Origin of the sequence: Pseudomonas sp. CFBP 13719 (genome assembly GCF_014842095.1) — a bacterium.
Classification (GTDB): Bacteria; Pseudomonadota; Gammaproteobacteria; order Pseudomonadales; family Pseudomonadaceae; genus Aquipseudomonas.
In genome coordinates, this window is record NZ_JACYVB010000004.1 from 227,242 (window position 1) to 284,912 (window position 57,671).

Here is a 57,671-nt window from a genome sequence, read left to right on the forward strand (position 1 = left end):
ACCACCGGTACCGCCCAGCGGCCTGCCTGTTCGTCTGCGCATGAGCAGCTGGGCGGCGGCCTTCGTGCGCGGCGGCGACCTGGATTTCGAAGGCATCAGCTGCGATGCCCGAGGCAACCAATACCTGGTCAGCGAAGCTCACGTCGCGGTGCTGCAGATTCCCGTGTCCGGCGAGCCGAAATGGTTGCCCCTGGACCCGACCCTGGTCAGTCAGGCACGTGCCAGCAACCTGCTGTTGCATTTCAATGCCCTGTTCGAAGGGCTGACCGTCAACTCGGCCGGCGACCGCTTGTGGCTGGCGGCCGAACGTCAGCAGCGCGGCCTGTTGGCCGTTCGCAAGCGGCCGTTGAGCTGGAGTTGTGAGGGGCGTTGCGTATTGCTTGCCGAAGGCGGTGCGGAAACCCTGCCGGTGCAGATTCCCCGGGCCCGGCACATGCCACGCGACTTCGCCGATCTGGCCTGGTTCGATGGCAAGCTGTTCACGCTGGAACGCAATGCCTACCGCATCTGTCGTCGCGATGCGGACACCGCTGCCGTCGAGCGTTGCTGGTCGTTCGCCGCCGAGGCGCTGTTGCCGGCTCGCCGCTATGATGCTCCCTACGGTCTGACCGAAGCGCTGAGCGTCGATGCCGAGGGGGCGTGGGTGGGCACCGACAACAACCAATGGGCCCGCGCCGATGGCGAGCGTCGCCCGGTGGTCTGGCGTTTCGCGGCCCCCGCCGGCGGCTGGAGCGCGGCGCCATGAGCCAGGCCGCACCGGGCAGACGCACTGGCAAGGTGTTGATGCTGCTGGCCTGGGCCGCAGCGTTGTACCTGGCCACGCAGTTCTTCGGTGACTGGGAACAGCGTCGCGAAAATCCCAATGCCGTGCCGGTCTCCCAGCACGGCGATGGCTACGTGGAAGTGCAACTGGCCGGCAATGGCCAGGGGCACTTCGTCAGCGGTGGCTTCATCAATGGGCAGCCGGTGCAATTCATGCTCGACACCGGCGCCACCGATGTGGCCATGCCCGAAGCCGTGGCGCGCAAGCTTGAATTGGCACGCGGGGCGCCGGTACTGCTCACCACCGCCAACGGCAAGACCCAAGGCTACCGTACCGAGATCGCCAGCCTGCAGCTGGGCGACATCCGCCTGAGCAATGTCCGCGCTCTGGTAGTGCCGGGCTTCGACGGCGACCAGGTGCTGCTGGGCATGAGCGCCCTGAAACAACTTGAATTCACTCAGCGCGGTGGCAACTTGCTGCTGCGCCAGACCACGAAACGATGAGGCTTGCATGAGCGATTCCCTCGATCTCAGTCTTGACGGCGTAGAACGCCGTTCCCTGGCTGACTTCACCGAACAGGCCTACCTCAACTACTCCATGTACGTGATCATGGACCGCGCCCTGCCGCACATTGGCGATGGCCTCAAGCCGGTCCAGCGACGCATCGTCTATGCCATGAGCGAGTTGGGCCTGGACGCCGACGCCAAGCACAAGAAGTCCGCGCGCACCGTGGGCGACGTGCTCGGCAAGTTCCACCCCCATGGCGACTCGGCCTGCTACGAGGCCATGGTGTTGATGGCGCAGCCGTTCAGCTATCGCTACACGCTGGTCGATGGCCAGGGCAACTGGGGGGCGCCGGATGATCCGAAATCCTTTGCGGCCATGCGCTACACCGAGGCGCGCCTGTCGCGCTATTCCGAGGTGCTGCTCACCGAGTTGGGCCAGGGCACGGCGGACTGGGTGCCGAACTTCGACGGTACCCTCGACGAGCCGTCGGTACTGCCGGCGCGGCTGCCCAATATCCTGCTCAACGGCACCACCGGCATTGCCGTAGGCATGGCCACCGATGTTCCACCGCACAACCTGCGCGAAGTGGCCAGCGCCTGTGTGCGCCTGCTCGACGAGCCCAAGGCGACGATCGAGCAGCTCTGCGAACACATCCAGGGCCCCGACTACCCGACCGAAGCGGAAATCATCACCCCGCGCGCCGATCTGCTGAAAATCTACCAGACCGGACGCGGCTCGGTGCGCATGCGCGCGGTGTATCGCCTGGAAGACGGCGACGTCGTCGTCACCGCCTTGCCGCACCAAGTGTCCGGCGCCAAAGTGCTGGAACAGATCGCGGCGCAGATGCAGGCCAAGAAGCTGCCGATGGTGGCGGACCTGCGTGACGAATCCGACCACGAGCATCCGTGTCGCATCGTCATCATTCCACGCTCCAATCGCGTCGAAGTCGACGACTTGATGCAACATCTGTTCGCCACCACCGATCTGGAGTCGACCTACCGGGTCAACGTCAACATCATTGGCCTGGACGGACGCCCGCAGTTGAAGAACCTGCGCGCGTTGCTGGTCGAATGGCTGGAGTTTCGTGTCAATACGGTGCGCCGCCGCCTGCAGTTCCGCCTGGACAAGGTCGAACGTCGCCTGCACCTGTTGGACGGCTTGCTGATCGCCTTCCTCAATCTGGATGAAGTGATCCACATCATCCGCACCGAGGAGCATCCCAAGGCGCGCCTGATCGAGCGCTTTGCCCTCACCGACATCCAGGCCGACTACATTCTCGATACGCGCCTGCGTCAGCTCGCGCGCCTTGAGGAAATGAAGATCCGCGGCGAGCAGGAAGAACTGGCCAAGGAACGCGCCAAGCTGCAGGCGCTGCTGGGCAGCGAAAGCAAGCTGAAGAAGCTGGTGCGCGCCGAGCTGATCAAGGACGCCGAAACCTATGGCGACGCGCGTCGCTCGCCGATCGTTGCGCGCAGCGAAGCGCGCGCGCTGTCGGAAAACGAGCTGATGCCGACCGAGCCGGTGACGGTGGTGCTCTCCGAAAAAGGCTGGGTGCGTTGTGGCAAAGGTCACGACATCGACGCCACGGGCCTCTCCTATAAAGCCGGCGACGGCTACAAGACCGCGGCCATCGGGCGCTCGAACCAGTTCGCGGTATTCATCGACTCGACCGGGCGCAGCTACTCGGTGGCCGCGCACACCCTGCCTTCGGCCCGAGGCCAGGGCGAGCCGCTGACCGGCCGGCTGACGCCGCCCCCCGGCGCAAGCTTCGAGTGCGTGATGCTGCCCGACGACGACGCGTTGTATGTCATCGCGTCGGACGCCGGCTACGGCTTCGTGGTCAAGGGCGAAGACCTGCAGGCCAAGAACAAGGCTGGCAAGGCGCTGCTCAGCCTGCCCAAAGGGGCCAAGGTGATCAACCCGCGTGCCGTACCCGATCGCGAACGCAATTGGCTGGCTGCGGTGACCACCGAGGGGCGCCTGCTGGTATTCAAGATCAGCGACCTGCCGCAACTGGGCAAGGGCAAAGGCAACAAGATCATTGGCATTCCCGGCGATCGAGTGGCCAGCCGTGAAGAATTCGTCACTGACCTGGCGGTGGTTGCCGAAGGCTCGACCCTGGTCCTGCAGGCGGGTAAACGCACGCTGTCGCTCAAGCCCGATGACCTTGAGCACTATAAAGGCGAGCGCGGTCGGCGTGGCAACAAGCTGCCCCGCGGTTTCCAGCGAGTCGACGCCCTGGTCGTGGAAAACCTCTGATCGACGACCGCGCCCGGACGGCGGCAGTGCTGCCGTTCGACGTACAAGCACTGGAGTCGGGGCGCGGATTCACGGATGATAGGCCCTTTCGCGGCGCCGCCAAACGGCAGCGTCCAGACGACTCGGTCAAGTATTGCTGCGGTTGCCGTGTGGCAGCCGCCTGGATGAAATGATGAAACTGTTGCGCCTTCCCGTGATTTTATTGCTCAGCGGCGTGCTGGGACTGGCCGGATGCAGCACGCATCAACCAGTGGCCCTGTACCAGCTCGACAGCGGCAACCCCGGGCTGCCCAAGGAAAGCCGCGGCATGGCCGTGCTGCTGGGGCCAGTATCCGTGGCTGACTACCTGCAGCGCGAAACGCTGCTGCAGCGCCAGTCCGATGGTAGCCTGAGGGCGTCCACCGACGGTCGCTGGGCCGGCAGTCTTTCTGCAGACATCGACCAGTTGCTGTTGCGCCAGATGGCTTGGCGCCTGGACAGTCAGCGCGTAGTGCTGGCACCCACGCCAGCCAACTTCACGCCTGACGCCCAAGTACTTTTGTCGATCACCCGTCTCGATTCGGGCAGCCGCCAGCCGGCGATACTGGATGCCCAGTGGCGCGTCCTGGACCGCCGCGGGCAGGTACGCGACAACCGTATCGTCCACCTCGAGGAAAAGCATGACGGTGGTACTGCGGACCAGGTCCAGGCCCAGGGCGTTCTGCTTCAGCGCCTGGCCGCACAGTTGACGGCGGCGCTCAAGCCGCTGGCCAACCAGCCGGCGCTGGTCGAGGAGCGCAAATCGGCGCCGGCGCAGGTGCGCCGCGAGCAGGAAAAGTCGCGGATTCCCCTGGCTACCCCCATCCGTACCGATCTGGAAGTGTTCCGCTTCTAGAACGGCGTCCACAAAAAAGCCCGCATCGCGGGCTTTTTTGTGGGCAATCGCTCAACCGATCAGCTGATTCTTGCCAGTTGGCGTTCCAGCAGGGACGGGTAGGGCTCCAGCAGACGCTCCACGCAACAGGCGCCTTCAGGACTGGCGATCGAGCGAATGCGCGCGCGTTGACGGATCAGCGGGTCTTCGCCGATCTCGCGCACCACCAGCAACAGGTTGCGGCTGTGCTGCGATAGCGCCAGTGCATCCTGGGCCGATTCGGTCAGCAGCAGGTCGATGGAGTTCAAGCCATGAACGTCATCACTGAGCACCAGCCCCAACTGCAGTTGCAGGGTGATGCCGCTGTCGGCGACCTCGATCTGCAAGGCATGGCCCAGGGCGCGCAACAGTTCGCCGCAGCAGATCGCGTTGGTCAGGTAGTCATCGCCGCTGTGCTCGCTGTGAAACAGCATCAGCGTGCTGCCATCGTTGAGCATGTGCACTTCGCCCTCGTAGAGCGAGGCAGCCTGTTGCAGGCAGTCGTGGTAACGCTCCAGCAACTCGGCCAGGCGTGCCTTGGGCAGGCGACGCAGTTGTTCCTGCGCGCCCAGTTGCACGGCCAGCACAGCGCTGTCGGTGTGCACCCGGGCCACGGCCGTGGTCGGCTGCTTGATCACGGCCACCGGGGTTTCGCGCAGATCGGAGAACGGATCGTCGCCGAAGTCTTCTTCGTCTTCGTCCGCGTGAATCTGGCGCATGAGCGGTTTTACCGGCTTGGCTGCCACGGGAGGGAAGGGACCCGGCCTGGCGGTTGACGAGCGCACGGGTGGCGCCGCTTGCGGCTCGTCGTCTTCATCCGTGTCGTCGGGCTCGACCTCCGGCTCGCGCGGCTCGGGCGCCAATTGTGCGTGCAACTGCCGCGCCAGATCACCGATCTCGTCGGTGCGCTGAGTGGCCGGGGTGAACTCGTCTGGGTTGCGCAGCCAGACCCGCAGTTGCAGCAGCGGCGTCGAGATGTAGCGACCCAGCCGCAGGCTCAGCGCCAGTGCCAGCACCAACAGGATGCCCGCCAGCACACCCATGCTTTGCAGGCTGATGGTCAACGGCTGCTGGAACTGGTTCATGTCCAGGCTGATGCGCAGTTGCCCGGCCAGTGCATCCTGGAAGTTGATCTTGGTCTCGTACAGCCCCTGGCTTTGCCCCAGCAGGCCGCTCTTGGGGCGCTGGCCGGCTTCGGCGAGAATGCGGTTGTCCGGGCTGAAGATCGCCGCGTGGGCGACCAGCGGGTTCTTCACCAGGTTGTTGAGCAGCACGTTGAGGCTGAGGATGTCGTTGGACACCAGCAGCTCGGTGGCGGACGTGGCCGTCTGCGTGGTCAGGCTCTGCCCCACCGCGTCGGCCTGCTCGTGCATGGCCTGCTTGAACTGCAGACCCATGACGCAGGCGTAGATCACCAGGGCAGTGGCAACCAGCACGATGTTGGTGAACGCGATGCGCAAAGCCAGGGGCACTCGACGGTGGCGCACGGCTCGGAAGATCAGCAGGAAGAAGTTGTCGGTTTTGACTGGCGTAGGCCGGTTCACTGAGCGCGGCTCTTTGTCCGTGAAGTTGGCGCGCAGTATAACGAGCACCCTCCGAGCGGCAAAGCGCTGCCTGTGCCCGATGGTCACTGAAAGTGGTTAGAATGCGTTTTTTTTCATCAAACGGGGTGCCTCTTGCGCGAAATCGTCCTGCTCAACATCACCGCTCAGGAGCAGTCGGGCATCGCCGATGCCTTGCGCGCCGCTCTGGCCGCCGATACCACGTTCAGCGCCGCCCAGTCCGCCACGCCAGCTGAACATGTGGTCAGCGTGATGGGGCGCCAGGTCGGTTACCCCGCCTTGCAGCAGGTGGTCAGCCTGCTGAGCGAGCATGGCTTGGCGTTGGCGAGCATCGAACGCCTGTCTGCCGCAGTGGGCGGCAACGCTTGCTTCGAGCTGGGCCTGCTTGGCACGCTGGAGCAGCCTCTGCAATTGCGCGGGCAGGTGCTTGAACTGAGCGCTGCGCTGGGTCTGGACATCGTCCACCAGCCCGAGTCACCTCAGCGCCGACAGCCACGCCTGGCGGTGTTCGACATGGATTCGACCCTGATCGAGGCCGAGGTGATCGACGAACTGGCCAAGGCGGCCGGCATCGGCGAACGCGTCGCGGCGATCACCGAACAGGCCATGCGCGGCGAAATCGATTTTCGCGCCAGCTTCAAGGCGCGTCTGGCACTGCTCGACGGTCTCGACGTTGCGGTACTTGATGACATCGGTGCGCAGCTGCGTTTGAGCGAAGGTGCCGAGCGCCTGTTCGCCGAACTCAACCGCATGGGCGTGAAGACGGCCATTCTGTCCGGTGGCTTCACGTATTTCGCCAGGCAGTTGCAGGAGCGCCTGGGCATCACCCATGTGTTCGCCAACGAACTGCAGGTGGTCGACGGCAAATGCACGGGCGTGGCAGTCGAGCCGATCGTCGACGCCCAGCGCAAGGCTGACCTGCTGCAGCAGCTGGCCCGTGAACAGGGTGTGGAGTTGAGCGAGACCCTCGCCGTGGGCGATGGCGCCAACGACCTGGCCATGCTGGCGATTGCAGGTCTGGGCGTGGCGTTCCGTGCCAAGCCGCTGGTACGGCAGTCGGCGCGTCAGGCCATCAGCGTGCTGGGGCTGGACGCCGTGCTGTACCTGCTGGGCCGCCGCGACTGAACGCAGGCTGGTTCAGAGGTCTTTCCACAGCGAATCGAAGTCTTCTTCGGGTGCAGCATCGTCGGCACCGGCCGGCGCCGGTTTGGCCACTTCCAGCAGGTGGTATTCGAACTGGTTGAAGCTGCCGGTGCCGGTCATGCGCTGACCAAGGCCGGCCGGGCGTTCTTCACCTTGGGTGTTGATGATCACCTTGTTGCCTTCCTGGAACGGCATGCGCGGCGCCAGCAGGGAGGCGGGTATGTCGATGGCGCGGATCTCCGGCAGCAACAGGCCACGCAGGAACTGGCTGTTCTGCTCGCTGACGCGTACCAGTTGCAGACCGCATGGCTGCGCGTGCGGTGCCACCAGCTCGATGCCCATCTGCGTACCGCCACTGCGCACCTGACGGATCCAGCGCACCACCGCCACGCTCCAGCCCTGGGCCTGAGTGTCCTGAATACCGATCATTTCTCCGGCCTGCAGCTGCGGCGGGACTTCCCTTGGCCATGCCAGGCAGTAGCCGCCGGGGCTGTGGTTGACGATCTGCAGGGCGTAGGTAGGGAAGTGCTGGTCATTGTTGGACGCGCTGGCGGCGCCGCTGCCTTCGCCGCTTGGCAGGTCGTACTGGATTTCTTCGTAGTCGCCGTGCCGATCGGTTTCGGTCGGCCTGCTCCAGGACTGGGTGGCGGCGCCTGGCACGAACTGTGCGCTCTGGGAAAGGGCCGGGCGCTTGAGGATCTCGCTGAAGGAGCGTTCGCCGCCGATGTAGTAATGCAGCGCGCTCATACCGATGCACACCGTCAGGTTGCCCTGGCCAGGGGTGCGGGTGAAGGTACGTTCTGCCACATCGCCCCAGGCGGCCGCCACGTGTTGCAGCAGATCGATACTGAAGTTGCTGGGGATCAGGCGCGACTGCGCACGCTGCTCGACCGGCATTTCCAGATGCGCCTTGATGGCCTCGACCAGATCGGCCGGATCGAGCCCCACCAGCAGCGGCAACTGATCCTCTTCATACAGCGTCTTGTAGCGCGGCGGGCTGTCTTCGTCGGGCGCCATGGCGAACAGGCTCGAAGCCAGGGTGGCAGGCTGCACACGCACCAGCAGGCTCCATGCCTCGAGCACCTCGGCCAGGCGCAGGATCGCCTGCTGGCGCATCTGGTTGCAGCGTGAGCTGCCCAGCAACAAGGCGGCGGTGTAGCTTTGCTGCACGCTCAGGGTCGTGCCATGAGCGGCCAGCGGATCGTTGATCGGAACGTTCTGCAACTGATGCGCCAGAGCCGCCTGGTACAGCTGGTGCAATTCCAGCCAGACCCCGTCAGGCACCGGACAGTACAGCAGGCTGGCACGCATCACCGGCCCATTCAGACAGTGCAGGGCGCGCTGCGCAGCGGTGGCCAGGAGGGTGGCGCGATCCTTGGAGGCACGGTCTTTCGCGTAGGTGGCGCTAATGCGCAGCACGATCTGCTTGTAGCCGATGGCCAGATGGTTCTGCAGGGCCTGGCACAGGTTGGCGACCTTGCGCGAGCGCTCGTCGAGAACGATAGACTGGTTGAGGAAGTGTCGTTCCAGATGCTTGCAGACGAAATACACCTCGGGCCGCAGCAGCTCGAGCAGTTGCAGGCGGTTTTCGCTGGGCGTGAGCAGTTGGTTGAGTTCGCCCAGGCCCTGGTACAGCAACCGGGCGGTTTCCCCCAGATTGGCCTTGGGCAGCTTGGCAATCCAGCGCTTGAGGTCGCGCGGGGTCGCTTCGCAGAAGGTCAGGCTCAACTGCGATGGCGTCGGTGCGCGCAACAACAGATGGGGGCGTGGCGACATCGGTCGTTTCCTGGTTCAACTCAGGTCGTCGCTCGAGGGCTTGAACGACGAAAAAAGACAGGCCATTCATTTGGCCGTATGCAAGGACTCTAACAGCATTGGATAACGGTCGCAGCCCCGATGTCGCCGAGGCTGCGCCGTGCCGTCCGCGCGGCTCAGATCACCGGGGGAGGTGTCGCCGACGCGGCCGCGGTCGAACTGTGCGCAAGTCCCAGGCCCTGGCCCATGTTCACCGGTGACAGATTGGCCAGATGATGGGCCCATTGGACCTGTTCCGGGCCAAACAGCATGACCACGGTGGAGCCCAGCTTGAAGCGGCCCATCTCGGCACCTTTCTCCAGATGGATCGGCGCGCGAGCGGCTTCGTCGTAGCGAAAGGTCTTGAGTTCGCGCTTGGGTGGCGTCACCAGGCCCGCCCAGACGGTTTCTATCGAGGCGACGATCATCGCGCCCACCAGCACCATGGCCATCGGTCCGCGTTCGGTGTCGAAGATGCACACCACCCGTTCGTTGCGCGCGAACAGTTCAGGCACGTTCTCGGCGGTGGTCTGGTTGACCGAGAAGATGCGCCCCGGTACATAGATCATTTCACGCAGGGTGCCCGCCAATGGCATGTGCACCCGATGGTAGTCGCGGGGTGACAGGTAAATGGTGGCGAACTTGCCACCCATGAAGGGGGCGGCGTTGTCTGGATCGCCGCCCAGCAGTTCGAGCACGCTGAAGCTGTGGCCCTTGGCCTGGAAGATGCGACCGTGTTCGATGGTGCCCAGCTGGCTGATGGCGCCGTCGGCCGGCGAGAGGATCGCACCGGGGGTCGGGTCCAGTGGGCGCGCATCGGGCTTCAAGGCACGGGTGAAGAAGGCGTTGAAGTTTTCGTAGGCGCTCAGGTCCTCGACCTGGGCCAGCGACATGTCGACGTTGTAGCGTTCGGCGAACCAGCGGGTGAAGGCGTTCTTGAACCAGCGCGAGCGGCACTCGGCAACGCACCCGGCCAGGCGCGAGAGCAGGTGATGGGGCAGCAGGTACTGACTGATGATGAACAAGCGATCTTTCATTGAGTGTCCTTAAACTTCGATAGGGGTGTCGGGGTGGTTGCCCCATTCGCCCCAGGAACCGGCATAGCCCTTGACGCGCGGATAGCCCAGCGCCTTGGCCACGAGATAAGTGAAGCCAGAGCGGTGATGGGTCTGGCAGTGAGTGATGATTTCCTTGTCGGCGGTGATACCCAGGCCGTCGAGCATCTGCGCGGCATCGCTGTGGATGCGCAGCTGGCGCGCGGGATCCATGACCGCAGTCCACTCCAGGTTGACTGCGCCGGGAATGTGCCCCGCCTTGGCTGCCAGCACTTTTTCGCCCGAGTATTCCAGCGGGCCGCGGGCATCCCAGATGGCCAGGTCGCTGGCGTCCAGGCGGCTTTGCAGGTACTCGCGGGTGGCAGTGGGCTCGTCGTGCAGGGTCAGCGGCAGCGGGCCGCCGGCGCTGGCTGGCGTGTCCTGGCTCAGCGGCAGGCCGGCGGCCTCCCAGGCCAGAATGCCGCCATTGAGGTAGTGATAGCGCGAATGGCCGATCACGTCGAGTATCCAGATGAAGCGTCCGGCCCAGCCGCCGCCCTCGTCGTCGTAGACCACGTAGGTCGCCTGCGGGTTGTGACCCAGCTCGCCGAACAGCTGCTCCAGTGCCGCCAGCCCAGGCAGCAGCCCCGGTGCGGGTGGCTGACCCAATTGGGTACGCTTGGGATCGACGAAACGCGCCCCGCGGATGTGCCCGGACGCATAGCGTGCGGCGCTGGTCAGGTCGACCACGATCAGGTTGTCGGCATCGAGCCGGGTATCCAGCTCATCGGGCTCGATCACCAGGGGCAGGCCAGAGAAGTCAGGCATTCGGGTCTCCAGACGAAACGGAACGGCGATTGTAGCGCAAGCCTCACCGGCTGCGGTTGGTAAAGGTGTCCAGCGCGCGCTCGATGCACTGCGCGGTCTTGCCGAAGCCCTGCACGCTGATCTCGGAAAACGGGCGTCCGCCCTGGTCGGCTACCAGCAGCGTGTGTACCCGGCCTTCGACGCCCAGCGAGCGCAGCAGCAGGTGTTCACCGCGGAACAGCGCGCGCAGGGTTGCCGGCAGCAGCGCCTGGAGCTGGGCACTGTTGGCAGTGCTCATGCGCAACTGGGTCGGTTGGGCGAGCAGCCGCTGCAACAGGCTGCTGTGCTCGATGCCCAGGCTCAGCGCAGCCGCCTCCTTGGGCAGCCCGGCGCTCTGGTGCACGCGCAGGCTGCCATGGCTGCGGTCGACCATGAGCAGCATGACGCGCTGCATGCCGCACGCCAGCAATGCATCGCGCGCGCAGGTGGTCAGGTGCAAGGCATTGTTGAAAGGCGTCGGTGTGGCCAGCAGCTGCGTGCACAGCTGCCGCCAGCCCGTCAGTGCCGCTTCGCTCGGCGCCGGCGCCGGTTCGCTGTCCTGCGTCGCGAGCGTGTGCTGCGGCGGCCACGGCAGGCTGCGAGCCGGATGCCACAAGTCGGCAGCCCAGTGCACGCGGGCGCTGTGCACCGCGTGTTGATGGACCTGTTGCTGCACCTGTTCGAGCGGCACTTGCAGGTAGAGGCAACTCAGGTACTGCCAGCGCTGCAGGTGGGGGGTGAACCAGCCGTGCTGCGCCGCCAGGGCCAGACCGTTGGCCATCAGGATGGTATTGGCCGGTTGGTTCAACCAGCGCCGCAACGCCGGCTCGTCGTCCAGCTGCTGTTGCTGGCGCAGGCGATGCTGGTTGTCGCGGGCGATGTGCAGCGCCTGCACCAGTGCTCGACGTTCCCCCAGCAGCAGGCCATAACCGTGCAGCACCCAGGCCGGCAGACGCCATTTCTGCGCCAGCGCCTGGCAAAGCACCAGCAGCGGTACGCCGAACAAGGCCTGCTCGACCGTGGCCGCCGCTTCGCCTTCGGCAATGACCCGCCGCTCCCATTCGTCGAGCAGCTCAGGGTAGGTGGCAGCCAGGGGCCAGAGCGGCGACAGGAACAGCAGGCTGCCCCAGTGGATCTCCTGCCACAGCCGTGCCAGCCGTGCCGCGAACAGGCCATTGGCCTGCTGGCTGGCGTGCTGGCTGACCATCTGCAACTGGCGCAGTGTCAGGGGCATCTGCTGCGGCTCGAGCGCGGGCAGGCGCATCAACAACTCTTCGGTGCGCGACAGCCCCAACCGATTCAGGGCAACTTCGAGGCTTTCCGCCGGTTCCGCCAGGCTGTTGCTGGCATGCCGGTTGGCTTCGCGCATCACACTGAGCACCAGCGCCGGGCTGTGCTGCATCAGGTCGGCGATGTCGCGCAGCGAGCGGCGCCTGTCCTTGATCGCCGCGCGAACCTTGTCGTGGTAAAGCCTGGGGATCGGCAGACGCACGCCATCGAGCAGTGCGAGCCAGGTGTCTAGGGTTTGAGGCTTGGCGTTGGACACTATGCTTATCCTGATGCATGCCTGAATGCAGGCCGACTACACGAACGGACCAAACTGGCTTTTGAAAACCGCTGCCTATAGTCTGGCGCAGTTCTGCCGATAAGGAGAACAACAGATTCAACATCATCTTTTTCGTCCTTGAACCCGACTTCTGAAGTGTTTTTTATCCATGGCTAAAATCATCGGCATCATTGTCGTGTTCGCGAGCGTGCTGGGCGGATACGTGCTTTCCCACGGCCAGCTGGCCGCCCTGGTGCAACCCTTCGAGGTGCTGATCATCGGTGGCGCCGCACTGGGCGCGTTCCTGCAGGCCAACCCCGGCAGCACCACCATGATCGTGCTGAAGAAGTCGCTGAAGATGTTCAAGTCGCGCTTCAGCCATGCCTTCTATCTGGAAGTGCTGAGCCTGCTGTTCGAGATTCTCAACAAGAGCCGTCGCGAGGGCATGATGTCCATCGAGGCCGACATCGAGGACGTCGCCGCCAGCCCGATCTTCGCCAAGTACCCAGCCCTTCTCAAGGACGAGCAGATGATGGCCTTCATCTGCGATTACCTGCGCATCATGTCGTCGGGCAACATGGCGCCGCACGAACTCGAAGGCCTGTTCGACATGGAGCTGCTGAGCATGAAGGAAGAGCTCGAGCACCCGTCCCACGCCGTGACCGGTATCGCCGATGCGTTGCCCGGTTTCGGTATCGTTGCAGCGGTACTGGGTATCGTGGTGACCATGGCCTCGCTGGGTGATGGCGACAAGGCAGCGATCGGCGGCCACGTCGGCGCCGCCCTGGTCGGTACGTTCCTGGGTATCTTGGCGGCCTACGGTTTCTTCGGGCCCTTGGCGACCTGCCTGGCCCATGATGCCAAGGAAGAACTGAACGTCTACGAGGCCATCAAGGCGTCGCTGGTGGCTTCGGCCTCGGGCATGCCGCCGTCGCTGGCCGTAGAGTTCGGGCGCAAGGTGCTGTACCCGGCGCACCGGCCCAGCTTCGCCGAACTAGAACAAGCCGTACGCGGTCGCTGAGTCATGGAAAACAACCAGCCCATCATCGTCAAGCGGGTCAAGCGCTTTGGCGGCGGCCATCACGGCGGCGCCTGGAAGATCGCGTTCGCCGACTTCGCGACGGCGATGATGGCGTTCTTCCTGGTGTTGTGGCTGTTGTCCGAAGCCACGCCTGAACAGAAAATCGCCATCGCCGGCTACTTCAAGGACCCGATCGGCTTCTCCGAAAGCGGCACGCCCTATGTCATCGACCTGGGCGGCTCGCCCCAGCTATCGCCCGAGAAGACGCTGAATCCGGACGTCGAGGTGTCGCCGCCCAAGCCCGAGACCTCGACTCAGGTCGCGGCCGAGCAGGCCGAGCAAGTGGCCCAGCAGGTTGAAAAGGAACGCCTCGAATTGTTGCTGCAGGAACTGCAGAACAAGGTCGACGAAAACCCCCTGCTGCAGAAATTCAAGGACCAGATCCTCTTCGAAATCACTCAGGACGGCTTGCGCATCCAGATAACCGACGCCGAGAATCGGCCGATGTTCGACCTGGGCAGTGCGCGACTCAAACCCTATTTCGAGGACATCCTGCTGGCCATGGCCGACACCATCAAGGCGGTGCCGAACAAGATCAGCGTCAGCGGCCATACCGATGCCAAGCCCTACGCCGGCAGTGCGGCGGGCGGCTTCGGCAATTGGGAGCTGTCGTCCAACCGCGCCAATGCCGCGCGCCGCGCGCTGGTGGCCGGCAGCTACCCTGAAGAGCAGATCGCGCGCGTAGTGGGCTATGGCTCGTCTTCGCTGTTCGACCGCAAGGATCCGCTCAACTCCATCAATCGCCGTATCGATATCGTGGTGCTGACCAAGAAGGCCCAGCGCGATATCGAAGGCGAGCAACCAGCCCTGGAAACGCCAGCCCCCGATGCGCCTCCAGCTGCCAGTCCTCCTGGCGCGTCGATCGGTGATCCCGGTGCGCCGGTGCAGCCGCGCGAGCTGCGGCAGCGGCTGAATCTGTTCGAAGACGGCTCGACGAAGATGGTCGAACCGGGCAAGCCCGCGCCCTGATGCGCCGCGCAGCCTTTCAGACGCTGAGGCCGATCTAGAATCCACGCCCGATGCGTTCGCGCAGGCCCCTGTGGATATCTCGCGCTCGCATATGCCGCGGCGTTTCACGCTGACTGGTCGGCATGCGCAGGGCCGCCTCGCGGTGGTAGGCCTCGATGACGAAGTCCAATTGCTGCGTGCGCGTCAGGGTTGGCCAATGAGCCAGGTATTCGGGCAGCGCCTGGTCGCCCATTCGATACACACAGATGCGCCGGTCCCACGAGGTTGCCTCGCCGATGGAGAAGGGTATCCACCAACGTCGGGCGCTGCTGTGGGACATCATCAGGATCACGTGGGTGCAGTCGCGGATGTGCGCGGTGATTGTCTCGGTGACATGCAGGGTGGTCAGCGATTCGAAGTCCATCACGTCCATGCGTACCTCGATCCCGGCCCTGCGCAGCTGCTTGCGGACCCGCAGCGCGTGTGGATGATCGGCATGCTGGTAGCCGATGAACACGCTCATCGCCGACTCCCGCCGGCAGTCGGTCGTGCGAGGCGCAGGCAGGCAACGGGCAGGTCGAACATGGAAAACCTTCATCGTGAGTGTGGAAGGTTGAAAGATTGTTCAATGCCGTTTAAGCGGCAAGGGATGTCATTGAAAAGAGACAATCCCTACCGCCGCAGGTAATTTTCCTTACAGTTGGTTCCTATTGTCCGGCCCTATGGCGCCTGCAGCAGCGCGCGCATCGTGGCTACGATACGTTCGACCTCGGCGTTGTTCAGGGTCAGGGGCGGCAGCAGGCGAAGGGTGGTGCCACGGGTTACGTTGATCAACAGGGCATGCTCCTGCGCCGCCTGCTGCATCAGCTCGCGGCAGGGCCGGTCCAGCTCTATGCCGATCATGAGACCCATGCCCCGAACGGCTTTGACCCCGGGCAGGTTGCCCACCTCGCTGCGCAGCCGCTCGAGCAGTGCGTGCCCTTGACGCGCGGCATTCTCCAGCAGCCGCTCGCGCTCGATGATATCCAGCACCGTGCAGCCAACCCGGCAGGCCAGCGGGTTGCCGCCGAACGTGCTGCCATGACTGCCGGGCGTGAACAGGCGGCCCACTGCCGGGTTGGCCAGGCAGGCGCCGATCGGAATGCCGTTGCCCAGAGCCTTGGCCAGCGTGATCACATCCGGCTGGATGCCCGCATGCTGGTAGGCGAACCACTGGCCAGTGCGGCCGATGCCGCTCTGGATCTCATCGAGCATCAGCAACCAGCCATGGTTGTCGCAGTGCTTGCGCAGGGCCCGCAGGTAGGCAGCAGAGGCGATATGGACACCGCTTTCGCCCTGAATCGGCTCGAGCAGCACTGCCGCAATGCGCTGGCCGAACGCCTGGGTGACGTTGGCCAGCGCGTCGAGGTCGGCGAAGGGGATCTTGAGGCAATCCCCCGGCAGTTGGCCCAGTCCGGCGTTCAGGTGAGCGCCGTCACTGGCCGCCAAGGTGGCCAGGGTGCGCCCGTGAAAGGCGTTGTTCATGACCACCACCAGGGGTCGGGCAATACCGCGGGCATGACCATGCAGGCGGGCCAGCTTCAATGCGGTCTCGTTCGCCTCGGCCCCCGAGTTGTTGAAGAACGCCAGGGCGAGGCCGGACTTCTCGGCCAGCTTCGCGCCCAGCCGTTGCTGCCAGTCGATGGCATACAGGTTGGAGGTGTGCAGCAACAGCCCAGCTTGTTCGGCGATGGCGGCCACCACATCGGGATGACTATGGCCCACGTTGGTCACCGCTACTCCGGCCAGTGCATCCAGGTATTCGCGACCCTCGTCATCCCACAGGCGGGTGCCGAGGCCGCGGCTGAACATCAGGGACAAGGGTTGATAGGTGGGCATCAAGTGGCTGGCGCTCATCGCGAATCTCTCGGCAGGAAATGAATCTGCAGTATTCCCTTCAAGCTCTGATGGATAAACGTCGCTAGACTGGAAGCACCTTTCACCAGGAGTTGATAATGGATCTGTTCCAAGCCATGCAGGTGTACGTGAAAGTTGTTGAGCTAGGCACCATGACGGCGGCGGCCAAGGCCTGCGATTTGTCCACGACCATGGTCAGCAACTACTTGCAGGCCCTGGAGCAGCGTCTGGGCGTTACCCTGTTGCTGCGCACCACGCGCCGTCAGCAGGTGACCGATGCGGGCCAGGCCTACTACCAGCGCTGCCTGGAGGTGCTGGGGCTGGTCGCTGATTCGGAGCGCTGGGCCGAACACACCCAAGGCACCCCGCAGGGGCTGTTGCGGATCACCGCGCCGCCCACGTTCGGCGCCGAGTGCCTGGCGCCGGCGTTGGCGGGGTTTCTTCAGCGTTATCCACAGATCAGCGTCAGCCTCAGCCTCGGCGATCAGGTACAGGACATGCTCGACGGTCAGTACGACGCCGCCCTGCGCTTGGGTAATCTGGAGCCCTCGACCTTGATCGCACGTCCCCTGGACGACTATCGACTCAGCATCTGTGCGTCCCCGGACTACCTGCGTCGCCATGGCACGCCTGGCCACCCCGAAGAACTGGCTGCGCACGAGTGCCTGCAATTCATGTACAACCCCGGCGATGAATGGCGCGGGACGCAAAAACGGTGGTCCATGCAGGGGCCGAATGGAACGATCGGCGTCGATGTGCGAGGGCGACTGGTCACCAACAGCAGCGCCGGGCTGCGTCAGGCCGCCTTGGCGGGCATGGGCCTGGTGATGCTTCCCGACGTGCTGGTGCGCGGCGATCTCGAGGAAGGCAAGCTGATCCAGGTACTGGCTCGATACGCCTTGCCCGGCAGACCCATGCACCTGCTTTATCCACAGGCGCGATACCGTTCGCCGAAGCTGCGTGCATTCGTGGACTACATCGTCCAGACCCTGGGGCCGCAGCCGGCCCGAGGATCAGCAGGTGCCCTGAATCAGTAGGTGTCCTGGGTCAGGCTGGCGATGATCGAGCGGTAGCTGTTCATCCGCTGCTGTTGCACACGGCCATCGTCCAGTGCCGCAAGCAGGGCGCAACCGGGTTCGCGGTCATGCTTGCAGTCGCGGAAACGACAGGTGCCGAGCAGGTCGGCGAACTCGATGAAGCCGGCTTCGACGTCGGCGCGGCTGACATGGCCCAGGCCGAATTCACGGATACCGGGGGAGTCGATCAGTTCACCGCCACCGGGGAAGTGGAACAAGCGCGCGGTGGTCGTGGTGTGCGTGCCCTGGCCGGACCATTCCGACAGCGCACCCACGCGGGCCTGCACTTCAGGCAGCAGGCTGTTGACCAGCGATGACTTGCCCACGCCGGACTGGCCGACGAATACGCTGATGTGACCATCCAGGCGTGCCTGCAATTGCTGCATGCCATCACCCTGATGGGCCGAGACCTCGAGCAGCGGGTAACCCAGCTGGCGATACACCGCCAACAGCGCGTTGAGCGCCGGCGCGTTCTGCTCGTCGATCAGGTCGGCTTTGTTCAGCAGCAGCAGGGAATGGATACCCGCGTGTTCGGCGGCTACCAGGTAGCGGTCGATCAGGTTGGCATGGGGCTCGGGCATGGGCGCGAACACGATGACGATCAGGTCGACGTTGGCCGCGACCGGCTTGAGCTGCCCGCGGCTGTCGGGGCGGCACAGCTCGGTGCTGCGCGGCAGTTGGGCAACGATGACACCGATGCCCTGATTGCCCGCGCGCCAGACCACCTTGTCGCCGGTGACCAGCGCCGGCAGGTTGGCCCGCAGATAGCAACGGCAGACCTGGCCGGCGTGCTCGCCTTCCAGTGCCTCGACTTCCACCTGAACACCGAAGTGCGCGATCACCAGCCCCGTCTGCTCGGGGCCCAGGTCGCCGCCCTCGAGCGTCTCCAGGGCCTGGGACTCGCGCTTGGCGGCGCGGGCAGCGCGCTCGCCCTGGATTTTTTCGATACGCCAGTTCTGGCGGCGGTTCAGTTGGCGTTTGGCCATGTGTGTTCCGTGTAAATGAGTGCAGGTGTTGACGAAGGCGGGATACTAGCACGGCCGGCTACGCTAAACTGCGCAGCTACGCCGAGGAGACTTTCATGCAGAACCCACAGAACCTGATCTGGATCGACCTGGAAATGACCGGCCTGGACCCGGATCACGATGTCATCATCGAAATGGCCACCATCGTCACCGACAGCGACCTCAATACCCTCGCCGAAGGCCCGGTCATCGCCATCCACCAGAGCGACGAGATCCTCGCCGGCATGGACGAGTGGAACACCCGTCAGCACGGCGGCTCCGGCCTGACCCAGCGCGTGCGCGAGAGCACCATCAGCATGGCCGATGCCCAGGCGCAGACCATTGCCTTCCTCGAGCAATGGGTGCCCAAGGGCAAGTCGCCGATCTGCGGCAACAGCATCTGCCAGGATCGCCGCTTCCTCTACCGCCACATGCGCGAACTGGAAAACTACTTCCACTACCGCAACCTCGATGTCTCGACCCTCAAGGAGCTGGCCGCGCGCTGGGCTCCGGAGGTCAAGGACAGTTTCCAGAAGGGCAGCACCCACCTGGCCCTTGACGACATCCGCGAATCCATCGCCGAGCTGCAACACTACCGCAAGCACTTCATCAAGTTCTGAAGCCCGGAAAAACCTGCTGTGGGAGCGGGGTGGGTGGCAGGCTCTCAGCCCGCGAAGAGGCCCTCAAGCCTACCTCTCTCAATACACCCGACGCCGCGGTGCCTGCATGGCACTGGCGATATCGGCAGCCAACCGCGCGATATCGGCATGAGCCAGGTTGCCGACACTGACACGCACCGCCGGCCCGCTCTGCAACCGGAACGGCTGGCCCGCCTGGACTGCCCAGCCGGAGGCTGCCAACGCCTGCACCGTCGATGTCTCGTCAGTGACCGGCAGCCACACGTGCAGACCTTCACCCGCGCTGGACAGCCTCACACCGTTGAGTTCGAGCGATTCGAGAAGCGAAAGCCGCCGGCTTCGATAGTTGGCGCCAACTGCCGTCAAACGATCCGCTTGCAGCATCGCGTTCCACAGGTGGGCGGTCAGCCGTTGCAGCAGCAGACTGACCCAGCGCGGACCGACCCGCTGCTGGCGTTGCATCTCGGCGTGCAAGGAAGCGCTGGCGCCCGCAATCGACACGCGCAGGTCGGGCCCGATGAACTTGCTGGTCGACAGTACATAGAGCCAATGTTGCGGCAGTGGCTGCAGATCGATAGCCGAGGCCTGGCTCAACGGCCCCCAATGATCGTCGATTACCAGCAGGGCCTGGGTAGCGCCCTGCATGGCCTGCGACCACTGCCGCCACCGCTGGGCGTCGAACGAACAGCCGGTAGGGTTCTGCGCACGGGGAGTCAGCACCACGGCGGCTGCGCCGCGCAGCACCTCGGGCGCCGGTGGCAGCGCGCCGTGGTCGTCCATGGCCAGTATCATCGGCTTGAGCTGCAGCCCGGTCAGCAGATCGCGCAACGGCGGCCAGCAGGGATCTTCGATCAGCACCGTGGCGCCGGGTCGGCAGCGCGCACGCAGCGCTCGCTCCACCGCATCCAGCGCCCCGCAATACACGCCCACCTGTTCACTGGGCAACTGCTGGCTGCCCAGCCAGTCGCGTGCCAGGCGCGAGAGTTGCGGGTCATCGCCAAACTGGTCGAAACCATTCTGTTTGACGTGGTGCAGCAGCCAGGCTGAATCAGGCGTTGGCAACAGCGCGGCATCCAGGTTGCCGCTGGCCATGTCGCACAGCCCTTCGGGAAGCACGAAGCCGTGTTCGGCGACCTCCGACGCAGGCGCGCTGATCCGAGTGCCGCGGCGCCCGTCGGTCACCACCATGCCGCTGTCGCGCAGCCTTCGGTAGGCCGCCGCAACGGTATTGGGACTGAGCTTGAGCTGCGCGGCCAGGTCACGGACCGAGGGCAGCGAAGCGTTTTGAAGCAAATCACCTTGCCGTATCTGTCGCTCGATGGCATCCGCGATCTCGACGGCAGTGCGCGCCTTCGTCAATAATGTATTCATACATTCATATTATTGTATTGGTACATAAATGAAAAGTGCGTTGGTATTGCGGCATCTCGTCTTCGAAGACTTGGGCTGCCTGGCTCCGGTGCTGGAAGCCGAAGGCTATGACATCCAAATGGTAGAAGCGCCACTGCACCCGTTGGCGTCGCTGGATGTGAGTTCGGCAGACCTGCTGATAATCCTTGGCGGGCCTATTGGCGCTTTCGATGAAAAGGTGTACCCATTCCTGCTGGACGAACTCCAGCTCATCCGCCAACGCCTGGACAACGGTAAACCCTTGTTGGGCATCTGCCTGGGCGCTCAACTGATCGCTCGCGCCCTGGGCGCCGACGTTGCCGCCATGGGCCATAAGGAAATCGGTTTCGGCCCCGTCACCTTGACCGAAGCCGGGCGCGCCTCGGTCCTCACGCCGCTGGTGCACGGCACACCCGTGCTGCATTGGCACGGCGACCAATTCGAGATACCACCCCAGGCGACACTGCTCGCCAGCACCGACGCCTGCCCCCATCAGGCATTCAGCGTGGGCAATCAGGTGCTCGCGCTGCAATTTCATCTCGAGGTGGCACCGCAGGCACTCGAAGCATGGCTGGTCGGCCATGCCAACGAACTGCATCAACAGCGAATCGATCCCCGCGAACTGCGCGCCCAGGCTCAGGCCATTGGTTCTGCAGGCGTACAAGCAGCCAGCACGATCCTGATCGACTGGCTGGCGCGCCTGCGATGAATGTCGATCCGCTCGCTGTCGAGTTGCAACATGTGCTCGCCGGCAAGTGCCGCCCTTTAACTTGCCCAAGCAGTATCAGGAGACTGGACATGGAACACCTACGCGTCACCGTTCATTTGCACCGGGCGTACTGGTGCCAGTTCGATATAGAGCATGCCGCTGCCGAGCACGCACTGGCGGATGTCACTCGCCGCTTCCCCGACGGCGAAGGCTACACCCTGGACGTACAGCGCAAGACGGGTGAGCGCCGCATGCTGGAATCCACTCCCGAAGGGATTCGCCTGCTGTATGCACAGCCGATGTTCGAAAGCTGGCGTGCCGAGTGCACTTCACTGGAGTGCATTTCCGCAGTTTGCAAATGAAGCACTGACGCGGTGTACCGACCCTCTGCAGAGCGGACACCGTGGGGTTGCGCCCGGTATCATGTTGCCCACCGATGCTCGCGCTCCTGATGGGGGTCGCGTGGATCATCTTATTTGCCTTGGCCCCAGGTTCCCATGCTGCTGACCCTCTACCTCATCGCCATCACCGCTGAAGCCATGACCGGTGCCTTGTCCGCAGGGCGGCGCGGTATGGACTGGTTCGGTGTGGTGCTGATCGCCTGTGTGACCGCGCTCGGCGGTGGCTCGATGCGCGACGTGTTGCTGGGCCACTATCCGCTGACGTGGGTCAAGCACCCCGAATACCTGGTGCTGACCAGCGTGGCGGCGCTGGTGACGATTTTCATCGCGCCACTCATGCGCCGCCTGCGCTCGCTGTTTCTGGTGCTCGATGCGTTGGGGCTGGTGGCATTCACGTTGATCGGCACCATGACCGCGCTGGAGCTGGGTCACGATTATCTGGTGGCGTCCATCAGCGGCATGATCACCGGGGTCTTCGGCGGCATCTTGCGCGATATCCTCTGCAACGACATTCCCCTGGTGTTCCGCCGCGAGCTGTATGCCAGCGTCTCATTCGCTGCGGCGTGGTGCTTTCTGGGTTGCACCTACCTGGAGCTGGTGCCGATTCAGGCGCTGTCGATCACCCTGTTCGGCGGTTTTCTGCTGCGCCTGTTGGCTATCCGCTTCCACTGGGAAATGCCCAAGTTCGTCTACGACGACCGTTGAGCATGGGCTGCGAGGGCCCATTCGACGTGTTCGCGGACCAGCTCGCTGGGGTGCTCACGGCGTGCCTTCAAGGCTTCGAGTACCGGGATGCTCGACGGCGCGTTGCCCAGCCCGACCGCCAGGTTGCGCAGAAAGCGCTCGTAACCGGCGCGGCGCAGGGGCGAGCCTTCGGTGCTGCTCAGAAACCGGTCTTCATCCCAGAGGAACAGCTGCGCCAGCTCTGCATTGTCCAGCTGATGCCGCGGCTGGAAATCGCCTTCGCCCGAAGGGCGGGCGAAGCGGTTCCACGGGCAGACGATCTGGCAGTCGTCGCAACCGAATACACGGTTGCCGATCAGCGACCGCAGCTCGGTAGGAATGGGGCCCTTGAGCTCTATAGTCAGATAGGAAATGCAGCGACGAGCATCCAGTACGTAGGGCCCGACGAAGGCGGCGGTAGGGCAGATATCCAAACAGGCCGTGCAGCGCCCGCAATGCTCGCTGGCGTGGGGCTCGTCGACCGGTAACGGCAGGTCGACGAACAGTTCGGCGAGGAAGAAGTAGCTGCCTGCCTTGCGGTTGAGTACCAGGGTGTTCTTGCCGATCCAGCCCAGCCCCGCTTCCTGGGCAATGGCTTTCTCCAGCACCGGCGCGCTGTCGACGAAGGCGCGGAAGCCGAACGGGCCGATGTCCTGCTGGATGCGCTCGGCCAGGTGCTGCACCCGTTTGCGGATCAGCTTGTGGTAGTCGCGGCCCAGTGCATAGCGCGAGACGTAGGCTTTTTCCGGCTCGGCCAGGCGTTGCGCCATTTGTGTGTCGCCGGGCAGGTAGTCCATGCGCAGCGAAACGACCCGCAAGGTGCCCGGCACCAGTTGCTCAGGGTGTGAGCGCTTGCTGCCATGGGCGGCCATGTAGTCCATTTCGCCATGGTAGCCAGCCTCCAGCCAGCGCTGCAGGTGTCGTTCATGCTCGCCAAGGTCCAGGCCTGCGATGCCGACTTGCTGGAAACCCAGTTCGCGTCCCCATTGCTTGATGGAGAGCGCCAGGGCGGGAAGGTCGATGGTGGGAGCAGACATGCGAGCGAGGAAACCGGTGCGGAGGTGGGTATAATTCTGCCAGACATCGACAGCAAAGGTTCAAGCATGCCGCCAGACACGCAAATTCCCGACGCAGGGCAACGCCAGCCTTCGCCCGCCGTGCAACTCAACCCGGCCACCTTGCCGGTTCTGGCCGCGCGGCCGATGGATGCGCACAAGGGCATGTATGGCCGTGTACTGGTGATCGGTGGCGACCATGGCACCGGCGGTGCGGCCTTGCTCAGCGCGCAGAGTGCCCTGCGCAGCGGGGCCGGCATGGTAACGCTGGCCACCCGCGGCGAGCACGTGGCGCCGGCGCTGGCGCGTCTGCCGGAAGTGATGGTTGCCGATATCGCCTCGGCCAACCAGCTCCGCGCGTTGGCCGAGGCTGCCACGGTGCTGGTGGTCGGGCCCGGCCTGGGGCAAGCCAGCTGGGGCCGCAGCCTGCTGTCGGTGGCGGCCAGCCAGGACAAGCCTCAGGTCTGGGACGCCGATGCACTGAATCAGTTGGCTCAGGGCGCGGTGGCGCTGCCGGCCGATGCCGTGCTGACCCCGCATCCAGGGGAAGCGGCCAGACTACTCGGTATCTCCACCACGCAAGTTCAGGACGATCGCCCGGCGGCGGCCCTGCGCCTGGCTCGTCAGTATTCGGCGGTGTGCGTGCTCAAGGGTGCGGGCAGCCTGATTGCAGCGCCCGATGGGCGCCTGGCGATCTGCGAGCAGGGTCATCCCGCCATGGCCACCGGTGGCTTGGGCGACGTGCTCGCCGGGCTGGTCGGCGCGCTGCGTGCCCAAGGCATGGATGGCTTCGATGCGGCCTGCCTGGGGGTGTGGCTGCATGCCTGCGCCGGAGAGCGTCTGGGCAAGGGCGGCCGTGGTTTGGCGGCCAGCGATCTGATACCTGCCATTCGTCAGTTGCTCGAGGAGCATTATCCGTGTCTGAAGTAGAAATCTACCTGGAAGGCGAGCCGGCCATGCTCGCGTTCGGTGCGCGCATGGCAGAGATTACCCAAGGCGGCGGATTGATCTTTCTGGAGGGTGATCTGGGCGCCGGCAAGACCACCTTTTCCCGAGGCTTGATCCGCGGCCTGGGCCACGTTGGGGCAGTCAAGAGCCCCACCTTCACCCTGGTCGAGCCCTACGAGATCGGCCCTATAAAAGCCTTTCACTTCGACCTCTATCGTCTTGTTGATCCAGAGGAATTGGAGTACTTGGGCATCCGCGACTACTTTGAAGAGGACGCCTTGTGCCTGATCGAGTGGCCCCGACAGGGCGCAGGCTTTTTGCCAAAGCCGGACCTGACCATTACCATAAGCCCGCAAGCGGCTGGAAGGCTGTTGAAGTTATCGCCACAGGGCTCACGCGGTGAGTCCTGGTGTGCCGCTGTGGCACAGAAATCCAAATAAATTGATGGGGTTAGGTATGCGCATTCGCGCGCTGGTCGCGGTCGTTGGTCTGATGTTGACGGGTTTTGTCGTCAATGCCGTGGCCGCTACACAAGTCAAGAGCGTGCGCTTGTGGCGAGCGCCGGACAACACCCGGCTGGTATTCGACCTTACAGGTCCCGTCCAGCACAGTGTGTTCACGCTGTCGTCACCCGATCGACTGGTCATCGACATCAACGGCGCCACTGCGGCCGGTCCGTTGAGCGTGGCCCCTGGCGACTCGCCCGTCACCAGCGTGCGTTCGGCACAGCGTACGCCTACCGATCTGCGCGTGGTGGTCGACCTGAAAAAGGCCATCACCCCGAAAAGCTTCACGCTTGCGCCCAACCAGCAGTATGGCAACCGCCTGGTGGTCGACCTGTTCGACTCGGCGGCCGATGCCGAGCCCACGCCACCCCAGCCGGCCGTGGCAATCACGCCGGCGGTGCCGGTGACGCCGACGCGTCCGGCCATCAAGCTGACTCCGGTGCCCAACGGCAAGCGCGATATCGTCATCGCCATCGATGCCGGCCACGGCGGCGAAGACCCGGGCGCCTCGGGCCCGCGCGGGCAGCACGAAAAAGACGTGGTGTTGCAGATCGCCAAGGAACTGCAACGCCAGATCAACGCCGAACAAGGCTTTCGCGCCGAGCTGACGCGCACCGGCGACTACTTCATTCCGCTGCGCGGGCGCACCGAAATCGCCCGCAAGAAGGGCGCTGACCTGTTCGTGTCCATTCACGCCGACGCCGCGCCGTCATCGGCGGCCTTCGGTGCCTCGGTGTTTGCGCTCTCCGAGCGCGGCGCCACGTCGGAAACCGCTCGCTGGCTGGCCGACACCGAGAACCGTTCGGACCTGATCGGTGGCGCCGGCAACGTCAGCCTGGATGACAAGGACCGCATGCTGGCCGGCGTGTTGCTGGATCTGTCGATGACCGCCTCGCTGACTTCCAGCCTCAATGTGGGCCAGAAAGTGTTGAGCAACATTGGCCAGGTGACACCGCTGCACAAGCGTCGGGTCGAGCAGGCCGGCTTCATGGTGTTGAAATCGCCAGACATCCCATCGATCCTCGTGGAAACCGGGTTCATCTCCAACTCCAACGAAGCCAACAAGCTGCAAAGCTCGGGTCACCAGCAGGCGCTGGCGCGATCCATCCGTACCGGCGTGAAGCAGTTCTTCCAGCAAAACCCGCCGCCGGGCACCTACATGGCCTGGTTGCGCGACACCGGCAAGATTGCCCGTGGCCCCAGCACTCACGTGGTGCGTCCTGGCGAAACCCTGGCCATGCTGGCGGCGCGCTACGACCTGGGCATCGCCACCTTGCGCAGCGCCAATGACCTGAAAACCGATGAATTGAAAATCGGCCAGGAAGTCACCATTCCCAGCACAGCGCTGGCGTCCCAGTAATGGTTGAATCGGCGCGTATCGAGCTGCTCAGTCCGCGGCTCGCCAACCAGATCGCGGCTGGCGAGGTGGTCGAACGACCGGCCTCGGTGATCAAGGAACTGCTGGAAAACAGTCTGGACTCCGGCGCCCGCCGCATCGACATCGAGGTCGAGCAGGGCGGCGTCAAGCTGCTGCGCGTGCGTGATGACGGCAGCGGCATCTCGGCCGACGACCTGCCCCTGGCCCTGGCTCGCCATGCCACCAGCAAGATCCGCGACCTGCAGGATCTCGAGCGTGTCATGAGCCTGGGTTTCCGCGGCGAAGCACTGGCCTCGATCAGTTCGGTGGCGCGGCTCACCCTCACCTCGCGCACCGCGGCGGCCGATCAGGCCTGGCAGGTGGAAACCGAAGGCCGCGACATGGATGCGCGCGTGCAGCCTGCGGCGCACCCAGTGGGCACCTCGGTGGAGGTGCGCGACCTGTTCTTCAATACGCCTGCACGGCGCAAGTTTCTCAAGACCGAAAAGACCGAGTTCGACCACCTGCAGGAAGTCATCAAGCGCCTGGCGCTGGCGCGCTTCGACGTCGGCTTTCACCTGCGGCACAACGGCAAGAGCATTCTCGGCTTGCACGAGGCCCATGACGAAACCGCCCGTGCACGGCGGGTCGCCGCGGTCTGCGGGCCGGCGTTCCTCGAACAGGCGATGCCGATCGAGGTCGAGCGCAACGGGCTGCGTCTGTGGGGCTGGGTAGGCTTGCCGACGTTTTCGCGCAGCCAGGCCGACCTTCAATACTTCTTCGTCAACGGCCGAGCGGTGCGCGACAAGCTGGTGGCCCACGCGGTACGGCAGGCTTACCGCGACGTGCTGTTCAACGGCCGTCATCCGACCTTCGTCCTGTTTCTGGAAGTGGACCCGGCGGTGGTCGACGTCAACGTGCACCCGACCAAGCATGAAGTGCGCTTTCGCGACGGGCGCATGGTGCATGACTTTCTCTACGGCACACTGCACCGCGCGCTGGCCGATGTACGTCCGGAAGACCAGTTGGCGAGCGCGCCGGCGCAGGCCCAGCCGTTGCGGCCGAGCGGGGCCCAGGCAGGCGAGTTCGGCCCTCAGGGTGAAATGGGCCTGGCGGCCAACCTGCTGCACTCACCGATGGCCCAACCGCAGTCGAGTGGTGGTTCCAGCGGCGGTTATTCATACACGCCGCGGCCGACCGCTGCGCTGCCAGTGGCCGAGGCGCAAAGTGCCTACCGGGAATTCTTCGCGCCGTTGCCCACTGCTGGCAGCAGCACCGCGCCGATCCCCAGCCTGCCGCCGAGCCAGGGTGACATTCCGCCGCTGGGCTATGCGCTGGCGCAGCTCAAGGGGATCTACATCCTGGCCGAAAACGCCCAGGGGCTGGTCCTGGTGGATATGCATGCGGCGCATGAGCGCATCATGTACGAGCGTCTGAAGATCGCCATGGCCAGCGAAGGGCTGAGCGGGCAGCCCTTGCTGGTGCCCGAATCGCTGGCCATGAGCCAACGCGAAGCGGACTGCGCCGAAGAGCACGCAGCGTGGTTCCAGCGCCTGGGCTTCGAGCTGCAACGCCTGGGTCCGGAAACCCTGGCCATACGCCAGATTCCCGCACTGCTCAAACAGGCCGAGGCCAATCGCCTGGTCGGCGATGTCCTGGCCGACCTGATGGAGTACGGCACCAGCGACCGTATCCAGGCCCATTTAAATGAATTGCTGGGCACCATGGCCTGCCACGGGGCCATTCGTGCCAACCGGCGCCTGGCCATTCCGGAAATGAACGGCCTGCTGCGCGATATGGAAAACACCGAGCGCAGTGGCCAGTGCAACCATGGCCGACCGACCTGGACCCAGATGGGTCTGGACGACCTGGACAAACTCTTCCTGCGCGGGCGTTGAGCATGAGTGGCCTACCTCCGGCGATCTTCCTCATGGGGCCCACCGCCGCCGGCAAGACCGACCTGGCCATCAAGCTGAGCAAGGTGCTGCCGTGCGAGCTGATCAGCGTCGATTCGGCCCTGGTCTACCGCGGCATGGATATCGGCACCGCCAAGCCGTCGCGCGCGGTGCTCGACGCCCATCCGCACGCACTGATCGACATCCTCGATCCGGCGCAAAGCTACAGCGCCGCCGATTTTCGCCGCGACGCCCTGCAAGCCATGGAGCAGATCACCGCGCGGGGCAACATCCCGCTGCTGGTTGGCGGCACCATGCTGTATTTCAAGGCCCTGCTCGAAGGGCTGGCGGACATGCCGGGCGCCGATGCCCAGGTGCGCGCCGACCTCGAAGCGCAGGCCGCTCGCGAAGGCTGGCAGGCATTGCACGACCATCTCGCCGCAGTCGATCCGGTGTCTGCCGCGCGCATTCACCCCAACGATCCGCAACGTCTGATTCGAGCGCTGGAGGTCTACCGCGTGAGTGGTTCGAGCATGACCGAGCTGCGCGCGCGACAATCTGCGCAAAGTACCGAGGCAGGCGCATTGGCAAGCGGTCAATTGCCCTATACTGTGGCCCACTTGGCAATCGCACCCGCCGATCGCTCGGTGCTGCATGAGCGAATTGCCGTGCGTTTCGGACAAATGCTGGAACAAGGCTTCGTCGACGAGGTCACTGCCTTGCGTGCTCGAAGTGACTTGCATGCAGGGCTTGCGTCTATACGAGCGGTGGGCTATCGGCAAGTCTGGGATCATCTGGATGGCAAGCTGACCGAGGTGCAGATGCGCGAACGCGGCATCATCGCCACGCGCCAATTGGCCAAGCGGCAGTTTACCTGGTTGCGCGGTTGGGCCGATCTGCACTGGCTCGACAGCCTGGCCGGCGACAATCTGCCTCGCACCTTGAAATACCTGGGTTCGGCCTCCATATTGAGCTGAGTCCCGCAATTGCCGTCTATCCTTGGGGTCTGACGGTCAGAGCCTTCATCTTTTCAAAGCTTTTCCACTATTGATCCTTAAAGGAGTGCGGCACATGTCAAAAGGGCATTCGCTACAAGACCCTTACTTGAACACCTTGCGTAAAGAGAAGGTCGGCGTCTCGATCTATCTGGTGAACGGTATCAAGTTGCAGGGCCAGATCGAATCGTTCGACCAGTTCGTCATCCTGCTGAAGAACACGGTCAGCCAGATGGTCTACAAACACGCGATTTCCACGGTTGTACCGGTGCGTCCGATTCGTCTGCCAAGTGCGACCGAATCCGAGCAGGGCGACACCGACCCAGGTAACGCTTGATAGGAGTCTGCCTTGTTCTTTGAGCGCCACGGTGGTGGTGAGCGAGCGATCCTCGTTCATCTGGATGGTCAGGACCCTGAGGCGCGCGAAGACCCGCAGGAGTTTCAGGAGCTGGCCATCTCGGCCGGCGCCGAAACTGTCGCATTCGTCAATGTCGCCCGTCATCGGCCCAGTGCCAAATTTCTGATCGGCAGCGGCAAGGTCGAGGAGCTGCGTGACCAGGTCAAGGCCGAGCACGCCGATCTAGTGATCTTCAATCACACCCTCACACCCAGCCAGGAACGCAACCTCGAGAAAGTCTTCGAGTGCCGCGTGCTGGACCGGACCGGTCTGATCCTGGATATCTTCGCGCAACGCGCCCGTACCCATGAAGGCAAGCTGCAGGTCGAACTGGCCCAGCTCGAGCACATGAGCACGCGGCTGGTTCGTGGCTGGACTCACCTCGAGCGCCAGGGCGGTGGTATCGGCCTGCGCGGCCCGGGTGAAACCCAGCTGGAAACCGACCGGCGTCTGCTGCGGGTACGCCTGCGCCAGATCAAGCAGCGCCTGGAAAAGGTTCGCAGCCAGCGCGAGCAGGCACGACGCGGCCGCCGGCGTGCCGACATCCCGTCGGTGTCTCTGGTGGGCTACACCAACGCCGGCAAGTCGACCTTGTTCAACGCCGTCACGCAGGCCGAGGTGTACGCGGCCGACCAGTTGTTCGCTACCCTCGACCCGACCCTGCGTCGACTCGAATTGAACGACCTGGGGCCGGTGATCCTGGCCGACACGGTGGGCTTCATTCGCCACCTGCCGCACAAGCTGGTCGAAGCGTTTCGCGCCACCCTCGAGGAGTCGAGCAACTCCGACCTGCTGCTGCACGTGATCGACGCCCATGAGCCCGAGCGCATGGCGCAGATCGAACAGGTCATGGCCGTGCTCACCGAGATCGGCGCGCAAGGCTTGCCGATCCTCGAGGTGTATAACAAACTCGACCTGCTCGAGAACGTCGAGCCGCAGATACAGCGCGATGCCGACGGCAAGCCGGTCAGGGTCTGGGTGTCGGCGCGCGATGGGCGCGGCCTCGAACTGGTCAAGCAAGCGGTCGCCGAGTTGCTGGGCGAAGACCTGTTCGTCGGCACGCTGCAGCTGGGCCAGACACTGGGCCGCCTGCGTGCACAGCTGTTTTCGCTGGGCGCGGTGCAAAGCGAAGCGCATGATGAGCAGGGTGGCAGTTTGCTGGCAATACGTTTGCCACGTGCGGAGCTCAATCGCCTGGTCAGTCGCGAAGGCATGGAGCCCGCTGAATTCATCGAGCAACACACTTTGCAATAAAAGCCTCGCGTGGCAGCTGTGCTGTCATGTCGGGCATTCTGTAGCATTGGTCGGCGCGCCGTGGGTGCGTCTTTGCTTTATCAGATGGAGAGCGCTATGGCTTGGAATGAGCCGGGTGGCAACTCGAACAATCAAGATCCTTGGGGTGGTAAACGCCGTGGAGGCGACCGCAAGGGGCCACCGGATCTCGACGAGGCCTTCCGCAAGCTGCAGGACAGCCTGAACGGTTTGTTCGGTGGTGGAAAGAAACGCACAGGTGGCGGTGGCGACGGCGGAGGCACGTCCAAGGGCGGTGGACTCGGCCTGTTGGGCATCGGCCTTGCCGTGCTTGGCGCGATCTGGCTGTACAGCGCGGTGTATGTAGTCGACGAGCAGGAGCAAGCCGTGGTGCTGCGCTTCGGCAAGTACTATGAAACGGTGGGTCCGGGCCTGAACATCTATTTCCCGCCTATCGACCGCAAGTACCTGGAAAACGTCACGCGCGAGCGTTCGTATACCAAGCAGGGGCAGATGCTCACCGAAGACGAGAACATCGTCGAAGTGCCGCTGACAGTGCAGTACAAGATCACCAACCTGCAGGACTTCGTCCTGCGCGTCGACCAGCCTGAAATCAGCCTGCAGCATGCTACCGACAGCGCACTGCGCCACGTGGTGGGTTCCACCGCCATGGACCAGGTGCTGACCGAAGGCCGCGAGCAGATGGCCGGCGAGATCAAGGAGCGCCTGCAGCGTTTCCTCGATACCTACCAGACCGGTATCACCGTCACCCAGGTGAACGTGCAGAGCGCGGCAGCCCCGCGTGAAGTACAGGAAGCCTTCGACGACGTGATCCGCGCTCGGGAAGACGAGCAGCGCTCGCGCAACCAGGCCGAAGGCTATGCCAACGGCGTGATTCCCGAGGCTCGCGGTCAGGCCCAGCGCATCATCGAAGATGCCAACGGCTACCGCGACGAAGTGGTATCGCGCGCCAAGGGTGAGGCCGACCGCTTCACCAAGCTGGTCACCGAGTACCGCAAGGCTCCCGACGTGACCCGTCAGCGCCTGTACCTGGAAACCATGCAGGACGTATACAGCAACACCAGCAAGGTGCTGGTGGCCAGTAAGGAAGGTCAGAACAACCTGATCTACCTGCCGCTGGACAAGATGGTCGGTGGCGACCGCAACAACAGCAGCACGCCTGCCGCCAGCACGCCGGCTTCGGCCAGCGACGCCGCCGGCGCACGCGCTGCGGCCGACCTGCAGCAGCAACAGCGTGAAATGCGTTCAAGGGAGAGTCGCTGATGGGCAATAAATCTGTGATCGCCCTTGTCGTCACCGTCGTTCTGGCGGTGGCAGCATGGAACTGCTTCTACATCGTTGCGCAGACCGAACGTGCGGTACTCCTGCAATTCGGCCGCGTGGTTCAGGCCGATGTCCAGCCTGGCCTGCATGTGAAGCTGCCGTACGTCAACCAGGTGCGCAAGTTCGATGCGCGGCTGATGACCCTCGACGCCCCGACCCAGCGGTTCCTGACCCTGGAGAAGAAAGCGGTGATGGTCGATGCCTATGCCAAATGGCGTGTGAAGGATGCCGAGCGCTACTACACCGCTACTTCCGGCATGAAGCAGATCGCCGACGAGCGCCTGTCGCGACGTCTCGAATCGGGTCTGCGTGACCAGTTCGGCAAGCGTACCCTGCACGAAGTGGTGTCGGGCGAGCGTGACGCGTTGATGTCCGACATCACCACGTCGCTCAACCGCATGGCAGACAAGGAGCTGGGTATCGAGGTCATCGACGTGCGCGTCAAGGCCATCGACCTGCCCAAGGAAGTCAACCGCAGCGTGTTCGAGCGCATGAGCACCGAGCGTGAGCGCGAGGCGCGCGAGCACCGTGCCAAGGGTAACGAACTGGCAGAAGGCATCCGTGCCGATGCCGATCGTCAGCGTCGCGTGCTGTTGGCCGAAGCCTATCGCGAGTCCGAGGAAGCGCGTGGTGACGGCGATGCGCAGGCAGCGTCGATCTACGCCCAGGCCTATGGACAGGATCAGGAATTCTATTCCTTCTTCCGCAGCCTGCAGGCATACCGCCAGAGCTTCGCCAACAAGAGCGACGTGATGGTGCTGGACTCCAAGAGCGATTTCTTCCGCTTCATGGAGAAGTACAAGCCCTGATCGGCTTTCCCCGCCGGGCGGTTTAACCGTTTGGCGGGGTGAACGATCGGCGAAACGTGTGTATGATGCGGCAGCCGGGAAATTCCCGGCTTTTTTGCGTCTGCAACATAGATCGGCCGATTCATAGGCCCGGTTCATGAGGACATTGCCCCGCGACCTGTTTGCGGTGGGCGATTTCTGCTTCACTCAAGGCTAGCCCGACGGCAGGCCGCCCGGATCATAGGGGAAAGGCGTAATGGCAACGGTAGACCGCTGGCTGCTGCCAGATGGCATCGAAGAAGTACTGCCGCCCGAGGCTGCGCGCATCGAAGTCGCGCGGCGTCAGGTGTTGGACCTGTTCCAGAGCTGGGGTTACGAGTTCGTCGTGACGCCGCACATCGAATACCTCGAGTCGCTGCTGACCGGTGCCGGTCAGGATCTGGATCTGCGCACCTTCAAGGTGATCGACCCGCAATCGGGTCGGCAGATGGGCTTTCGTGCCGACATCACGCCACAGGTGGCGCGCATCGATGCGCACACCCTGCGCCGTGAAGGACCGAACCGCCTGTGCTATGCCGGCAGTGTGCTGCATGCACAGCCGCGGGCACTGTCCAGTTCGCGCAGCCCGATCCAGCTGGGTGCCGAGCTGTATGGCGACGCCAGTCCGAGCAGCGACGTTGAAGTCATCAGCCTGATGCTGACCATGCTGGAAATGGCCGATGTGCCAGACGTGCACATGGATCTGGGCCACGTCGGCATCTACCGCGGCCTGGCCCGTGCGGCCGGTCTGTCGGGCGATGTCGAGCAACAGTTGTTCGATGCCCTGCAGCGCAAGGCCATCGACGAAGTGATCGTCCTCACCGAAGGGCTGCAAGCGGACCTTGCCCAGATGCTGCGTGCCTTGGTTGACCTGTGTGGCGGTCGCGAAGTGCTGGCGCAGGCCAAGGTACGCCTGGCCAATGCACCGGCGCCGGTGATGACCGCGCTGGACGACCTGCTGGCGATTGCCGAACGGCTGTCGTTGCGTTTTCCGCAATTGCCGCTGTACTTCGACTTGGGCGAGTTGCGCGGTTATCACTATCACACCGGCGTGGTGTTCGCCGTGTTCGTTCCAGGCATGGGCCAGTCCATTGCCCAGGGCGGCCGCTACGACGACATCGGCGCGGACTTCGGTCGCGCCCGCCCGGCAACCGGTTTCTCCACGGACCTCAAGTCCCTGGTGACGCTGGGTCGGGCCCGGATCGAAGTGCCTGCTGGTGGCGTCTGGATGCCTGACAGCACCGATGCGGCTCTGTGGCAGGCAGTCTGCGAGCTGCGCCGCGAGGGCCGGCGCGTGGTCCAGGCCTTGCCGGGACAGACGATCGAGGCTGCCGGCGAGGCAGATTGCGACTGTCAATTGATTCAGCAGAACGGGCAATGGCAAGTGCTGCCACTGGCCTCTTGAGTTTTCCCGCCGGCCGCTGCCGGCACCAAGTTTGCGCGAATGAGGACAAGTGTTATGGGTAAGAATGTCGTAGTCCTGGGCACCCAATGGGGTGATGAGGGCAAAGGCAAGATCGTTGATCTGCTGACCGAACATGCTGCCGCGGTGGTGCGCTATCAAGGCGGTCACAACGCCGGCCACACGCTGGTCATCGACGGTGAGAAAACCGTCCTGCACCTGATCCCGTCGGGCGTGCTGCGCGAAGGCGTCCAATGTCTGATCGGCAATGGTGTGGTAGTTGCACCTGATGCGTTGATGCGCGAGATCACCAAGCTGGAAGAGAAAGGCGTACCGGTGCGCGAGCGCCTGCGTATCAGCCCGTCCTGCCCGCTGATCCTGTCTTTCCACGTGGCGCTGGATCAGGCCCGTGAGAAGGCCCGCGGCGAGCTGAAGATCGGCACCACCGGTCGCGGCATCGGCCCCGCGTATGAAGACAAGGTTGCCCGTCGCGGCCTGCGTGTGGGCGACCTGCTCAACATGCCGCGCTTCGAAGACAAGCTGCGTGAGCTGGTGGATTATCACAACTTCATGCTGGTGGGTTACTACAAAGAGCCGGCCATCGAGTTCGAAAAGACCCTGGCCGAGTGCAAGGAATACGCCGAGCTGCTCAAGCCGCTGATGCTGGACGTGACTGCCGAACTGCACGACCTGCGTCGCGCCGGCAAGGACATCATGTTCGAAGGCGCCCAAGGTTCGCTGCTGGACATCGACCACGGTACCTACCCGTACGTGACCAGTTCCAACACCACTGCGGGTGGCGTTGCGACCGGCTCGGGCGTTGGTCCCATGTTCCTGGACTACATCCTGGGCATCACCAAGGCGTACACCACCCGTGTCGGTTCGGGTCCGTTCCCGACCGAGCTGTTCGACGAGGTCGGTGCGCACTTGGCCAAGCAGGGCCACGAATTTGGCGCGACCACCGGCCGTGCTCGTCGTTGTGGCTGGTTCGACGCTGTCATCCTGCGTCGCGCTATCGACGTGAACAGCATCTCGGGCATCTGCCTGACCAAGCTGGACGTACTCGATGGTCTCGAAACCATCAATATCTGCACCGGTTACAAAGATGCAGAAGGCAAAGACGTAGCCCCTACGGACGCTGACAGCTACGTGGGCCTGCAGCCCGTGTACGAAGAAGTGCCGGGTTGGAGCGAGTCGACCGTGGGTGCCAAAACCCTGGAAGAGCTGCCCGCCAACGCCCGTGCCTATATCAAGCGTGTCGAGGAGCTGATCGGCGCACCGATCGACATCATCTCGACCGGGCCGGACCGTAACGAAACCATCGTGCTGCGTCACCCGTTCGGCTGACAGCGGTTCGCGCAACACAGCACAGGGCCCTTCGGGGCCCTTTGTCGTTCAAGCAACAGACAAACCTTCTCGGCACGGCCTTTGCTGTGTGAGTCCTCAATCAGGCGCCATCATCAGAATGGCGTCAATAAAAAGGGGATCCACATGTCCGCTGTCCTTTATCTTCTGCGCAGCCGTTTGCTGCGTCCGGTCTTCATCGCCTTGGGCATCGCTCTTTTGGTGCAGGTGCTGGCCGCCATTGCGCTGACCCGAAGCACGGTCACCGCGCTTGAATCGGACCTGGACCGTCGCATGGCTCAGGATAGCCAGCGGCTGACGGGCGAGCTGCAAAGCGCGAGCGCGGAAGTGTCTTCCGGCCTGGAAAGTCTTTCGGACAATACCCGCCAGCGCCTGAGTGCCGGTTTGTCGGCACGTCTGACCGGCGAGCAGGCGCAGATCCGCGCCACACTGGACAAGGACCTGCAGGAATCGGCCACCGATATGGCCGAATTGCTGGCCTCGGTCGCGCCGCGGGCAATGTGGGACAACGATGTACCAACGCTTTCCGAGTTCGCCCGCCGCGCCCAGCGCAATCCCAACGTACTGTTCGTGATCTACAACGACGCTCAGGGCGAGCACTTGACCCGCTACTTGAACCGCGACAATCCCATCAACCAGGCGCTGCTGGCCAAGGGTACCGGTGAGCGAGCTCTGGACAAGGTGCTCAATGCGGCCAAGACAGACCCGGCGGTGATCTATGTCGAGGCCTCGATCAACCCCAATGGCGCGGAGATCGGCCGGGTGTTGATGGCTGTTTCGCGCACCGGTGTGGAAGCCGAAGTGGCCGAGCTGGACAAGCGGTTCGCGGCTTTGATTGCCAGTGCGGGGCAGTTGGTGGGCGAAAGTCTGCAGGGCGCCTCGGCTGAAAGCGCCAAGGCGCTGCAGGCGCGTCTGCAGTCGGCGGAATCGGCGGCAGCGACCATGCAGGCCAATACACACAGCACCGTGCAGGCCGCTGCGGCGCAGTTGCGCTGGCGCATTGGGCTGTGTCTGGCCTTGGTCGGCATGGTCATGCTGGTGGTGCTGGCCGCGGTACTGGGGCGGCGCGTGGTGCATCGCCTGCGTCTGCTGGTCGGCGCACTGGACGACCTCGCTGCGGGTGAGGGTGATCTGACCAAGCGGGTAGCGATCCACAGCCGTGACGAAATCGGCGACATGGCGGCGGCGGTCAATCGGTTTGTCGACAAGCTGCAGCCTATCGTTCGTGAGGCGGGCGAGGTGGCGCACAAGACCGGCGTCGAGATCGGCAGCATGGCTCAGCGCAACGCCGGTGCCGATGACGCCGCCCAACTGCAGCGCGATGAAGTGGCGCAGAGCCTGCACGACCTGTCGCAGATGGCCGATGAGGCTCAGGCCGAGAGCCAGGCGATGCAGTCGGCCTTGCAGCAGGTGGCGCAGATTCGCAAGGCCACCGACGACAATACCCGTGCCTCGCAACAGGTTGGGGGGTTGATCGAGGCGTTGGCCGGCCAGGTGCAGAGCGGTTCCAAAGTGATCGAGCGCCTCGCCGAGCAGAGCCAGCAGATCGAAGTGGTGTTGACAGTGATCCATGGGATCGCCGAGCAAACCAATCTGCTGGCGCTCAATGCCGCCATCGAGGCGGCTCGGGCCGGTGAGACCGGGCGCGGTTTCGCCGTGGTCGCCGACGAGGTGCGCGCTCTGGCGAGCAAGACGCAGAGTTCGACGGGCGATATCCAGGCCCATATCGGCGCTTTGCAGGCCGGTGCGCGGGAGGCGGTTGCGGCTATCGGCCAGGCCGGACGGCAGGCGGACGAAGGGCTGGCGGTGCTGCGCGACAGCGCCCGGTTGCAACAGGCGGTACAGGCTTCGGTCGAGCAGGTTCACTCGGCGATCGGCCTGGCAACCCAGGCTGCCGAACAGCAGGCACGAGGCGCGCAGGCTGTGAAGGGCAGGGTGCAGGTGATTCACGCCCAGGCAGAAAAAGCAGCGTTCGCCGTACAGCAGACCACGGCCAGCAGCCGAGAGCTGGACAAGCTCGCTGCCCAGCTCAAAGCCAGCCTGGGCCAGTTCCGCGCTTGAGACCTCGCTGCGGTCTGGCTGACGAACCGCGACGCCCTTTTCGCGGCCACGGACCGCTCCTACAGGATTGCGTGGCTTCACTGTAGGAGCGGTCACCGGCCGCGAAGGCCGCGCTGCGGTCTGTCTGAAGAACCGCGGCGCCTTTTCGCGGCCACGGACCGCTCCTACAGGATTGCGTGGCTTCACTGTAGGAGCGGTCATCGGCCGCGAAGGCCGCGCCGCGGTCTGCCTGACGAACCGCGGCGCCTTTTCGCGGCCACGGACCGCTCCTACAGGATTGCGTGGCTTAATTGTAGGAGCGGTCATCGGCCGCGAAGGCCTCGCTGCGGTCTGCCTGACGAACCGCGGCGCCTTTTCGCGGCCACGGACCGCTCCTACAGGATTGCGTGGCTTCATTGTAGGAGCGGTCATCGGCCGCGAAGGCCGCGCCGCGGTCTGGCTGACGAACCGCGACGCCCTTTTCGCGGCCACGGACCGCTCCTACAGGATTGCGTGGCTTCATTGTAGGAGCGGTCATCGGCCGCGAAGGCCGCGCTGCGGTCTGTCTGACGAGCCTCGGGTCAGGAGGTGCGATTCAGGTACATACGGGTGGTAAGCAGGTACACCGGTACGCCGGAAATCAGGATCAGCAATGCCGCGTACGGCGCGGCCGCGGCGAACTCCATGTTCGAGGTGTGCGACCACACCTCGGTTGCCAGCGTCGTCATGCCAGTCGGGGCCAACACCAGCGTGGCGGTCAGTTCCTTCATGCCATCGAGGAACACCAGCGCGAATGCCGCCGCCATTGCCGGGAAGATGATCGGCAGCGTCACCCGGCAGAACGCGGTGAGCGGCGTGGCGCCCAAGGTCCGTGCCGCTTCTTCGAGCGCAGGCGCAGCCTTGTTCAGCGCCGTGCGCACTGGCGCCTGCGCCAGGGGCAGAAACAGCAGCGCGTAGGCCAGCAACAGCAGCCCTGTGGTCTGGTACATCGCCGGAACGTAGTGCAGGGCGAAATACACAAGCGTCAAAGCGATAACCAGCCCTGGTAGTGCATGCAGCAGGTAGGGCAAGCGTTCTGCCCAGATGGCCAGGCGGCCCCGGTGGCGCACCACCAGCAGCCCCACGGGCAATGCCAGCGCCAGGCAAAGCGCGGCGCCGCCCAGGGCCAATGCCAACGAGGTCAACAGTGCCTCGCCGATGGCCGCTGCGGGAAAGGCCGCCGACGAGCCTTTCACCAGCCAATAGCCCAGCATGGCCAGCGGCACCCCGCTGCCAACGACCACCAGCAGCAGGCAATACAACTGCGCAAGCACGCGCCAGGCACCGAGCCGCAACGGCGTTGCACGGCGGGCAGCGCCCTGACCGGTGCGAATGTGACGCGCATTGCCACGAACCTTCAGCTCCAGCCACAGCAGCAATAGGCACAGCACCAGCAACAGCGCCGACAGCATTGCCGCATTGGTGTTACTGAATTCCAGTTCGAACTGTTGATAGATCGCTGTGGTGAAGGTCTGCAAACCCAGGATCGACAGGGCGCCAAACTCCACCAGCATGTGCAGCGCGATCAGCAGCGCCCCGCCCAGCACCGCCGGCCACAGCAGCGGCAGCGTGACCTTGAAGAACACCCCCGTGCGGTTCTGCCCCAGCGTACGCGCCGATTCCTCCAAAGAAGTGTCCAGGTTGCGCAATGTGGCGGCGACTGGCAGAAACACCAGCGGGTATTTCGACAGGGTCATGACCAGAATGGCGCCGCCCAATCCTTCGAATCGCGAGCTGAGCGAAACCCAGGTGAAGCCGCTGACGAAGGCGGGTACCGCGAACGGCAGACAGAGGATGACGCCCCAGAGACGTCGGCCGGCCAGGTCGCTGCGCTCCAACAGCCAGGCCAGGCTCACACCGATGATCACGCAGGCTGCGGTCACCCCGGCCATCAACATCAGGGTGTTGCCCAGCAAACGCAGCACGTAGGGGCGCCACAGCAGCCTGATGGCTTCATGCAGGCCGGCTTGCCACGCCTTCAGGCCAACGTAGAGCAGAGGCAGCAGGCTCAGCCCGACCAGCAGCAGGACGGGTACGAGCACCCAGATCGAGGGGCGCTTGCGCCGCCCTGCAGGCACGACGAGAGAAGTGGTCAATTCAGGCCGACGTCCCGTTCCAGGTCCAGGGCGTCCTCGGCGTTGCCGATGTCCGCTGGGGTGATGGCTGGGGCCTGCAATTCTTCGAATGGCTTCAGGCCACGGTCCGAGACCATGCCTTTGTGCAGTGGGTACTCGGCAGTGGTCTGGGTGATGACGCGCTGGCCTTCCTCGCTGGCCATGTAGGCAAGCAGCGCCTGGGCTTCGCGCGGATGCTTGCTGGACTTGAGGACCGCAGCAGCGGAAATGGTGATCAGGCCGCCGGCGTCGCCGTTGCTGAAGTAATGCAGTTTGGAGTCGAGCTGGCCTTTCTCGCGCTGGAGTGCGAACCAGTAGTAGTTGTTTACCAGGACGGTGGCGATTTCGCCGTTTTCCACTGCCTTGAGGGCGACCATGTTGTTGGTGTAGGTCTTACCGAAGGCGCGCAGGCCGGTCAGCCATTCCTCGGCGGCTTCGCGACCGTGCAGCTTGATGATGGCCACGGCCTGCTCCTGGAAAGCGCCGCTGGTGGGCACGAAGCCGACCTTGCCCTGCCATTGCGGCTCGGCGAACTCCAGTACCGTTTCGGGCAGGTCTTTCTCGTCGATCAGCTTTGGGTTGTAGGCCACCACGCGTACGCGAGCGGTGACGCCCATCCACGAACCGTCCTTGGCAACGTATTCAGGCGGTAGCATGTTCAAGGTGCTGGCGTCGATTTTGGCCAGAAAGCCTTTCTCGCCCAGATTGTTCAGAGGGGGTGATTCTTCGGTGTAGATGAGGTCCGCCGGGGAGCGTTCGCCTTCTTCCATTACCTGGCTGGCCAATTGATTGCTGCTGCCCTTGCGGACATTGACGTGAATCCCGGTCTTGGCCTCGTAGGCCTGTGCAATGGCCTCGCCTATTTCCTTGTGCTGACCGTTGTAGAGGGTCAGCTCCACCTTGTCGGCGGCCAGGGCTAGCGGGGCGGCCAGTGCCGTGCCCAGCAGGCAGGCAGCCAAAGCGCGAAAAAGGGACCGGAGGGTTCGTGTGGGCATGGGGCAACTTCCTTACGGCAGGGCAGCGGATCTTGAAACAATTGTAAACGATATAGGTTCTCAGGTGGCCTTCCTGATCCACACAACGCTTTTCGGTGGCAGCAGTCATCGGCCGCGAAGGGCGCCCTGGGGTGTATCAGGAAGACCACGTCGCCTGTTTCGCGGCCACGGACCGCTCCTACGGGAGAGCGCGTATGCAGACCTACCGTAGGAGCGGTCATCGGCCGCGAAGGGCGCTTTGGGGTGTATCAGGAAGACCGCGTTGCCTGTTTCGCGGCCACGGACCGCTCCTACGGGAGGGGTGAGGAAATTTTGGAATGCCAGAAACGCAAAAACCCGCTTTCGCGGGTTCTTGTAAAGAATTGGTGCCCAGAAGAAGACTCGAACTTCCACGACCGTAAGGTCACCAGCACCTGAAGCTGGCGTGTCTACCAATTTCACCATCTGGGCAGCATCAGCAGCGTTGTACGCTGTTGATGGGGCGCACTATACGACCGCCTTTTTGATCTGTAAACCCCTGTTTTGATTTTGTTAATTCAAAACACCCAGGCGCATTGCGCAGGCCTGAAACGCAAAAACCCGCTTTCGCGGGTTTTTGTGAGTGACACCAGATTGATGTAATCTTGTGTCCTGAATTGGTGCCCAGAAGAAGACTCGAACTTCCACGACCGTAAGGTCACCAGCACCTGAAGCTGGCGTGTCTACCAATTTCACCATCTGGGCAGCATCTGCAACGCTGTGCGTTGTCGATGGCGCGCACTATACGGAGCGCTCTTTACGCTGTAAACCCCCATGGCAAGAAAAATCGACTAAAATTCTCCAGTGGCGTCCCGGACACTGTTTTCGACCTCGGGGCAGGGCTTTTAACTGGCAGGCAACGCCTGAAATTTCCCGTTTCAATACGCGTATGCCAAACTAACGCCTATATAGACAAGGTGAATTCTCTCTAATGGCCGATTGGCAGACCCTCGATCCCGAGGCCGCTCGTGAAGCGGAAAAATACGAAAACCCCATTCCCAGCCGTGAGCTGATCCTCAAGCACCTCGACGAGCGCGGCTCTCCCGCCAGCCGCGAGCAGCTGGTGGACGAGTTCGGCCTCACCACCGAGGACCAGCTGGAAGCCCTGCGCCGCCGCTTGCGTGCCATGGAGCGCGATGCGCAACTGATCTACACCCGCCGTGGCACCTATGCCCCGGTGGACAAGCTGGACCTGATCGCCGGCCGCATCAGCGGTCACCGCGATGGTTTCGGCTTCCTGATCCCCGACGACGGCAGCGACGACCTGTTCATGAGCCCGGCGCAGATGCGTCTGGTGTTCGACGGCGACCGTGCCCTGGCCCGAGTCTCCGGCCTCGACCGTCGCGGCCGTCGCGAAGGCGTGATCGTCGAAGTCGTGTCCCGTGCCCATGAAACCATCGTTGGCCGGTACTTCGAAGAAGGCGGCATTGGTTTCGTGACACCGGACAACCCCAAGGTGCAGCAGGAAGTGCTGATCACCCCCGGTCGCCACGGCGCCGCGAAGATCGGCCAATTCGTCGGGGTGAAGATCACCCACTGGCCAACCGCGCGCTTCCAGCCTCAGGGTGACATCGTCGAAGTGCTGGGCAACTACATGGCGCCCGGCATGGAAATCGACGTCGCCCTGCGTACCTACGACATTCCCCACGTATGGCCGGAAGCCGTGCTCAAGGAGGCCGCCAAGCTCAAGCCGCAGGTCGAAGACAAGGACAAGGAGAAGCGCATCGACCTGCGTCATCTGCCGTTCGTGACCATCGACGGCGAAGACGCACGCGACTTCGACGATGCCGTCTATTGCGAAGCCAAAAGCAAGTTGCGCCTGTTCAACGGCGGCTGGACCCTGTACGTCGCCATTGCCGACGTGTCCAGCTACGTGAAGCTTGGCTCGGCGCTCGATACCGAAGCGCAGGTGCGTGGCAACTCGGTGTACTTCCCCGAGCGCGTGATTCCGATGCTGCCCGAGCAGCTGTCCAACGGCCTGTGTTCGCTGAACCCCCATGTCGACCGCTTGGCCATGGTCTGCGAGATGACCATCTCCAAGACCGGCGAGATGACCGACTACAGCTTCTACGAAGCCGTGATCCACTCCCACGCGCGCCTGACCTACAACAAGGTCAGTACCCTGCTCGAGCATTCGCGCAGCAGCGAAGCCAAGACCCTGCGCGGCGAGTTCGGCGATGTGCTGCCCCATCTCAAGCAGCTGTATGCCCTGTACAAGGTGCTGCTGTCGGCGCGCCACGTGCGCGGTGCCATCGACTTCGAGACCCAGGAGACCCGTATCGTCTTCGGCTCCGAGCGCAAGATCGCCGAGATCAAACCGACCATCCGCAACGATGCCCACAAGCTGATCGAGGAATGCATGCTGGCGGCCAACGTGGCCACTGCCGAATTCCTCAAGAAGCACGAAATCCCGGCCCTCTACCGTGTCCACGACGGCCCGCCCCCGGAACGTCTGGAAAAGCTGCGTGCCTTCCTTGGCGAGCTTGGCCTGTCGCTGAACAAGGGCAAGGACGGTCCGTCGCCCAAGGATTACCGTGCGCTGCTGGAAACCATCCAGGGTCGCCCGGACTTCCACGTGATCCAGACCGTCATGCTGCGCTCTCTGAGTCAGGCGGTGTACAGCGCCGACAACCATGGCCACTTCGGCCTGAACTACGAGGCGTACACCCACTTCACTTCGCCGATCCGCCGCTATCCCGACCTGCTCACGCATCGGGCGATCCGCAGCGTGATCCACTCCAAGCAGGACACCCCGCACGTCAAGCGCGCCGGTGCGCCAACCATTCCCAAGGCGCGTATCTATCCGTACGACGAAGCCGCGCTGGAGCAGTTGGGCGAAGAGTGCTCGATGAGCGAGCGCCGTGCCGACGAAGCCACCCGTGACGTGGTCAACTGGCTCAAGTGCGAGTTCATGAAGGACCGCGTAGGCGAAACCTTCCCGGGCGTGATCACTGCCGTGACTGGTTTCGGCCTGTTCGTCGAACTGACCGACATCTTTGTCGAAGGCTTGGTGCACGTCACCGCGCTGCCGGGCGACTACTACCATTTCGACCCGATCCACCATCGCCTGGCCGGCGAGCGCACCGGGCGTAATTTCCGCTTGGGCGACACGGTCGAGGTGCAGGTCATGCGGGTCGACCTGGACGAGCGCAAGATCGACTTCGGCATTGGCGAGGCAACGCTGAACCAGCCGATCGGGCGCAAGAACCGCAAGGCCGACGCGCCGGCGGGCAAGCCCAAGAGCTACCCGACCACGCCTGCGGTCGAAAAGACTGCCGTCGAGAAACCAGCCGCTGCCGCTGCCAAGCGCAGCGCTGCCCCGAGCAAGGCGCGCAAGGCCGACAGCGACGAGGTCTATCGGGCATCCGATGCCGCAGCGCAGAACGCCGAGGTGCGCAAGAGTCGAGAAATGAAGAAGGCCCTGCTTGCCGACGCCGCCAAGGGCGGCTCGACCAAGGCTTCCGGCAGCCGCAATGGCGGTACTGCCAGCACGGGTGCTGGAGGTGATGCCAAGGCGACCAAGCACCGCAAGGGCCCATCGAAATCGGGCAGCCGCAAACCCAAGGCCAAGTCATGAGTCAGCTGGAAAAGATCTACGGCGTGCACGCCGTGGAAGCGTTGCTGCGTCATCACCCCAAGCGGGTCAAGCAGATCTGGTTGTCCGATGGCCGCAGCGAGCCGCGGGTGCAGACCCTGGTAGAGCTGGCGACGCAGAATCGCGTGGCGGTTGGCCAGGCCGAGAGGCGTGAGCTGGATGCCTGGGTGGAAGGCGTGCACCAGGGTGTAGTGGCGGAGGTCAGTCCGAGCCAGGTGTGGGGCGAGGCGATGCTCGACGAGCTGCTCGACCGTACCGAGGGCCCGCCGTTGCTGTTGGTCCTGGATGGCGTGACCGATCCGCACAACCTGGGTGCCTGCATGCGTACCGCCGATGCGGCTGGAGCGCTGGCCGTGATCGTGCCAAAGGACAAGTCCGCCACCCTGACCCCGGCCGTGCGCAAGGTGGCCTGCGGCGCGGCAGAAGTAATTCCGTTGGTGGCCGTGACCAACCTGGCGCGTACCCTGGAAAAACTGCAGCAGCGTGGCTTGTGGGTCGTGGGGACTGCCGGCGAGGCGGAAAACGAGATCTACCAGCAGGACATGACCGGGCCGACCATCCTGATCATGGGCGCCGAAGGCAAGGGCATGCGTCGCCTGACCCGCGAGCACTGCGACTACCTGGTGAAACTGCCGATGGCGGGCAGCGTGAGCAGCCTGAACGTGTCGGTGGCGACCGGTATCTGTCTGTTCGAAGCAGTTCGTCAGCGTAACGCCAAGAAGAAATGATCCACCTGGGCCGGCCCCTCTGCTCGCGAAGGGGTCGGCTGCGACGCCACTGCTGTTCAAATATTCACCAATCCCCTTGCTTCCCCCCACCCCCTTCTCTACAATTGCGCCCCTTGCCGTGATGGCTGGTGCACTCGTGCGCCTCTATTCAAAAGCTACAGGGCAAGACACACAGTGTCATTCACTCCTTGTCTGACCGCTCTGGCGGCAGGCTACAACCCGTAAGGAGCATTCATGCGTCATTACGAAATCATCTTTCTGGTCCACCCGGATCAGAGCGAGCAAGTCGGCGGCATGGTTGAGCGTTACACCAAGCTGATCGAAGAAGACGGCGGCAAGATCCACCGTCTGGAAGATTGGGGCCGTCGTCAACTGGCCTACGCCATCAACAACGTTCACAAGGCTCACTACGTGATGCTGAACGTTGAGTGCACCGGCAAGGCCCTGGCCGAGCTGGAAGACAACTTCCGCTACAACGATGCCGTGATCCGTAACCTTGTCATCCGTCGCGACGAAGCCGTCACCGACCAGTCCGAGATGCTCAAGGCAGAAGAAAACCGCAGCGAGCGCCGTGAGCGTCGTGACCGTCCTGAGCACTCTGACAACGCCGATGGCGATGACAGCGACAACAGCGACGCCAGCGATAACGCTGACGAGTAATCCACGGACCTTTTGAGGAGCCCATTACATGGCACGTTTCTTCCGTCGTCGTAAATTTTGCCGCTTCACCGCTGAAGATGTGAAGGAGATCGACTACAAAGATCTCAACACTCTGAAAGCCTACGTATCCGAAACCGGCAAGATCGTTCCAAGCCGTATCACCGGTACCAAGGCTCGTTATCAGCGTCAGCTGGCCGTCGCTATCAAGCGCGCCCGCTTCCTGGCCCTGCTGGCCTACACCGACAGCCACGGCCGCTGAGACCGGGTTGTCGATACGCAGTAAAAGGATAGATACGCATGCGTGCCCTGGCTGATTTCATCATGCGCGGTCGCATGCAGGCCACTCTGGTAGTGGTCGGATGCGCGGCATTGCCGCTGTTGTTCTGGTTGAGTGCTGCCGCAGCGTGCCTGGTGTACCTGCGGCGCGGCATGAGTGACGCCATTGGTGTCCTCATCTGGGCTCTGCTGCCGGCCTTGGCCTGGTGGTACTTCGGTGAACCGCGCACCTTGATGGTGTTGCTGGGCGCGCTGGGGCTCGCGGCGCTGTTGCGCGCGGGGTGGGCCTGGAATCGCGTGCTGCTGGCCAGCATAGCGCTGGGGCTGGTGTACGGGGTGTTGTTGGGCGTGGTGTTTCGCGAACCCATCGAAGCGTTGGCGCAGGCGTTGAACGAACGTCTGCCGCAGATGCTCGGTGGTCTCTACCAGCAGATGTCGGTAGAGGAGCGGGCCAACCTTGGCAGCCTCATTGCGCCGGTACTCAACGGTTTGATAGCGGCATTGTTGCAAGTCGTCAGCGTGGCAGCCCTGATGCTGGGGCGTTACTGGCAGGCGGCGTTGTACAACCCGGGTGGTTTTGGCAGCGAGTTTCGCGCCATTCGCATTCCACTCTTGCCGGCGGTACTGCTGCTGGCGTGCATGCTCATCGGTCCGAACTTCGGGCCTCAGATGGCCATGTTGACGCCGCTGTGCAGCGTCCCGCTGGTGTTCGCCGGGCTGGCCCTGATGCATGGGCTGGTCAAGGCGGGCAAGCTGGGCAGGTTCTGGCTCGTGGGGATGTACGTTACGCTCGTGCTGTTCATGCAGCTGATCTATCCGTTGCTCGTGGTTCTGGCCATTGTCGACAGCCTGATTGATTTTCGCGGTCGAATCGGGCCGAAAGGCACCGATAGCGATTCCGCGAACGGTGAAGGTTAAAAGTTAAGAGGTTTATACCAAATGGAACTGATCCTGCTGGAAAAAGTCGCCAACCTGGGCAACCTGGGCGATAAGGTAAATGTTAAGGCCGGTTACGGTCGTAACTTCCTGCTGCCATTCGGCAAGGCTACCGCTGCGACCGCTGCCAACCTGGCTGCGTTCGAAGAGCGTCGCGCCGAGCTGGAAAAAGCAGCTGCCGACAAGAAGGCTTCGGCCGAAACGCGTGCTGCCCAACTGGCCGAGCTGGAAGTGACCATCACTGCCACCGCTGGCGACGAAGGCAAGCTGTTCGGTTCGATCGGCACTCACGACATCGCTGACGCCCTGACCGCCTCCGGCGTCGAAGTGGCCAAGTCTGAAGTGCGTCTGCCGAACGGCACCATCCGTAACGTTGGCGAATACGACGTAGCCGTGCACCTGCACAGCGACGTTGAAGCTACCGTACGCGTTGTCGTAGTAGCTGCATAAGTCGGCTGGCACCTCTGGTGCCAGGCGGTTTAACATCGGGCACGACCTGTTCACAGGTCGTGCCCTTTGTTTTTGTGAAGAAGCCGTTTTCTGCAACCCGAATTTCAAGTGGCCATGAACGAGATATCCGCTCCCGAGCAATACGATCTGCAAACCGCTGCCCTCAAGGTGCCGCCGCATTCCGTCGAAGCCGAACAGGCCGTGCTCGGCGGCTTGATGCTGGACAACAACGCCTGGGAACGTGTGCTCGATCAGGTTTCGGACGGCGATTTCTATCGTCATGACCACCGGCTGATCTTCCGCGCCATCGCCAAGCTGGCCGATCAGAACACGCCTTTCGATGTGGTCACCCTGCACGAACAGCTCGACAAGGAAGGCCAAGGCACCCAGGTCGGTGGGCTGGGCTATTTGGGCGAGCTGGCGAAGAACACGCCGTCGGTGGCCAACATCAAGGCTTACGCGCAGATCGTCCGCGAGCGTGCCACGCTGCGTCAACTGATCAGCATCAGCAGCGAGATTGCCGACAGTGCGTTCAACCCGCAAGGGCGCAACGCCGCCGAGATTCTTGACGAGGCCGAACGGCAGATCTTTCAGATCGCCGAAGCGCGGCCCAAGACCGGTGGCCCGGTCAGCGTCAACGACCTGCTGACCAAGGCCATCGATCGCATCGACACGCTGTTCAATACCGATGCAGCCATTACCGGCCTGTCCACCGGCTACACCGATCTGGACGAGAAGACCAGTGGCCTGCAGCCAGCCGACCTGATCATCGTCGCCGGCCGGCCGTCCATGGGCAAGACCACCTTCGCCATGAACCTGGTGGAAAATGCCGTGCTGCGCAGCGAGAAAGCTGTGCTGGTGTATTCGCTGGAAATGCCAGGCGATTCGCTGATCATGCGTATGCTTTCTTCGCTGGGGCGTATCGATCAGACCAAGGTGCGTTCGGGCCGCCTGGACGACGACGATTGGCCGCGCCTGACCTCGGCGGTCAACCTGCTCAACGACCGCAAGCTGTTCATCGACGATACGGCCGGCATCAGCCCGTCGGAGATGCGTGCACGTACCCGTCGCCTGGTGCGCGAGCACGGCGAGATCGGCCTGATCATGATCGACTATCTGCAGTTGATGCAGATCCCCGGCTCCAGCGGCGACAACCGTACCAACGAGATTTCCGAGATCTCTCGCTCGTTGAAGGCGCTGGCGAAGGAGTTCAATTGCCCGGTGGTGGCGCTGTCGCAGCTCAACCGCTCGCTCGAGCAGCGGCCGAACAAGCGTCCGGTGAACTCCGACCTGCGTGAATCCGGCGCAATCGAGCAGGACGCCGACGTGATCATGTTCGTCTATCGCGACGAGGTGTATCACCCGGACACCGAGCACAAGGGCATTGCCGAGATCATCATCGGCAAGCAACGTAACGGCCCGATCGGTTTCATCCGCCTGGCGTTCATCGGCAAGTACACCCGCTTCGAGAACCTCGCGCCGGGCAGCTACAACTTCGACGACGACGAGTAGCTGGCATCGCATCAGGGCCTTCGCGGCCGATGACCGCTCCCACGGATCGTCAGAACTATGTAGGAGCGGTCCGTGGCCGCGAGAGGGTCACCGCGGTGTATCAGGCTCAGCGCGTTGTGGCCTTCGCGGCCGATGACCGCTCCTACGGAGAGCTGTAGGTTTTGGTTCCCGCCCAAAACAATCCACCACCTATTTCCGACTAAAGCCATCGGAATTGGTTATTTTTTGTGCTATATTCCGCGCCCGCGATTTTTCATACGGTCATCGACATGCAAGCAGCCAAGCCGCTTTTTGACTATCCCAAATACTGGGCCGAATGCTTCGGCCCAGCGCCTTTCCTGCCCATGAGCAGGGAGGAGATGGATCAGCTTGGCTGGGATTCGTGCGACATCATCATCGTCACCGGTGATGCCTATGTCGACCATCCGTCGTTCGGCATGGCCATCATTGGCCGGCTGCTGGAAGCCCAGGGGTTTCGCGTGGGCATCATTGCCCAGCCGAACTGGCAGTCCAAGGACGACTTCATGAAGCTGGGCGAGCCGAACCTGTTCTTCGGTGTCGCGGCCGGCAACATGGACTCGATGATCAACCGCTACACCGCCGACAAGAAGGTGCGTTCCGACGACGCCTACACGCCCGGCGGCCAGGCGGGCTCGCGACCAGACCGCGCCAGCCTGGTGTACAGCCAGCGTTGCAAGGAAGCCTACAAGCATGTGCCGATCGTGCTGGGCGGTATCGAGGCATCGCTGCGCCGCATCGCGCATTACGACTACTGGCAGGACAAGGTCCGCCATTCGATCCTGATCGACGCCTGCGCCGATATCCTGCTGTACGGTAACGCCGAGCGCGCCATCGTCGAGGTGGCCCAGCGCCTGTCGTACGGTCAGAAGGTCGAGGAGATCACTGACATTCGCGGCACCGCGTTCATTCGCCGCGATACGCCGAAGGACTGGTATGAGGTCGACTCGACCCGTATCGACCGGCCGGGCAAGGTCGACAAGATCATCAATCCGTACGTGAACACCCAGGACACCCAGGCCTGTGCCATCGAGCAGGAGAAGGGCAACCTCGAAGACCCGAACGAAGCCAAGGTCGTGCAGATCCTGGCCAGCCCGCGGATGACGCGGGACAAGACGGTGATCCGCCTGCCTTCCTTCGAAAAGGTGCGCGGTGACGCGGTGCTGTATGCCCACGCCAACCGTGTGCTGCACCTGGAAACCAACCCCGGTAATGCCCGTGCATTGGTGCAGCGGCATGGCGAAGTGGACGTGTGGTTCAACCCGCCGCCCATTCCCATGACCACCGAGGAAATGGACTACGTGTTCGGCATGCCCTATGCGCGGGTTCCGCACCCGGCGTACGGCAACCAGAAAATTCCGGCCTACGACATGATTCGCTTCTCGGTGAACATCATGCGCGGCTGCTTCGGTGGCTGCACCTTCTGCTCGATCACCGAGCACGAAGGGCGGATCATCCAGAACCGTTCCGAAGAGTCGATCATTCGCGAGATCGAAGAGATCCGCGACAAGGTACCGGGTTTTACCGGAGTGATCTCCGACCTCGGCGGCCCGACCGCGAACATGTACCGCATCGCCTGCAAGAGCCCGGAAATCGAATCCGCGTGCCGCAAGCCGTCGTGCGTGTTCCCGGGGATCTGCCCGAACCTGAACACCGACCACTCTTCGTTGATCCAGCTGTACCGCAGCGCGCGGGCACTGCCGGGCGTGAAGAAGATCCTCATTGCCTCGGGCCTGCGCTACGACCTGGCGGTGGAGTCCCCCGAGTACGTCAAGGAGCTGGTGACGCACCACGTTGGCGGCTATCTCAAGATCGCTCCTGAGCATACCGAAGAAGGTCCGCTGAATCAGATGATGAAGCCGGGTATCGGCTCGTACGACAAATTCAAGCGTATGTTCGAGAAGTTCTCGAAAGAGGCGGGCAAGGAGCAGTACCTGATCCCGTACTTCATCGCCGCCCACCCCGGCACCACCGATGAAGACATGATGAACCTGGCGCTATGGCTCAAGGGCAACGGTTTCCGTGCCGACCAAGTGCAGGCGTTCTACCCCTCACCGATGGCTTCGGCCACGGCGATGTACCACTCGGGCAAGAACCCGTTGCGCAAGGTCACCTACAAGAGCGACAACCTGACCATCGTCAAGAGCGAGGAGCAGCGCCGCCTGCACAAGGCGTTCCTGCGCTATCACGATCCCAAGGGTTGGCCGATGCTGCGCGAGGCACTGGAACGCATGGGCCGTGCCGACCTGATCGGTCCTGGTAAAAACCAGCTGATTCCATTGCATCAGCCGGCTACCGACACCTACCAGAGTGCACGACGCAAGAATTCCACGCCTGCCGGCAGCCACAAGGTAGCCAAGGAAACGCGCATCCTGACTCAGCATACCGGGTTGCCGCCGCGTGCCAGTGACGGGTCCAAGCCGTGGGACAAGCGCGAGCAGGCCAAGGCTGCCGCCGAGGCGCGCAGCAAGCATGCCGCCAAGGATCGCCAGCAGGCCGCCAAGCCCGGCAAGGGCAAGAGCAAGCCGGCGCGCCAGCCCGTACTGCCACGCTGAGGTTCGCGGCGGTGCCGTGAGCCGCTTGGCTTACGGCTCGATGGAAATGCCGGCCTCGTCTTCGTGTGGGTTTGAAGGTGAAGGTCGTGGCCGGCGTTGAGCGATAGCGGCATGAGCGGCGTTGTTTGCCGTGTCGATCATCCCGTCCTCGCTCGCACGTCGCAGCGCGTCGATCAATGCCTGTGGAGGGTCGAACGGTCCCTTGCGCTTTTGGACGGTTTGCGGAGTGGCCAGTGGTTGTGCGGCAGAAGTGTCGTGCTCTGTTGTCATGTCGATGTTCCCTGATTGAGTGAGTCCCCAGATTAGATTGAGCGGACCCGTCCTGAGCAATACAGGTTTATCGCACCACTACATGGCCAATGTATGCGACGCTGCTACAACCTGGACGCTTGCAGCCGCTTGATCTGTAGCGGCTGCGCAGGGCAGTGGGTGCAAGCCCGCTCATGGCATAAGTCTTGCGCCGTTCTCTTACCTTCCAGGCTCGCAGGAGGCTCGCCGTGTCGATTCATGTCGCATTGAACCATGTCACCCATTATCGCTATGACCGCGCTATCGACGTCGGCCCCCAGGTGGTGCGTCTGCGCCCCGCGCCGCACAGCCGTACGCGAGTGCTTTCCTATGCCCTGAAGGTGTCGCCAGCGCAGCATTTCATCAATTGGCAGCAGGACCCGCAGGGTAATTACCTGGCCCGCCTGGTGTTTCCGGAGAAGGCCACCGAGCTGCGCATCGAAGTGGACCTGGTTGCCGAGATCGCGGTGTTCAATCCCTTCGATTTCTTTCTCGAGCCGCATGCGCAGCAGATGCCTTTCGCGTACACCGACGAAGAGCAGCATGAGCTGGCCCCCTATCTGGAAACCCTGGCCCTGACGCCGAGGTTTCAAGCGTACCTGGACGGCATCGACCGTACGCCGATCCCCAGCATCGATTTTCTGGTCAGGCTGAACCAGCAACTCAGCCAGGACATTCGCTACCTGCTGCGCATGGAACCGGGCGTGCAGACGCCCGAGCACACGCTGCTCACCGGTGCCGGCTCGTGCCGCGATTCCGCCTGGCTGCTGGTGCAGCTGATGCGCCGGCTGGGGATTGCCGCGCGCTTCGTCTCCGGCTATCTGATCCAACTGGTTGCCGACGAGCAGGCCTTGGACGGTCCGTCGGGTACCGATGTCGACTTCACCGATCTTCACGCGTGGTGCGAGGTGTATCTGCCCGGTGCGGGCTGGATCGGTCTGGACGCCACCTCCGGGCTGTTCGCCGGGGAGGGCCACATTCCCTTGGCGTGCAGCCCCGAGCCCTCGTCGGCGGCGCCGATCAGTGGGCGGGTAGAGCCGTGCGAAGTGACGTTTTCGCACCGGATGTCGGTGCAGCGTATCTGGCAGACGCCACGCGTCACCTGGCCTTTGAGCGAAGAGCAATGGACGGGCATGCAGACGGTAGGGCAACGGGTCGATGCCGATCTGCTGGCAATGGATGTGCGCCTGGGCATTGGCAGCGAGCCGACTTTCGTGGCCATGGATGGCGATGCTTGCGCGAGGTGGAACGCTCGAAGCGACACGCCGGCCAGTCGTTTCAAGGCCACGTCGATGCCCGACGTGTTCAGCGTCGACATGCCCCCGTCCACAAGTTGGACGCAGTCGGTCCAGGGTGTGGATGAGCTGTACGAGCAGGCCCGACAGCATCGCCTGGAGGTTCAGCGGTTCATGATCGACGGTCGGCAGACCGGCACCGGCGCGGGTAATCCGTTGCTGCTCGGTGGGACGACGGCGGCGGATTCGCCGTTTCTACGGCGGCCCGACCTGCTGCGCAGTCTGATCGGCTATTGGCATGATCATCCGGCTTTATCGTATCTGTTCAGTGGCACTGCCTGGCCGACGCCGCGGGTCGACGAAACGCGCAGCGATGCGCTGTACGAACTCGAGATCGCCTTGGCGCAATTGCCCGCTGTCGGCGTGCCGTGCCCGCCGGGGCTGATCGACCGTGTGCTGCGCCATCTGCTGGTGGATGTAACCGGTGACCCTGCTGGTGCGCAGTTCTGCATCGCCCGGCTGGATGGCGACGGGCCGGGAGAGCGGGCGGGTCTGCTGCGCCTGCAGGGCCTCGAAATGCCGCCTCATGGGCGCATGAACCTGACTCTGCAACTGTTGCTGCGCAGCCTGGTGGCGCGCTTCTGGCGCACGCCCTATGCACCGGCCAGGCTGACCCGCTGGGGAACGCAGCTGCACGACCGCTTCATGTTGCCGTACTTCATCGAGCGCGATTTCGCCGAGGTGATCGACGATCTCAATGCACACGGCTATGCCGTGGATGCCGGATGGTTTGCCGCACAACGGGCGTTTCGTTTTCCAACAATGGGCGACTGCGTTGTAGAAAATATTGCCGTGGAACTGCGCCACGCCCTGGAGCCTGGCCCCGGACGAGGCAGTGCCAGTGGCGCACCACAGTCGCCGGACGCATCGCTGGAACGCGTGCAGGTGCGCGTCAACGGGTTGCTGGCGAATCGTTATCGGCTGGCCGTCAATGGCCGGCCCTTGCCGCTGACCGCCACCGGTCGCGCGGGCGAGTTCGTTGCGGGGGTGCGCTACCGTGCCTGGCAGACGGAGCACGGCGAGCACGTCGCCGGCCCGGTTCATGTGCCCCTGACCTTCGACATCGTCGACACCTGGACGCAGCGCTCGCTGGGGGGGTGCCAATACCATGCCGTTCACCCTGGCGGGCGCAACTACGAAAGCCCACCGGTGAATGCCAACGAAGCAGAAAGCCGGCGCATGGCGCGGTTCTTCCGAATTGGCCACAGCCCCGGCAGGCTGGTGCTGCCGCCGCTCAAGGTCGACGATGACTTGCCGATGACCCTGGACATGCGCCGCGCCCCTTGAGGCGAGGAGTGCCCCATGGACGGTATCCGTGCACCGTGCAGGCTGCGATAATCGTTCTTCTCACCGCTGCCCCCGAGCTTCGCCATGTCTGACCTGCTTGATCGTTACTCGCTGTCCGGCGGGTCCTATCATGAAATGCTCGACCCCGATGGCGGCGTGCGCCCGCACTGGCAGCGCCTGTTCGAGCACCTGCAACGCAGTGCGCCAGGCCAGTTGTCGCAGCGCCAGGCGTCGTTGACACGGCAGATCCAGGAAAACGGCGTCACCTACAACGTCTACGCCGACCCCAAGGGGGCCGATCGGCCATGGGAGCTGGACCTGCTGCCGCACATCATTCCTGCCCACGAATGGCGACAGGTCGCGGCGGGCATCGCCCAGCGGGCGCGCTTGCTCAACGCCGTGCTGGCCGATATCTACGGCCCGCAAACGCTGATTGCCCAGGGGCTGCTGCCCGCGGAGCTGATCTTCGGGCACAACAACTATCTGTGGCCGTGCCAGGGCATGCAGCCGCCGCAAGGCACGTTCCTGCACCTGTATGCTGCGGATCTGGCACGCACGCCCGATGGACGCTGGTGGGTCACTGCCGACCGTACCCAGGCGCCCTCCGGCGCAGGCTATGCACTGGAAAACCGCATGGGCCTGTTGCGGACCTTTCCCGAGCTCTACCGCGACTTGAAAGTGGAGCACATGGCCGGTTTCTTCCGCACCGTGCAAGACACCATGAGCCGACTGGCAGCCAGCGCCAACGAGGCGCCGCTGGTGGTGCTGTTGACGCCTGGGCGGTTCAACGAAAGTTATTTCGAGCATCTGTACCTGGCGCGCCAGCTCGGCTATCCGCTGGTCGAGGGCAGTGACCTGACCGTGCGCGAAGCGACCGTCTACCTGAAAACCTTGAGCGGTCTGCGCCGGGTGCACGCCATCATGCGTCGCCTAGACGACGACTTCTGCGACCCTCTGGAGTTGCGCACCGACTCGGCTTTGGGCGTGCCCGGCCTGCTCGACGCCGTGCGCCAAGGCAATGTGATGGTGGCCAATGCCTTGGGCAGCGGTGTGCTCGAATCGCCCGGGCTGCTGGGCTTTCTGCCGCAGATCTGCGAGCACCTGTTCGGCGAAACCTTGATCCTGCCTTCCATCGCCACCTGGTGGTGCGGCGAGCCGCCGGTGCTGGCCCAGGCCCTCGAGCGGCTGGACGCGCTGGTGATCAAGCCGGCCTTTCCATCGCAGAACTTCGGTCCGGTGTTCGGTCGAGACCTGGACGCTGCCCAGCGGCAGGCGCTGACCGAACGCATTCAGGCCCGGCCGTATGCCTACGTTGCTCAGGAAATGGCGCAGCTGTCCCAGGCGCCGGTGTGGCACTGTCACGGCAACCACCTGCAGCCACGGGCGATCGGCATGCGCGTGTTTGCGGTCGCCGCTGCCGACGGTTACCGGGTCTTGCCCGGTGGCTTGACCCGGGTGGCGACGGACGCCGATGCCGAAGTGGTGTCGATGCAGCACGGCGGCGCCAGCAAGGACACCTGGGTGTTGGGCGAGCACGCTCCGGTCGGCGAGCAGTGGCGTGCGCAGCGGGCCATCGGCGTCCATGACCTGGTGCGCATGGATCCCTACCTGCCTTCGCGGGTGGTGGAAAACCTGTTCTGGTTCGGCCGTTACTGTGAGCGTTGCGACGGCAGTGCGCGGTTGCTGCGGATCATTCTCGGCCGCTACCTGGACGGCGACGATCCTCAAGCGCTGCAGGCCGCCGTCGATCTGGCCGAGAGCCTGCACCTGTTGCCCGAAGAGGGCGACCTGCGCGAGCGCCTGCTGACCGCCCTGCGCGGCGAAGACTGGGCGTTCAGCCTGCGCGCCAACCTGCAGCGTCTGCAGTGGGCGGCGTTTCAGGTGCGCGGCAAGTTGTCGCGAGAGAACTGGCAGGCGTTGGGCGAACTGCAGCGCGAGTCACTGATGCTCGAAGTCGACGTACCAGACCTGGGCGAGTCGCTCGACTTTCTCAATCGGTTGGTGATGAATCTTGCCGCGCTGTCCGGCTTTGCGCTCGACGACATGACCCGCGATGAAGGCTGGCGGTTTCTGATGATCGGACGGCGCATCGAACGCCTGCAGTTTCTCAGCAATGGTTTGTCGGCGTTTCTGGCAAGCGATGCCCTGGACGATCAGGCAGGCTTGGACTGGCTGCTCGAGTTGGGCAACAGCAGCATCACCTATCGCTCGCGCTATCTGGCCGTGCCGCAGTTGATTCCGGTGCTGGACCTGCTCCTGCTCGACGCGCAGAACCCCCACGCGGTGTTGTTCCAGCTCAAGCTGGTGGCGCGGGCCGTGCGCCGCCTGAGCGATGAGTTCGACATGCCGGTGGATCGTGCCCTGGAGCCGCTCATCGAGCGTGTCGCCCGCTTCGACCTGGGCACCCTGGAAAATGCGCTGTTCGGTGAAGCCAGCGTGCGCGCCGTGCTCGAGGGCTTGCGCAGCCTGCTGCAGGATATCGCCAGTGTCAGCGTTCAGGTATCGGACCGCCTGGCGTTGCGCCATTTCGTCCATGTCGATGATGTCAGCCAGCAAACGGTGTCGGTGTGATGAGCGCGCATTACCAGATCGTTCACGACACCCGTTACTGCTACGACAGCCCAGTGTCGCTGGCCAAGCAGCTGGCGCACCTGTGGCCAAGGCCCTGCGCGTGGCAGGTATGCCACGAGCAAGCACTGCAGATCAGCCCTGAACCGACGCGGCGTACCGATGAGCTCGATGTGTTCGGCAATCCGCTGACGCGGCTGGCGTTCGAGCGCCCTCACGATGAGCTCAGGGTCGGCGCGCGTCTGCATGTCGAGGTGCTGCCACGAATGCCGCTCGTGCTCGCGCTGTCGCCGGCCTGGGAGTCGACCCGCGATGCCCTGTGCTACAGCGGTGGGCCAGTCGCGACGCAGGTGCTGCAGGCTTGTCGCTACCGCTTCGAGTCCCCCTACGTGCGCCTGAAAAAAAGCTTCGTGGCGTTTTCCGCCAGTTGCTTTCCGTCCGGCCGGCCGATGTTGCAGGGAGCGCAGGCCTTGATGCAGAAGATCTTCAGCGAGTTCACGTTCGATGCCATGGCTACCCAGGTGGCGACGCCCTTGGTCGAGGTGTTGGAGAACCGCCGCGGCGTCTGCCAGGACTTTGCCCACCTGATGCTGGCGTGCTTGCGCTCCCGCGGCCTGGCGGCACGCTATGTCAGCGGCTATCTGCTGACCCAGCCGCCGCCAGGGCAACCGCGGATGATCGGTGCGGATGCGTCGCACGCCTGGGTGTCGGTGTTTTGCCCGGTGCTGGGGTGGGTCGATTTCG

The 57,671-nt window shown here is 63.6% G+C and carries 47 protein-coding genes, 2 tRNA genes and 1 pseudogene (2 of these 50 only partly in view); 35 read left to right on the top strand and 15 right to left on the bottom strand.

The genetic code is table 11. From position 1 onward, the window contains the following. The 4 genes from IFT57_RS15660 to IFT57_RS15675 form a co-directional block, all read left to right on the top strand. Window positions 1-745 carry the 3' portion of an esterase-like activity of phytase family protein gene (locus tag IFT57_RS15660; RefSeq protein WP_192152071.1) on the top strand. 242 nt of this gene lie to the left of the window's left edge, so only the last 745 of its 987 coding nucleotides appear in the window; the start codon falls outside the window, past its left edge; its stop codon occupies window positions 743-745. Then, complete coding sequence (locus tag IFT57_RS15665; RefSeq protein WP_122796541.1) at window positions 742-1,266, top strand: retropepsin-like aspartic protease family protein; 525 nt, start codon at window positions 742-744, stop codon at window positions 1,264-1,266. The genes IFT57_RS15660 and IFT57_RS15665 overlap by 4 nt, the downstream gene beginning before the upstream one ends. A gap of 7 nt (window positions 1,267-1,273) precedes the next feature. Further along, a complete protein-coding gene (parC, locus tag IFT57_RS15670) occupies window positions 1,274-3,529 on the top strand; it encodes a DNA topoisomerase IV subunit A (protein WP_122714596.1) in 2,256 nt (751 codons plus the stop codon). Between the two features lie 169 nt (window positions 3,530-3,698). Beyond that, the gene (locus IFT57_RS15675) at window positions 3,699-4,403 is read left to right on the top strand and encodes a PqiC family protein (protein WP_122714597.1); all 705 of its coding nucleotides are present in this window, start codon (window positions 3,699-3,701) and stop codon (window positions 4,401-4,403) included. Between the two features lie 59 nt (window positions 4,404-4,462). Here IFT57_RS15675 and IFT57_RS15680 read toward each other — a convergent pair whose 3' ends face one another. Continuing rightward, window positions 4,463-5,965, bottom strand: coding sequence for a histidine kinase (locus IFT57_RS15680; RefSeq protein ID WP_192151982.1), 1,503 nt, complete (start codon window positions 5,963-5,965; stop codon window positions 4,463-4,465). 192 nt (window positions 5,966-6,157) lie between these two features. Between IFT57_RS15680 and serB the strand changes: the two genes are divergently transcribed. After that, on the top strand, window positions 6,158-7,108 hold the full coding sequence (gene serB / locus IFT57_RS15685) for a phosphoserine phosphatase SerB (protein ID WP_244657356.1): 951 nt from the start codon (window positions 6,158-6,160) through the stop codon (window positions 7,106-7,108). Window positions 7,109-7,120: 12 nt separating this feature from the next. Here serB and IFT57_RS15690 read toward each other — a convergent pair whose 3' ends face one another. The 4 genes from IFT57_RS15690 to IFT57_RS15705 all read right to left on the bottom strand — a co-directional run bounded on the left by IFT57_RS15690 (window position 7,121) and on the right by IFT57_RS15705 (window position 12,346). Beyond that, complete coding sequence (locus IFT57_RS15690; RefSeq protein ID WP_192151983.1) at window positions 7,121-8,902, bottom strand: molecular chaperone; 1,782 nt, start codon at window positions 8,900-8,902, stop codon at window positions 7,121-7,123. A gap of 155 nt (window positions 8,903-9,057) precedes the next feature. Further along, window positions 9,058-9,957, bottom strand: a complete 900-nt coding sequence (gene asd, locus IFT57_RS15695; RefSeq protein ID WP_122796538.1) for an archaetidylserine decarboxylase — start codon at window positions 9,955-9,957, stop codon at window positions 9,058-9,060. 9 nt (window positions 9,958-9,966) lie between these two features. After that, window positions 9,967-10,782, bottom strand: a complete 816-nt coding sequence (locus IFT57_RS15700) for a rhodanese-like domain-containing protein (RefSeq protein WP_192151984.1) — start codon at window positions 10,780-10,782, stop codon at window positions 9,967-9,969. Window positions 10,783-10,825: 43 nt separating this feature from the next. Beyond that, the gene (locus IFT57_RS15705) at window positions 10,826-12,346 is read right to left on the bottom strand and encodes an HDOD domain-containing protein (RefSeq protein WP_342030362.1); all 1,521 of its coding nucleotides are present in this window, start codon (window positions 12,344-12,346) and stop codon (window positions 10,826-10,828) included. Window positions 12,347-12,515: 169 nt separating this feature from the next. On the opposite strand from IFT57_RS15705, the gene motA reads away from it, so the two are divergent. Then, window positions 12,516-13,367, top strand: a complete 852-nt coding sequence (motA, locus tag IFT57_RS15710; protein ID WP_122480391.1) for a flagellar motor stator protein MotA — start codon at window positions 12,516-12,518, stop codon at window positions 13,365-13,367. Between the two features lie 3 nt (window positions 13,368-13,370). Beyond that, window positions 13,371-14,396, top strand: coding sequence for a flagellar motor protein MotB (gene motB, locus IFT57_RS15715; RefSeq protein ID WP_122714601.1), 1,026 nt, complete (start codon window positions 13,371-13,373; stop codon window positions 14,394-14,396). A 34-nt stretch (window positions 14,397-14,430) separates the two neighbouring features. Here motB and IFT57_RS15720 read toward each other — a convergent pair whose 3' ends face one another. Then, window positions 14,431-14,898, bottom strand: a complete 468-nt coding sequence (locus IFT57_RS15720; RefSeq protein ID WP_192151985.1) for a toll/interleukin-1 receptor domain-containing protein — start codon at window positions 14,896-14,898, stop codon at window positions 14,431-14,433. A 197-nt stretch (window positions 14,899-15,095) separates the two neighbouring features. After that, window positions 15,096-16,271, bottom strand: a complete 1,176-nt coding sequence (locus tag IFT57_RS15725) for an aspartate aminotransferase family protein (RefSeq protein WP_192151986.1) — start codon at window positions 16,269-16,271, stop codon at window positions 15,096-15,098. 98 nt (window positions 16,272-16,369) lie between these two features. Here IFT57_RS15725 and IFT57_RS15730 point away from each other — a divergent pair, with 98 nt between their 5' ends. Beyond that, window positions 16,370-17,308, top strand: a complete 939-nt coding sequence (locus IFT57_RS15730) for a LysR family transcriptional regulator (protein ID WP_192151987.1) — start codon at window positions 16,370-16,372, stop codon at window positions 17,306-17,308. Here the strand turns inward: IFT57_RS15730 and rsgA are convergent. Continuing rightward, the gene (rsgA, locus tag IFT57_RS15735; RefSeq protein ID WP_192151988.1) at window positions 17,302-18,333 is read right to left on the bottom strand and encodes a small ribosomal subunit biogenesis GTPase RsgA; all 1,032 of its coding nucleotides are present in this window, start codon (window positions 18,331-18,333) and stop codon (window positions 17,302-17,304) included. The two genes, IFT57_RS15730 and rsgA, sit on opposite strands and share 7 nt — an antisense overlap. A gap of 95 nt (window positions 18,334-18,428) precedes the next feature. Between rsgA and orn the strand changes: the two genes are divergently transcribed. Then, the gene (orn, locus tag IFT57_RS15740; RefSeq protein ID WP_192151989.1) at window positions 18,429-18,971 is read left to right on the top strand and encodes an oligoribonuclease; all 543 of its coding nucleotides are present in this window, start codon (window positions 18,429-18,431) and stop codon (window positions 18,969-18,971) included. A 78-nt stretch (window positions 18,972-19,049) separates the two neighbouring features. Here the strand turns inward: orn and IFT57_RS15745 are convergent, their stop codons facing one another. Continuing rightward, window positions 19,050-20,360 carry an aminotransferase class I/II-fold pyridoxal phosphate-dependent enzyme gene (locus IFT57_RS15745; RefSeq protein WP_192151990.1) on the bottom strand — a complete coding sequence of 437 codons (1,311 nt, stop codon included), beginning with the start codon at window positions 20,358-20,360 and terminating at the stop codon, window positions 19,050-19,052. Window positions 20,361-20,388: 28 nt separating this feature from the next. On the opposite strand from IFT57_RS15745, the gene IFT57_RS15750 reads away from it, so the two are divergent. From IFT57_RS15750 to IFT57_RS15760, 3 genes are all read left to right on the top strand, one after another. Beyond that, entirely contained in the window at window positions 20,389-21,087 is a 699-nt protein-coding gene (locus tag IFT57_RS15750; protein ID WP_192151991.1) for a glutamine amidotransferase, read from the top strand. 89 nt (window positions 21,088-21,176) lie between these two features. Further along, the gene (locus tag IFT57_RS15755; RefSeq protein ID WP_192151992.1) at window positions 21,177-21,449 is read left to right on the top strand and encodes a hypothetical protein; all 273 of its coding nucleotides are present in this window, start codon (window positions 21,177-21,179) and stop codon (window positions 21,447-21,449) included. 135 nt (window positions 21,450-21,584) lie between these two features. Further along, entirely contained in the window at window positions 21,585-22,193 is a 609-nt protein-coding gene (locus tag IFT57_RS15760; RefSeq protein WP_122714612.1) for a trimeric intracellular cation channel family protein, read from the top strand. On the opposite strand, the gene queG is transcribed toward IFT57_RS15760, so the two are convergent. After that, the gene (gene queG / locus IFT57_RS15765) at window positions 22,178-23,248 is read right to left on the bottom strand and encodes a tRNA epoxyqueuosine(34) reductase QueG (protein ID WP_192151993.1); all 1,071 of its coding nucleotides are present in this window, start codon (window positions 23,246-23,248) and stop codon (window positions 22,178-22,180) included. The two genes, IFT57_RS15760 and queG, sit on opposite strands and share 16 nt — an antisense overlap. A gap of 141 nt (window positions 23,249-23,389) precedes the next feature. On the opposite strand from queG, the pseudogene IFT57_RS15770 reads away from it, so the two are divergent. The 12 genes and pseudogenes from IFT57_RS15770 to IFT57_RS15825 form a co-directional block, all read left to right on the top strand. Continuing rightward, window positions 23,390-24,196, top strand: a pseudogene (locus tag IFT57_RS15770) (NAD(P)H-hydrate dehydratase); the annotation flags it as partial. Continuing rightward, entirely contained in the window at window positions 24,184-24,654 is a 471-nt protein-coding gene (gene tsaE, locus IFT57_RS15775; RefSeq protein ID WP_192048114.1) for a tRNA (adenosine(37)-N6)-threonylcarbamoyltransferase complex ATPase subunit type 1 TsaE, read from the top strand. The pseudogene IFT57_RS15770 and the gene tsaE, both read left to right, overlap by 13 nt. A gap of 16 nt (window positions 24,655-24,670) precedes the next feature. Then, window positions 24,671-26,080 (top strand): N-acetylmuramoyl-L-alanine amidase, encoded by a 1,410-nt coding sequence (locus IFT57_RS15780; RefSeq protein ID WP_192048115.1) that lies wholly within the window; start codon window positions 24,671-24,673, stop codon window positions 26,078-26,080. Next, window positions 26,080-27,975 (top strand): DNA mismatch repair endonuclease MutL, encoded by a 1,896-nt coding sequence (mutL, locus tag IFT57_RS15785; RefSeq protein WP_122480374.1) that lies wholly within the window; start codon window positions 26,080-26,082, stop codon window positions 27,973-27,975. The genes IFT57_RS15780 and mutL overlap by 1 nt, the downstream gene beginning before the upstream one ends. 2 nt (window positions 27,976-27,977) lie before the next feature. Beyond that, window positions 27,978-28,949, top strand: a complete 972-nt coding sequence (gene miaA / locus IFT57_RS15790) for a tRNA (adenosine(37)-N6)-dimethylallyltransferase MiaA (RefSeq protein WP_192151995.1) — start codon at window positions 27,978-27,980, stop codon at window positions 28,947-28,949. Window positions 28,950-29,043: 94 nt separating this feature from the next. Continuing rightward, on the top strand, window positions 29,044-29,304 hold the full coding sequence (gene hfq, locus IFT57_RS15795) for an RNA chaperone Hfq (protein ID WP_043191144.1): 261 nt from the start codon (window positions 29,044-29,046) through the stop codon (window positions 29,302-29,304). Window positions 29,305-29,316: 12 nt separating this feature from the next. After that, window positions 29,317-30,618, top strand: a complete 1,302-nt coding sequence (gene hflX, locus IFT57_RS15800) for a ribosome rescue GTPase HflX (RefSeq protein WP_192151996.1) — start codon at window positions 29,317-29,319, stop codon at window positions 30,616-30,618. A gap of 96 nt (window positions 30,619-30,714) precedes the next feature. Continuing rightward, window positions 30,715-31,899 carry an FtsH protease activity modulator HflK gene (hflK, locus tag IFT57_RS15805; protein ID WP_122714618.1) on the top strand — a complete coding sequence of 395 codons (1,185 nt, stop codon included), beginning with the start codon at window positions 30,715-30,717 and terminating at the stop codon, window positions 31,897-31,899. Then, window positions 31,899-32,768: a protease modulator HflC gene (hflC, locus tag IFT57_RS15810; RefSeq protein WP_122480370.1), complete on the top strand. Its 870-nt coding sequence runs from the start codon at window positions 31,899-31,901 to the stop codon at window positions 32,766-32,768. The genes hflK and hflC overlap by 1 nt, the downstream gene beginning before the upstream one ends. Window positions 32,769-33,003: 235 nt before the next feature. After that, entirely contained in the window at window positions 33,004-34,191 is a 1,188-nt protein-coding gene (locus IFT57_RS15815) for an ATP phosphoribosyltransferase regulatory subunit (protein WP_192151997.1), read from the top strand. A gap of 54 nt (window positions 34,192-34,245) precedes the next feature. Next, window positions 34,246-35,535 (top strand): adenylosuccinate synthase, encoded by a 1,290-nt coding sequence (locus tag IFT57_RS15820; protein ID WP_122714620.1) that lies wholly within the window; start codon window positions 34,246-34,248, stop codon window positions 35,533-35,535. A 144-nt stretch (window positions 35,536-35,679) separates the two neighbouring features. Beyond that, window positions 35,680-37,614 carry a methyl-accepting chemotaxis protein gene (locus IFT57_RS15825; RefSeq protein ID WP_192151998.1) on the top strand — a complete coding sequence of 645 codons (1,935 nt, stop codon included), beginning with the start codon at window positions 35,680-35,682 and terminating at the stop codon, window positions 37,612-37,614. A 560-nt stretch (window positions 37,615-38,174) separates the two neighbouring features. Here the strand turns inward: IFT57_RS15825 and IFT57_RS15830 are convergent. The 4 genes from IFT57_RS15830 to IFT57_RS15845 all read right to left on the bottom strand — a co-directional run bounded on the left by IFT57_RS15830 (window position 38,175) and on the right by IFT57_RS15845 (window position 41,464). Then, window positions 38,175-39,728 (bottom strand): ABC transporter permease, encoded by a 1,554-nt coding sequence (locus tag IFT57_RS15830; protein WP_192151999.1) that lies wholly within the window; start codon window positions 39,726-39,728, stop codon window positions 38,175-38,177. Next, window positions 39,725-40,741: an extracellular solute-binding protein gene (locus IFT57_RS15835; protein WP_192152000.1), complete on the bottom strand. Its 1,017-nt coding sequence runs from the start codon at window positions 40,739-40,741 to the stop codon at window positions 39,725-39,727. The genes IFT57_RS15830 and IFT57_RS15835 overlap by 4 nt, the downstream gene beginning before the upstream one ends. Window positions 40,742-41,104: 363 nt before the next feature. Then, window positions 41,105-41,191 (bottom strand) — tRNA-Leu (locus IFT57_RS15840). Window positions 41,192-41,377: 186 nt separating this feature from the next. Then, window positions 41,378-41,464 (bottom strand) — tRNA-Leu (locus tag IFT57_RS15845). 226 nt (window positions 41,465-41,690) lie between these two features. Here IFT57_RS15845 and rnr point away from each other — a divergent pair. The 8 genes from rnr to IFT57_RS15885 all read left to right on the top strand — a co-directional run bounded on the left by rnr (window position 41,691) and on the right by IFT57_RS15885 (window position 51,489). Continuing rightward, window positions 41,691-44,336 carry a ribonuclease R gene (gene rnr / locus IFT57_RS15850; protein WP_192152001.1) on the top strand — a complete coding sequence of 882 codons (2,646 nt, stop codon included), beginning with the start codon at window positions 41,691-41,693 and terminating at the stop codon, window positions 44,334-44,336. Beyond that, a complete protein-coding gene (gene rlmB / locus IFT57_RS15855) occupies window positions 44,333-45,082 on the top strand; it encodes a 23S rRNA (guanosine(2251)-2'-O)-methyltransferase RlmB (protein ID WP_192048125.1) in 750 nt (249 codons plus the stop codon). The genes rnr and rlmB overlap by 4 nt, the downstream gene beginning before the upstream one ends. Window positions 45,083-45,316: 234 nt before the next feature. Further along, entirely contained in the window at window positions 45,317-45,742 is a 426-nt protein-coding gene (gene rpsF / locus IFT57_RS15860; RefSeq protein WP_056844368.1) for a 30S ribosomal protein S6, read from the top strand. 28 nt (window positions 45,743-45,770) lie between these two features. Next, window positions 45,771-46,001: a 30S ribosomal protein S18 gene (rpsR, locus tag IFT57_RS15865; protein WP_008368574.1), complete on the top strand. Its 231-nt coding sequence runs from the start codon at window positions 45,771-45,773 to the stop codon at window positions 45,999-46,001. A 38-nt stretch (window positions 46,002-46,039) separates the two neighbouring features. Next, complete coding sequence (locus tag IFT57_RS15870) at window positions 46,040-46,936, top strand: hypothetical protein (RefSeq protein ID WP_192152002.1); 897 nt, start codon at window positions 46,040-46,042, stop codon at window positions 46,934-46,936. Between the two features lie 21 nt (window positions 46,937-46,957). Further along, the gene (rplI, locus tag IFT57_RS15875) at window positions 46,958-47,404 is read left to right on the top strand and encodes a 50S ribosomal protein L9 (RefSeq protein ID WP_122480360.1); all 447 of its coding nucleotides are present in this window, start codon (window positions 46,958-46,960) and stop codon (window positions 47,402-47,404) included. A gap of 114 nt (window positions 47,405-47,518) precedes the next feature. Beyond that, the gene (dnaB, locus tag IFT57_RS15880; RefSeq protein WP_122480359.1) at window positions 47,519-48,916 is read left to right on the top strand and encodes a replicative DNA helicase; all 1,398 of its coding nucleotides are present in this window, start codon (window positions 47,519-47,521) and stop codon (window positions 48,914-48,916) included. 269 nt (window positions 48,917-49,185) lie between these two features. Further along, complete coding sequence (locus IFT57_RS15885; protein WP_192152003.1) at window positions 49,186-51,489, top strand: YgiQ family radical SAM protein; 2,304 nt, start codon at window positions 49,186-49,188, stop codon at window positions 51,487-51,489. Between the two features lie 30 nt (window positions 51,490-51,519). Here the strand turns inward: IFT57_RS15885 and IFT57_RS15890 are convergent, their stop codons facing one another. Then, complete coding sequence (locus IFT57_RS15890) at window positions 51,520-51,759, bottom strand: hypothetical protein (protein ID WP_122796517.1); 240 nt, start codon at window positions 51,757-51,759, stop codon at window positions 51,520-51,522. A gap of 227 nt (window positions 51,760-51,986) precedes the next feature. Here IFT57_RS15890 and IFT57_RS15895 point away from each other — a divergent pair, with 227 nt between their 5' ends. The 3 genes from IFT57_RS15895 to IFT57_RS15905 form a co-directional block, all read left to right on the top strand. Further along, window positions 51,987-54,359, top strand: coding sequence for a transglutaminase family protein (locus IFT57_RS15895; RefSeq protein WP_192152004.1), 2,373 nt, complete (start codon window positions 51,987-51,989; stop codon window positions 54,357-54,359). An 84-nt stretch (window positions 54,360-54,443) separates the two neighbouring features. Further along, a complete protein-coding gene (locus tag IFT57_RS15900) occupies window positions 54,444-56,930 on the top strand; it encodes a circularly permuted type 2 ATP-grasp protein (protein WP_192152005.1) in 2,487 nt (828 codons plus the stop codon). Continuing rightward, on the top strand, window positions 56,930-57,671 hold the 5' portion of the coding sequence (locus IFT57_RS15905; RefSeq protein ID WP_192152006.1) for a transglutaminase family protein. Its footprint extends 149 nt past the window's final position; only the first 742 of its 891 coding nucleotides appear in the window; it begins with the start codon at window positions 56,930-56,932; the stop codon falls past the right edge of the window. Before IFT57_RS15900 ends, IFT57_RS15905 begins: the two co-directional genes overlap by 1 nt.

What these genes read in the sequence shown, in the direction of transcription:
- rlmB (WP_192048125.1), top strand. Translation starts at nt 44,333, where the DNA reads ATGAGTCAGCTGGAAAAGATCTACGGCGTGCACGCCGTGGAAGCGTTG.
- rpsF (WP_056844368.1), top strand. Translation starts at nt 45,317, where the DNA reads ATGCGTCATTACGAAATCATCTTTCTGGTCCACCCGGATCAGAGCGAG.
- dnaB (WP_122480359.1), top strand. Translation starts at nt 47,519, where the DNA reads ATGAACGAGATATCCGCTCCCGAGCAATACGATCTGCAAACCGCTGCC.
- IFT57_RS15725 (WP_192151986.1), bottom strand. Translation starts at nt 16,271, where the DNA reads ATGAGCGCCAGCCACTTGATGCCCACCTATCAACCCTTGTCCCTGATG.
- rpsR (WP_008368574.1), top strand. Translation starts at nt 45,771, where the DNA reads ATGGCACGTTTCTTCCGTCGTCGTAAATTTTGCCGCTTCACCGCTGAA.
- IFT57_RS15820 (WP_122714620.1), top strand. Translation starts at nt 34,246, where the DNA reads ATGGGTAAGAATGTCGTAGTCCTGGGCACCCAATGGGGTGATGAGGGC.
- IFT57_RS15690 (WP_192151983.1), bottom strand. Translation starts at nt 8,902, where the DNA reads ATGTCGCCACGCCCCCATCTGTTGTTGCGCGCACCGACGCCATCGCAG.
- motA (WP_122480391.1), top strand. Translation starts at nt 12,516, where the DNA reads ATGGCTAAAATCATCGGCATCATTGTCGTGTTCGCGAGCGTGCTGGGC.
- IFT57_RS15890 (WP_122796517.1), bottom strand. Translation starts at nt 51,759, where the DNA reads ATGACAACAGAGCACGACACTTCTGCCGCACAACCACTGGCCACTCCG.
- IFT57_RS15885 (WP_192152003.1), top strand. Translation starts at nt 49,186, where the DNA reads ATGCAAGCAGCCAAGCCGCTTTTTGACTATCCCAAATACTGGGCCGAA.
- mutL (WP_122480374.1), top strand. Translation starts at nt 26,080, where the DNA reads ATGGTTGAATCGGCGCGTATCGAGCTGCTCAGTCCGCGGCTCGCCAAC.
- IFT57_RS15760 (WP_122714612.1), top strand. Translation starts at nt 21,585, where the DNA reads ATGCTGCTGACCCTCTACCTCATCGCCATCACCGCTGAAGCCATGACC.
- rplI (WP_122480360.1), top strand. Translation starts at nt 46,958, where the DNA reads ATGGAACTGATCCTGCTGGAAAAAGTCGCCAACCTGGGCAACCTGGGC.
- IFT57_RS15720 (WP_192151985.1), bottom strand. Translation starts at nt 14,898, where the DNA reads ATGAGCGTGTTCATCGGCTACCAGCATGCCGATCATCCACACGCGCTG.
- IFT57_RS15825 (WP_192151998.1), top strand. Translation starts at nt 35,680, where the DNA reads ATGTCCGCTGTCCTTTATCTTCTGCGCAGCCGTTTGCTGCGTCCGGTC.
- IFT57_RS15900 (WP_192152005.1), top strand. Translation starts at nt 54,444, where the DNA reads ATGTCTGACCTGCTTGATCGTTACTCGCTGTCCGGCGGGTCCTATCAT.
- IFT57_RS15815 (WP_192151997.1), top strand. Translation starts at nt 33,004, where the DNA reads ATGGCAACGGTAGACCGCTGGCTGCTGCCAGATGGCATCGAAGAAGTA.
- IFT57_RS15675 (WP_122714597.1), top strand. Translation starts at nt 3,699, where the DNA reads ATGATGAAACTGTTGCGCCTTCCCGTGATTTTATTGCTCAGCGGCGTG.
- queG (WP_192151993.1), bottom strand. Translation starts at nt 23,248, where the DNA reads ATGTCTGCTCCCACCATCGACCTTCCCGCCCTGGCGCTCTCCATCAAG.
- hflC (WP_122480370.1), top strand. Translation starts at nt 31,899, where the DNA reads ATGGGCAATAAATCTGTGATCGCCCTTGTCGTCACCGTCGTTCTGGCG.
- hfq (WP_043191144.1), top strand. Translation starts at nt 29,044, where the DNA reads ATGTCAAAAGGGCATTCGCTACAAGACCCTTACTTGAACACCTTGCGT.
- asd (WP_122796538.1), bottom strand. Translation starts at nt 9,957, where the DNA reads ATGAAAGATCGCTTGTTCATCATCAGTCAGTACCTGCTGCCCCATCAC.
- hflK (WP_122714618.1), top strand. Translation starts at nt 30,715, where the DNA reads ATGGCTTGGAATGAGCCGGGTGGCAACTCGAACAATCAAGATCCTTGG.
- IFT57_RS15750 (WP_192151991.1), top strand. Translation starts at nt 20,389, where the DNA reads ATGAAAAGTGCGTTGGTATTGCGGCATCTCGTCTTCGAAGACTTGGGC.
- motB (WP_122714601.1), top strand. Translation starts at nt 13,371, where the DNA reads ATGGAAAACAACCAGCCCATCATCGTCAAGCGGGTCAAGCGCTTTGGC.
- rsgA (WP_192151988.1), bottom strand. Translation starts at nt 18,333, where the DNA reads ATGGCCAAACGCCAACTGAACCGCCGCCAGAACTGGCGTATCGAAAAA.
- IFT57_RS15700 (WP_192151984.1), bottom strand. Translation starts at nt 10,782, where the DNA reads ATGCCTGACTTCTCTGGCCTGCCCCTGGTGATCGAGCCCGATGAGCTG.
- IFT57_RS15745 (WP_192151990.1), bottom strand. Translation starts at nt 20,360, where the DNA reads ATGAATACATTATTGACGAAGGCGCGCACTGCCGTCGAGATCGCGGAT.
- IFT57_RS15835 (WP_192152000.1), bottom strand. Translation starts at nt 40,741, where the DNA reads ATGCCCACACGAACCCTCCGGTCCCTTTTTCGCGCTTTGGCTGCCTGC.
- IFT57_RS15665 (WP_122796541.1), top strand. Translation starts at nt 742, where the DNA reads ATGAGCCAGGCCGCACCGGGCAGACGCACTGGCAAGGTGTTGATGCTG.
- miaA (WP_192151995.1), top strand. Translation starts at nt 27,978, where the DNA reads ATGAGTGGCCTACCTCCGGCGATCTTCCTCATGGGGCCCACCGCCGCC.
- IFT57_RS15755 (WP_192151992.1), top strand. Translation starts at nt 21,177, where the DNA reads ATGGAACACCTACGCGTCACCGTTCATTTGCACCGGGCGTACTGGTGC.
- IFT57_RS15870 (WP_192152002.1), top strand. Translation starts at nt 46,040, where the DNA reads ATGCGTGCCCTGGCTGATTTCATCATGCGCGGTCGCATGCAGGCCACT.
- parC (WP_122714596.1), top strand. Translation starts at nt 1,274, where the DNA reads ATGAGCGATTCCCTCGATCTCAGTCTTGACGGCGTAGAACGCCGTTCC.
- orn (WP_192151989.1), top strand. Translation starts at nt 18,429, where the DNA reads ATGCAGAACCCACAGAACCTGATCTGGATCGACCTGGAAATGACCGGC.
- IFT57_RS15780 (WP_192048115.1), top strand. Translation starts at nt 24,671, where the DNA reads ATGCGCATTCGCGCGCTGGTCGCGGTCGTTGGTCTGATGTTGACGGGT.
- IFT57_RS15730 (WP_192151987.1), top strand. Translation starts at nt 16,370, where the DNA reads ATGGATCTGTTCCAAGCCATGCAGGTGTACGTGAAAGTTGTTGAGCTA.
- rnr (WP_192152001.1), top strand. Translation starts at nt 41,691, where the DNA reads ATGGCCGATTGGCAGACCCTCGATCCCGAGGCCGCTCGTGAAGCGGAA.